Origin of the sequence: Herbiconiux sp. VKM Ac-1786 (genome assembly GCF_015350805.1) — a bacterium.
In the GTDB taxonomy this organism is placed as follows: domain Bacteria; phylum Actinomycetota; class Actinomycetes; order Actinomycetales; family Microbacteriaceae; genus Herbiconiux.
Genome location: NZ_JADKSG010000001.1, coordinates 2,204,228 through 2,260,965 on the forward strand (window position 1 = coordinate 2,204,228; position 56,738 = coordinate 2,260,965).

Consider the following 56,738-nt stretch of genomic DNA (forward strand, 5'->3'; position numbering starts at 1 on the left):
AGCGTGAAGCGGTTGCGCTCGATCAACGTGCCGTAGGCGAGGGCTCCGGCGCCGGCCGCCGCGACCACGCCGATGGCGGTCGCGGCGGCCCGCGGTAGAGCGGACACCGGGGTCAGCCCTTCGTGGTGACGCGGAGCTTGTCGGAGCCCGCGCGGATCGGCTGGCCGGCCGCCGGGTTGCTCGCGGTCACCTTCGCGTTGCCGGAGGACGGGCCGTCGAACACGATCTGGCCCGCGCCGATGCCGGCGCCGGTGATGGCGTTCTTCGCCGCCTCGGGGCTGAGCCCGACGAGGTTCGGAACCGTGCGGAGCTGGCCGTTGGAGGTGAACACCTGAACGGTCGAGCCCTTGGTCGCGGTGCCCGAGGGCGAGCTCGAGTCGACCACGCCGGCGGCGCGGGTCGAGTCGATCTGGCCGCCGTCCTGGAAGTCGAAGCCGGCCGAGGTGATCGCGTCGCGGGCGGCGTCGATCGTCATGCCGGCCACGTTCGGGATGCTCACCTGAACGCCGTTGACCAGGGTCGACTGGGCCGTGGGGAAGGCCGTGCCGCCGTATTTGCCGTCGGCATCCGTCATGTACTGCTTCCAGACGGAGTGGCGCACGTTGCCGCCGCCCTGACCCATGATGTCGGTGTTGCGGATCGAGACCGTGCCGACCACGTTGCCCACCCAGACCGCGGTGGCGAGCTCGGTGCTCGCCCCGACGAACCAGGTGTCCTTCTCGGAGTCGGTGGTGCCGGTCTTGCCGAAGTGCGGGATGCCGTCGTTCGGGTTCGACGCGGTGGCCGTACCGCCGTTGATGACGCCCTGCAGCGCGGTCGTCATGGCCGCGGCGATGCTCGGGTCGACCGCCTGGCTGCAGGTGGTCTGCGGGGCCGGCACATCGTTGCCCGAGGCGTCGACGATGCGCTCGATGGCCACGGGGGAGCAGTAGGTGCCCTCGTTGGCGACCGCGGCGAACGCGGCGGCCATGGTCATCGGAGCGATCTCGTTGGTGCCCAGCACGTCGGCCGGGTTCTCACCCAGTGGGCCGCCGTCGGCGCGGTGCACGCCGAAGGCCTCGGCCGTCTTGCGGATCTCGCACTGGTCGAGCTTCTGCGCCATGCGGAGGAACGCGAGGTTCACCGAGTCGGCGGTGGCCTTCGACACCGTCACGTTGCCGGGAGCGGCGCCGCCGTCGTTCTTCACGGAGTAGGTGCCACCGTTGCCGCCGGTGCAGCTGTCGCGGAACTGGGCGAGGTTCAGGGTGCCCGGGTTTCCGTTGATGATGTCACCGAGCGAGTGGCCCGTCTTCAGCCACTCGGCGAGGGTGAAGATCTTGTAGGTCGAGCCGACCTGGAAACCGGTCGAGCCGCCGTAGGCGTAATCGGTCGCGTAGTTGATCGCCGAGGCGCCCTCGTTCGTGGCGGTCACCTCGGGGTCGTCGCTGAAGTCCTTGTTCTGCACCATGGCGAGCACCTTGCCGGTGCCGGGCTGCACGGTGACGAGCGAGGAGCCCAGGTCGAAGCCGGAGCCCGCCTTGGGCACGTAGGCGTTCATCGCCGCCGCGCCGGCAGCCTGCAGGTCGAGGTCGAGCGTGGTGTAGATGTCGTAGCCGCCGGTCTTGAAGTTGTTCCAGCGCGAGTCCTCGTCGGGCCCGAACGCGGCGTCGTTCTTCACGATGCGGGTGATGTAGTCGCAGAAGAAGCCGGCGCTGATCTCGTTCGCGGTCTGGCAGCCGGTCGACTGGATCTGGATGTTCGGCGTCACGGGCGTGGCGATCGCCTCGTCGTACTGCGCCTGCGTGATCTTGTGCTCCTTGAGCATCGCGGGCAGCACGTCCTTGTCGCGGCGAGCCTGGTTGTCGGCCACGTTGTCGGGCTCGTCGATGCGGAGGTCGTTCGGGGCGTTGACCGTCGCGATCAGGCTGGCGGCCTGGGCGACCGACAGGTCGGTGGCGTTGACACCGAAGTAGTACTGAGCGGCCGACTGGATGCCGTAGACCCGGCCGCCGAACGGGGCGATGTTCAGGTAGCCGAGGAGAATGTCGTCCTTCGAGAACTCCTTCTCGAGGCCGATCGCGAGCTTGATCTCCTTGAGCTTGCGGTCGATGCTCGTCTTCGTGGCCTCTTCGTAGGCCGCGTCGCGCTCGGCCTCGTCCTGGATGGCCTCGGCCTTCTGCACCTGGATGTTGCGCACGTACTGCATCGAGATCGTCGACGCACCGCTGGCGGAGGTCTCGAGCGCGTTGCCGGCGGCGGCGCGCAGGGTGGCCGCGACGTCGACGCCGCCGTGGCTGTAGAAGCGCGGGTCCTCCACAGCGACCACCGCGTCCTTGACGAAGGGGGAGATCTGGTCCCAGCCCACTTCCTCGCGGTTCTGCTCGAACACGCTCGCGAGCAGCACGTTGGAGCCGTCGGACTTCGTCGCGTAGATGTTGGTCTTCTGCGCGAGGGCGTCGGGCTTGATGTAGCTCGGGAGGTTCTCGAACATTCCGATGGAGTTGTTCGCGGCGATACCGGTGACGGCGAGTGCAGGCGTGACCATAGCTGTCACCAGGATGCCCGCGATTGCGCTCATACCGACGATGCCCAGAATGGCTCCGACCACACCGCTAGCCGTGGCTTTAGGGGCAGACATAGAATCCAGGGTAAGCGACAACCATGAGAAAAGCCGAGAAAGGGGCGCCCGTGCCCGCCTGGGAATACGTGACGACACCTCTGATGATCCACAACACGACCGGCATCCTCAACACCTGGGGCTCCGAGGGATGGGAGCTCGTGCAGATCGTGACCGGCCCCGAAGGCGGCCTGGTGGCCTATATGAAGCGGCCCGTCCAGGGCTGATCGAGGGCTGCTTCGCCGCGATCCCGGCCCCGTCGGTCGGGCTCCGCTAGCGTGGGTCGCATGTCTCAGATCACTGCGCGACTCGCCGAACTCGGCATCGAACTTCCCACCGTGTCGGCTCCGGCCGGCGCCTACATCCCCGCCACGATCAGCGGGAACCTCGTCTTCACGGCGGGGCAGCTGCCGTTCGTGGGCGGAGCCCTGGCCGCGATCGGCAAGGTCGGCGAGGGCGACGGTCTCGTCTCGCCGGTCGACGCCAAGGCTTACGCGGCCACCGCGGCGCTGAACGCCCTGGCCGCCGTCGAGAGCGTGATCGGGTCGCTCGACCGGGTCGTGCGGATCGTGAAGGTCACGGGGTTCGTGGCCTCCGACCCGTCGTTCACCGGGCAGCCCGGCGTGATCAACGGCGCCTCGGAGTTCCTCGCCGACGTGTTCGGGGATGCGGGCATCCACGCGCGGTCGGCCGTCGGCGTGGCGGTGCTGCCGCTGGACTCGCCGGTCGAGGTGGAGCTGATCGCCGAGTTCGCGTAAGCGCTGCCGCTGCCGCTGCCGCTGCCGGCCGCGGCCGCCGCGTGTGCTGCGGCGGCCGCGTCTTCGGCGCTACTTCAGCGTGTTCGAGATGACGCTCATCACCATGGTGTCGGCGAGCGTGGTGGTGTCGCCGATCTCGCGCCCCTCGGCGACGTCGCGCAGCAGCCGGCGCATGATCTTGCCCGAGCGGGTCTTGGGCAGCTCGGTCACGATGTGCACTTCGCGGGGGCGCGCGATGGCGCCGATCTGCTCGGCGACGTGAGCCCGCAGCACGGCTGAGGCGTCGTCGGCCGCTGCGGCATCCGCTTGGCTGGCCCTCGTGATGACGAAGGCGACGACGGCCTGCCCGGTGGTCTCGTCGGCCGCGCCGACGACGGCGGCCTCGGCCACCATCGGGTGCGACACGAGCGCCGACTCGATCTCAGCGGTGCTGAGGCGGTGCCCCGACACGTTCATGACGTCGTCGACGCGGCCGAGCAGCCAGATGTCGCCGTCCTTGTCGCGGCGGGCCCCGTCGCCGGCGAAGTAGGTCGTGGGCCCGAACTTCGACCAGTAGGTCTCGACGAACCGGTCGGGGTCGCCCCAGATGCCGCGTGCCATGCTCGGCCACGGGTGGGTGACGACGAGCAGCCCGCCCTGATCGGCCTCGGTCGAGCGGAACCGGTCGTCGACGACGTCGATCGCGATGCCCGGGATCGGGACCTGCGCGCTGCCGGGCTTCAGGGTGGTGACCCCGGGGAGGGCGCTGATCATGATCGCGCCGGTCTCCGTCTGCCACCAGGTGTCGACCACCGGGATCGTGCCACCGCCGATGACGTCGCGGTACCAGACCCACGCCTCGGGGTTGATCGGCTCGCCCACGCTGCCGAGCAGCCGGAGGCTCGACAGGTCGAACTCCTTCGGGATCTGCCGCCCCAGCTTCATGAAGGTGCGGATCGCGGTCGGTGCGGCGTAGAGGATCGACACCTTGTACTTCTGGACGATCTCCCACCACCGGCCCGCGTGCGGGGTATCGGGGGTGCCCTCGTAGATCACCTCGGTGGCGCCGTTGGCGAGCGGCCCGTAGACCACGTACGAGTGCCCCGTGATCCACCCCACGTCTGCTGTCGACCAATACACGTCCTCCTCCGGCTTCAGGTCGAAGACAGCCTTGTGGGTGAACGCGACCTGCGTGAGGTAGCCGCCGGAACTGTGGAGAATTCCCTTGGGCTTCCCGGTTGTGCCGGAGGTGTAGAGGATGAACAACGGATTCTCCGCCGGGAACGCCTTCGCGACGTGCTCGGTGTCGACCTGGGCGATCTCGTCGTGCCACCACAGGTCACGCCCCGCGTGCCAGTCGACCTCGCCCTCGGTGCGGCGCACGACGAGCACGTTCCGCACGGTGCTGTCCTCGCCGTCGGCGTTGGGCTCGAGGGCCTTGTCGACGGTGGGCTTCAGCGGGAACGCCTTGCCCTTGCGGTACCCGCCGTCGGCGGTGATCACGAGCACGGCAGACGCGTCGTCGATGCGCGAGCGCAGGCTCTCGGCACTGAACCCGCCGAACACGACCGAGTGCACGGCGCCGATGCGCGCGACGGCGAGCATCGAGATGACCGCCTCGGGGATGAGGGGCAGGTAGATCGCGACCCGGTCGCCCTGCTTCACGCCCAGCGCGGTGAGGAGGTTCGCGGCCTTCTTCACCTCGGTCGTGAGCTCGGCGTAGGTGAAGGAGCGGCTGTCGCCCGGCTCGCCCTCCCAGTGCAACGCGACCCGGTCGCCGTTGCCGGCCAGGACGTGCCGGTCGAGGCAGTTGTAGGCGACGTTCAGCTCGCCGTCGTCGAACCACTTCGCGAACGGCGGCTCGCTCCAGTCCAGCGTGCGCTCGGGCGTGAAGGGCTTCTGCCAGTGCAGCAGCTCCCGGGCCTGCGCGGCCCAGAACTCCACCGGATGCTCACCCTGCTCGTACAGCTCGCCCGTGGCCACCGCGGCCTTCGCGAAGGCGTCGGCGGGCGGGAACCGCCGCGCCTCGTGCATCAGGTTGTCGATGTTGTTCGCGCTGTTCTCAGCCATGTGTCGTGTCGCTCCTTCGCGAAGACCAACCGGTTCGTGCCGTCACTCGGGCGGCTGCCGTCTACGACGATAGTCCACCCCTCCGGAGCCAGATCAACCGCCCCGGGGCGGTCGCGCGACACGGTCACTGAGAATTCGCTGGAGTGGTTTGTGGAAGTGTTTCGAGTGGGTAAACTCGGTGTTACCGGACGTCAAGTTCGGATGCAGCGCACTAGCGATTCCCCCCAATCCAGCGTTGCTGCGGCGGCACCCTTCCCCCCATTGGGTGCCGCCCCTTCTTTTTAACGAACGCCTCGGCTCCGGCCGGGGCGTTCGTCGTTTCCGCCGGCTGCCCTCATCTTCTGCACAGCGGGCGCGCGTCCCTGGTTACCGCACAGCTTCTCCGATCGACGGATGCTCGGCAGCGGCCCCTCGTACGGTCACCCCATGACCACCACCGCCCTCACCCGACTCCACCGCTCCGACGAGGTCTTCGGCCCGCTCGCCCCCTACCTCGTCGACCCCGCGGTCACCGACCTCTTCGTCAACGGCCACCGCGAGCTCTGGGTCGACCGCGGTGCCGGTGCGGCCCGTGATCCGAGTTGGACCTGCCCGGGCGAGGACGCCCTGCGAGCGTTCGCCGTGCGGCTGGTCGCCCGCGGCGGCCGCCACCTCGACGAAGCGACCCCGTGCGTCGACGTGGAGGTCGAGGGCGTCCGCGTGCATGTCGTCCTCCCGCCGATCGCGGTCGGTGGAACGGTCATCTCCGTCCGCGTGCCCGGAACCTCCCGCCCCGACCTCGACGACCTGGCCCGCCGCGGCCTCTTCGGCGCCGGACCGGCGGGTCTCGCGCGCCGGGCCTTCGTCGAGCAGGCCGTCCGCGACCGGGTCAACCTGCTCGTCACCGGCGCCGGCGGCAGCGGGAAGACCACCTTCCTCGCCGCGCTGCTCGGGGCCGCCGATCCCGCCGACCGCCTCGTCGTGATCGAGGACGTCGCCGAACTGCGCGTCGAGCATCCGCACGTCGTCTCGCTCGAGGCGCGCCAGCCGAACCTCGAGGGCGCCGGCGGCATCGGCCTCGCCGAGCTGGTCCGCCAGGCCCTTCGCATGCGGCCCGACCGCCTCGTCCTTGGGGAGTGCCGGGGCGCCGAGATCCGCGACCTCCTCGCCGCGCTCAACACCGGCCACGACGGCGGCGCCGGCACCCTGCACGCGAACGCCATCGCCGACGTCCCGGCCCGCCTCGAGGCCCTCGGCGCCCTCGCGGGCCTCGACGCCGCCGCCCTTGCCCGCCAAACCGTCAGCGCCGTCGGCCTGGTCCTCCACCTCCGCCGCACCCCCGCCTCGCGCACGTCCCCCGCCCCCACGCCGACCACACGCCCGCCCACCGCCTCCCTCAGCGACCCCGCCGCCTTTCCCGGCGACCCAACTCACCTCCGCGATGACGCTGCGGGCCGTGCTGCCATTGCCGGTAGTCCTTCCATCGCCGGTGCTCCGGATGCCCACGCCCGCTCGGTCCGCGTCCTCGATGGCCTCGGACGTTTCGCGCTCACCCCCTCGGGCCATCTCACCATCGTGTCCATCCCCCTTCCCGGGTCGCCTGCGACCTCGGCTTCGCGTGCCCGGCGCGGGGCGGCGCCCGTGCCTGGGGCGGCGTGATGACGGCGTCGGCCCCGCGGGCGGTGAGCCTCCGCCGGCGCGATCGCGTCCGCACTCCGGAGGCCGATCGGAGCGCCGCCGTGGTCGAACGCCTGGCGGCCCTGATCGGAGCCGGTGTCGCGCCCGCGCAGGCGTGGCGCTACCTCGCCGAGGTCGAGCCGCACCCGCAGGTCGCCGCGGTCGTCGCCCGCCTCGACGGTGGCGCCGACGTCGCCCACGCCATCGCCGGCGCCGCCGCTTCGGCGGCCGGCTCGGCGCACCGCGGCCGCGCGAGCGCCGCCACCGAGTCGTGGCACGTGCTCGCGGCGGCCTGGTCGGTGGCGACCTCCGCCGGAGCTCCGCTCGCGCATTGCCTCGACGACATCGCGGCCACGCTCCGCGGCCTCGCGCAGGCCGAGCGCGACACCTCGGCCGCGCTGGCCTCGCCGCAGGCGACCACCCGCCTCGTCCTGTTCCTCCCCGTGATCTCCATAGCCGGCGCGTCCCTCCTCGGGCTCGACACCCTGCAGGTCCTGCTCGGAACCCCGCCCGGCCTCGTCTGCCTCGCCGGAGGGATCGCCCTCACCGCCCTCGGAGCGCTCTGGAGCCGCCACCTCGTGCGCCGAGCCGCCCCCATCGACCGCGCCCCCGGCCTCCTCCTCGACCTCACCGCCGTAGCCATCGCCGGCGGCGGCTCCCTCCCCGCCGCCCGCACCCTGGCCCTCACCACGATCGAACGGCTGGCCCCCACGGCCCTCGCCCCACCACCAGATCGCCCGGCATCCACCCAATCGGCACCGGCCCAACCGACACCCGGTCGGCCGGCATCCCGTCAGCCGGCATCCCGCCAGCCGGCGTTCGGCCAGCCAGCACCCGGCCCCTCGGCGTCCGGTCGGCCGGCGTCATCCAACCAGTCGGCGTCTGGCCAGTCGGGGTCAGAGCAGCTGTCCGTGCTCGCCGAGGTGCTCGCGCTCGCCGAGCGCTCCGGTGCGCCCCCGGCGCAGCTTCTCCGCTCCGAGGCCCTCCGCCTCCGCCGCGAATCCGTCGCCCGCACCCAGCGCCGCACCGCCGAGCTGGGCGTCTGGCTCATGCTCCCCCTCGGAACCTGCGTCCTCCCCTCCTTCCTCCTCCTGGCAGTCGCCCCGCTCCTCCTGGCGGCCCTCCCTCCCGCCCTCCTCTAACGCCGGCCCCGGCGGCGCCGCACCACGAGCTTTGATGCCGCCCCCCACAACCTCTCACAGCCACGACTGCCCGCGGCCACTACGACCACTCACCATCACCACTACGAAAGGACGCACCATGACATCCACGAGATTTGAGCCGGTCTGCGCTCTCTGCGCGGCGCTCGACACCCTGGAGCGAGGCGCCGACGGCACCGCGCGGGCCGAGACGCGGGGACGCGACCGGAGGGGGTGGCGGCACAGGCTTCGTGTCGCCGTCGCCGACGAAAGCGGCGCGGCGACCGCCGAGTATGCGGTCATCCTGCTGGCGGCGGTCGGGTTCGCCGGGCTGCTGCTGGTCATCCTGCGGGGCGACGAGGTGAAGAGCATGCTGACGGATCTGGTGCATCGTGCCCTCACATCCGCCGGTTGATCGACGGCCCGGCTTTCGCATCGGGGTCCGGCGCGGCCCGACGGGCGGCCTGGGCGTCAGCGTCCGGCGCGGCCCGACGGGCGGCCTGGGCGTCAGACTCCGGGGCGGCCCAAGCAGCGGCCTGGGCGTCGAAGCTCAGCGCAGCGTAGGCGACAGCCTGGGTGTGAGAGCCGGGAGCGGCCTGGGCGACGCCCTGGGTTTCGGAGCCGGGCGCAGCCGGAGCGACGGCACGGGTGGTGCGGGGCGTGTTGCGAGCGGGCGCGCGGGTTCGGCGCTGCGGCGGGTGCTGGCCGAGGAGCGGGGGTCGGTGGCGGCGGAGTTCGCCGTGGTGCTTCCGGCCGCCGCGATCGTGCTCGTCATGGGGTTGGGGCTCGTGCAGCTCGGCACCGTCCAGGTGAGGTTGACGGATGCCGCCGCCGATGCGGCACGGCTGATCGGACGGGGCGAGAGCGCGGACGCCCGGGTCGCCGCCGCGCATCCGGGTGCCACCATGACGGAGAGTCGCACGGGGGCGGTGGTCTGCGTCACGGTGTCGGCCCGGGTCTCCGTGGGCTCCGGGCCGGCAATCCCGTTCGAGGGGACGGGCTGTGCCCTCGATGACACCCGGGCGGCTCCATGAGGGCGCAGGCCAGGTCGAGCGACCGGCGAAATCCGCGCCGGTCAGGTGACCGTCGTCCCGGTCGTCTCGTGCCGGGGACAGAGGACAAGGGGGAGGAGGGCGGCGGCTCGGTCGTCGGGCTGGCCGTCGTGGCCGCGCTGGCCGCCGCGGTGGTGGCGTTCGCGCCGTTCGGCGGTGCGCTCGCCGCGCGCCAGGCGCTGGTCGGGGCCGCCGACGCGGCCGCGCTCGCCGCAGCCGACACGGCGTCGGGCCGGGTGAGCGGCGACCCCTGCGGGGCGGCGGCGGCCGTCGCCGGGGCTCTGGGCGTGATCGTTGCCGGGTGCACGGTGGACGGCGGGGGAGTGGCGGTGGTGACCGTGTCCACGACGATCCTCGGCATCCCTCTCGCCGCCGAAGCCCGGGCGGGCCCGCCGCCCCACCCGGAATCGAGAGGGAGCGAGAGGGGCCGACCCGGGCGGGCGGAGTCAGGTCAGGAGGAGACGACCGCCTCCACGTACCGGTAGTCGACCGCGCTCGGCCGCTCCGAGTCGGCGTACTCCAGGCCCGAGGCCCGGCGGTACAGATAGGACTTGCTGCGGGTGGCGGCGGGGATGCTCAGCCGCGCGTGCGGCTCACCCGCATCCGTGAAGTCGGTGCGGATGGTCTTGCCCTCGAGCGGACCGTCGGTGAACTTGGCGGTGTAACTGCCTTTGTCGACAGGCGACATGATGCGATGCCCTTTCCTCATTGAAGTGGTCGATGACCATTGTCCCCCTCGCGGGGGCCCGCGCAACGCCCGTCGATCATCTGCGAAGAAGGGATCGGCGGCGTCCGGACGGGAATCAGCGGGCATCCACGCGCGTTTCCGCAACGGCGACCGCACGATTAGGCACCTCCCGGTTGGGGGTGTGTATGGTGTGCCTGACAGATCGCATATATAAGGAGAAACCTTTGCCCAGCCCGAGAAAGCTCGTCATCGTCGAGTCCCCGACGAAGGTGAAGTCGATCGCCCAGTACCTCGGCGACGGCTTCGATGTGCTTGCCTCGGTCGGTCACATCCGCGATCTGGTCGAACCGAAGAACCTCCCGCCCGAGCTCAAGAAGGGCTCGCTCGGCAAGTTCTCCGTCGACGTCGAGAACGGCTTCGAGCCGTACTACGTCGTCTCCGACGCCAAGAAGAAGACCGTCGCCGAACTGAAGAAGGCACTCGCCTCCGCCGACGAGCTCTACCTCGCAACTGATGAAGACCGCGAGGGCGAGGCCATCGCGTGGCACCTCCTGCAGGTGCTGAAGCCCAAGGTGCCGGTCAAGCGCATGGTCTTCCACGAGATCACCCGTGAGGCCATCGAGGCCGCCCGCGACAACACCCGCCAGATCGACGACGCCCTCGTCGACGCGCAGGAGACCCGCCGCATCCTCGACCGCCTCTACGGCTACGAGGTCAGCCCCGTGCTCTGGCGCAAGGTCGGCCCCGGTCTGTCCGCCGGCCGCGTGCAGTCCGCCGCCACCCGCCTGGTCGTCGACCGCGAACGGGAGCGCCTGGCGTTCACGAGCGCCAACTACTGGGACCTGACGGCCACCCTCGCCCCTGGCGAGACCGCGAAGACCGCCCCCGAGAAAGACGCGTTCGACGCCCGCCTGGTGCGCCTGAACGGCGAGCGGGTCGCGTCGGGCCGCGACTACGACGAGTCGGGTCAGCTCAAGGGCAAGGCCGTGCCGCTCGGCGAGGCCGCCGCCACCGCCCTGAAGGATGCGCTGCAGGCCGACGGCGTCGACATCCGCGTCAGCGCGCTCGAGAGCAAGCCCTACACCCGTCGCCCCGCGGCGCCGTTCACCACCTCGACCCTGCAGCAGGAGGCGGCCCGCAAGCTCCGCTTCTCGGCCCGGCAGACGATGAGCGTCGCCCAGTCGCTCTACGAGAACGGCTACATCACCTACATGCGAACCGACTCGCCGTCGCTCTCGCAGCAGGCGATCAACGCGGCGCGCAACCAGGCCACCAAGCTCTACGGCGCCGACACCATCCCCGACAAGCCGCGGCTGTACAGCGGCAAGGGCAAGAACGCGCAGGAGGCCCACGAGGCCATCCGCCCCGCCGGCGAGGTCTTCAAGACCCCGTCCGAGCTGTCGGGCACGCTGCGCGGCAACGACTTCCGCCTCTACGAGCTGATCTGGAAGCGCACCGTCGCCTCGCAGATGGCCGACGCCAAGGGATCGACCGCCTCGGTCACCATCACGGCCGGCCCCGTCGAGGTCGCCGAGCTGGGCGGCACCACCACCGCCGAGTTCTCGGCCTCCGGAACGGTCATCACGTTCCGCGGCTTCCTGCACGCCTACGAGGAGAGCCGCGACGAGGAGCGCAACGCCGCCGCCGAGCCCACCGAGGCGAAGCTGCCCGTGCTGAAGGAGGGCCAGGAGCTCGCCGCCGTCGCCCTCGACGCCGCCGGCCATGACACCACGCCGCCGCCGCGCTACACCGAGGCCAGCCTCGTCAAGGCGCTCGACGAGCTCGGCATCGGCCGCCCCTCCACCTACGCGTCGATCATCTCCACGATCGTCGACCGCGGCTACGTCACACCCCGCGGCCAGGCCCTGGTGCCGAGCTGGACGGCCTTCTCCGTCGTGCGCCTCCTCGAGGACTTCTTCGCCGAGCTCGTGAACTACGACTTCACCGCAGCGCTCGAGGCCGACCTCGACAAGATCGCCGACGGCGAGGAGGATCGCGTCGACTGGCTGAAGAGCTTCTACTTCGGCAGCGAGGGCCACCCCGGCCTCCGCAGCGTCATCGACAACCTCGGCGAGATCGACGCCCGCGCGGTGAACTCGGTGACCATCACCGACGACATCACGCTGCGCATCGGCAAGTACGGCCCCTACCTTGAGGTGCTCGACCCCTCGGGCGACGTCGAGGCTCCGCCCCGCCGCGTCAACCTGCCGCAAGACCTCGCTCCCGACGAGCTCACCCCCGAGAAAGCCCGCGAGCTCGTCGACGCGCCCGTCGTCACCGACCGCGTCATCGGCATCAACCCCGAGAACGGCAAGCAGGTCGTCGCGAAAGACGGTCGCTTCGGCCCGTACGTGACCGAGCTCGACCCCGAGCCGGCTCCGGATGCGGTGGTCGCCTCGACGACGGATGCTCCCGCCACCGGGTCCGCGGCCACCAAGGCCCCGGCGAAGAAGGCTCCGGCGAAGAAGGCCGCCGCCGTCAAGCCGCGCACCGCCTCGCTGTTCAAGTCGATGGATCTCGCGTCCATCGACCTCGACACCGCGCTGCGGCTGCTCGACCTGCCGCGCACCGTCGGCGACGACCCCGAGTCGGGCGAGCCGATCACCGCCCAGGGCGGCAAGTTCGGCCCCTACCTGAAGAAGGGCACCGACACCCGCTCGCTCGAGAGCGAAGACCTGATCTTCGAGATCGACCTGCCGGGAGCGCTCGAGCTCTTCGCCCAGCCCAAGTACGGGGCCCGCCGGGCCTCGTCGGCGCTGAAGGAGTTCGAGGCCGACCCCGAGAGCGGCAAGCCGATCCGGGTGAAGGACGGCCGCTTCGGCCCGTACGTCACCGACGGCACGACCAACGCCACGATCCCGCGCGGTGAGACCGTCGAGGAGATCGACTTCGAGCGCGCGGTTCAGCTGCTCGCCGACAAGCGCGCCAAGGGGCCGGCGAAGCCGCGCGCCAAGGCGGGCGCGGCTAAGACCACGGCGGCCAAGAAGCCGGCGGCCAAGAAGGCCCCTGCGAAGTCGACCACCGCCAAGACCACGGCGACCAAGACCACGGCCGCCAAGACCACCACCGCCAAGACCACGGCGACCAGGACCACGGCCGCCAAGACTACGGCGGCCAAGACCACGGCATCCAAGACTACGGCGGCCAAGACTACGGCGGCCAAGACCACGGCGGCCAAGTCGACGGCCACGAAGACGACGGCAGCGAAGACCACCGCGGCCCGAACCACGGCAGCCAAGACCTCCGCAGCGAAGACGACGGCAGCGAAGACCACCGCGGCCGAGACCCCCGCCGCGAAGACCCCCGCCGCCAAGGCGGAGGCCGCCGCCGGCACGGGCACCCCCGCGTCGTGACCGGCGTCTTCATCACCCTCGAGGGCGGTGACGGCTCGGGCAAGACCACCCAGTCCACCCTCCTCGAGGAGTGGCTGACCGCCCGGGGCCGCACCGTCGTGCGCACCCGGGAGCCCGGCGGCACCGACTTCGGCACCGAGGTGCGCGAGATCGTGCTGCACAGCCGCGGCTTCATCACGCCGCGCGCCGAGGCGCTGCTCTACGCCGCCGATCGCGCGCAGCACATCGCCACGAAGGTGCGCCCGGCCCTCGAGCGCGGCGAGGTCGTCGTGCAGGACCGCTACCTCGACTCCTCGGTCGCCTACCAGGGCGCGGGGCGGGTGCTCGACGCCGAGGAGGTGCGCGACCTCTCGCTCTGGGCCGTCGAGGATCTGCTGCCCGACCTCACGATCCTGCTCGATCTCGACGAGACGGCCGCTCGTGCCCGCCTCGACAGCGCCGACAAGCCGTTCGACCGGCTCGAGGCGGAGAAGGGCGAGTTCCACGCGCGCGTGCGGGCCGCCTTCCTCGCCCTGGCCGAGCGGGAGCCCGCCCGGTTCCTGGTCGTCGACGCGTCGGCCGATCCCGAGACGATCGCGGCGAGCATCCGGAACCGCGTCGCGACCCTGCTCTGACCCCCACGGCGGGGCAGCCCACAGCGACCCGCCCACAATGACCCCGCCCACAGCGAGGCCGCCCACGGGGACTCCGCCCACGACGACCCCGCCCACCGCCCAGCGGCGCACTGTCAGGGGCGGCCGATAGATTGGAACCATGACCGTCTGGAGCGACCTCACCGGCCAGTCGGCCGCCATCGAGGTCTTCCGCGCGGCCGCTGAGAGCTCGCTGCGCCCGCGCACCGAGCCGAACGACGCCCAGCACCAGAACCCGACACCGGCGACGGATGCGCGTTCCACCCCCGACTCGATGACCCACTCCTGGCTCATCACCGGCCCGCCCGGCTCGGGCCGCTCCAACCTCGCGTACGCCTTCGCCTCGGCGCTGCTCTGCCGCTTCGGCGGCTGCGGCGTCTGCCCCGACTGCACCCAGGTCGCCGCCCGCACCCACCCCGATCTCGCGGTGCTCGCGACTGAGCGCGTCATCATCTCGATCGACGAGGTGCGCAAGCTCGTCTCGTCGTCGCAGTTCTCGCCGTCCGTCGCCCGCTACCGCGTCGTGGTCATCGAAGACGCCGACCGCATGCAGGAGCGCACCTCGAACGTGCTGCTGAAGGCGCTGGAGGAGCCGCCCGAGCGCACGGTGTGGATCCTGTGCGCCCCGAGCGAGGCCGACCTGCTGCCCACGATCCGCTCGCGCGTGCGCTCGGTGCGCCTGCGCGTGCCGAGCACCGACGACGTGGCGAGCCTGCTGCAGCGCCGCGACGGCGTCGACGCCGCCACCGCCGAGCGCGCCGCCCGCGAGTCGCAGAGCCACATCGGCATGGCCCACCGCCTGGCCACCAACGACGAGGCGCGGGCCCGCCGGGCCGAGACCCTCGACCTGGCCCTCGGCATCCGCTCGGTCGGCGACGCCGTGCGCGGGGCCGCCCGCCTGCTCGAGATCGCGGGCGCCGACGCCCAGGCGATCACCGAGGAGCGCGACGCCGAGGAACGCGCGAACGCGCTCCGCTCGCTCGGCGTCGAACCCGGGCAGGCCGTGCCGCTCGCGCTCCGCGGCCAGATGAAGGCACTCGAAGACGACCAGAAGCGGCGGGCCACCCGCAGCCTCCGCGACGGCATCGACCGCATCCTCACCGACCTGCTCTCGCTCTATCGCGACACCGTGCTCGTGCAGCTCGGCGCGCCCGAGAGCGTCGAGCTCGTGAACGAGGCCATCGGCGACCGGGTGCGCGACGTCGCCGCCGGCGCCGAGCCCACCCAGACCCTCGCGGCGATGGATGCCATCGCCGACGCCCGACGCCGCATCGCCGCGAACGTCGCTCCGGCCCTCTCCCTCGAGGCCATGCTCATCACGCTGGCCGAGGCCGGCCGCACCGCCGCACGAAAGGTCTCCTCGTGAGTCGTCCCCGTCCCGCCCGCCGAACGTCCCGCCGAACGACCCGGCGCGTCACCGCGTTCGTGGCGATCGCCACGGCCGCCGTGCTCGCCCTCTCGGGCTGCGCGACCTGGTTCACCAGCGACTACGGGAACGGCGGCTCGACCGGCGGCTCCGGCGGAGACGGCGGCGGCGCGGGCGGCACCAGCACCTCGACGCCCACGGCCGAAGACGTGCCGGCCGAGCTGCAGCCCTTCTACGGCCAGATCCTCGAGTGGACGGCCTGCAGCGGCTCCTTCCAGTGCGCCACGGCGAAGGCCCCGCTCGACTGGTCGAACCCCACGGGCGACACCGTCGACCTCGCGCTGATCAAGAAGCCGACGAGCGGCACCAAGCAGGGCAGCCTGTTCGTGAACCCCGGCGGCCCCGGCGGCTCGGCCTACGACTTCGTCGAGCAGTCGGCCGACTACGCGGCACACCCCACCCTGCAGAGCGCCTACGACCTGATCGGCTACGACCCCCGCGGCACCGGCCACTCCGACGCCGTGAAGTGCCTCACCGACGAGGAGCGCGACGCCTACCTCTACGACCTCATCCCGGGTGAGCGCGGCTTGGCCGAGTGGATCGCGGCCTACACCGCCGCGGCGAAGGACTTCGCCGACAAGTGCGCCGAGAACACCGGCCCGCTGCTGGAGTTCATCGACACCGACAGCACCACCCGCGACCTCGACATGCTGCGCGCGGTCGTCGGCGACCCGAAGCTGAACTACCTCGGCTACTCCTACGGCACCTTCCTCGGGGCCGAGTACGCCGAGAACTTCCCCACGAAGGTCGGGCGCATGGTGCTCGACGGCGCCGAAGACCCCTCGTCCAGCGGCTTCGACATCAGCATCTCGCAGGCGGCCGGCTTCGAGCAGGCGCTGAAGAACTACCTCACCGCCTGCGCCGACCGCAGCGACTGCTGGTTCCAGGGCTCCGCTGATCAGGCGCTGACGGGCATCCAGAAGCTGCTCGCGAAGGTCGACCAGAGCCCCATCCGCGCGAGCGACGGCCGGGAGCTCGGCGCGTCGAACCTGCTCACCGCCGTGTTCTACCCGCTCTACAACGAGGAGAACTGGTCGTACCTCGACACGCTCTTCCAGACGGTCGGCGACGGTCAGGCCGACTTCGCCTTCCAGCTCGCCGACGCCTACAACAGCCGCAACGCCGACGGCACCTACGCCGACAACCTGATCGAGTCGTTCAACGCGATCAGCTGCGCCGACTACCCGGCCACCAACGACCCGGCCGTCATCGCCGAGCAGAACGAGAAGATCGTCGAGGCCTCGCCGACGGTCGGCCCGTACTGGACCTACAGCGACATCTCCTGTTCCCAGTGGCCGTATCCGAGCCGCCGCGTGCCGGCGCCGGTCACCGCGGCGGGCTCCGGCCCCATCCTCGTGGTCGGCACCACGGGCGACCCGGCCACGCCCTACAAGTGGGCCGAGGCCCTGGCCGGCCAGCTCGAGAACGGGCATCTCGTCACCTTCCAGGGCGAGGGCCACACGGCCTACAACTCCTCCACCTGTGTGGCGGATGCGGTGGACGCCTACTTCCTCGAGGGCACCGTTCCGGCCACCGACCCCGACTGCACGAGCTGATGCGACTCGACGCGGCGATCGACGCGGCCGGCGCGGGCCCGGCCGGGGGCGACGTGGGCCTGCGCGAGCGCAAGCGCCGCGCCACGCGCCGGAGCATCCAGATCGCCGCCCTCCGCCTGATCGCCGAGAACGGTCTCGACCAGATGACCGTCGACGACATCAGCCGCGAGGCCGGCGTCTCGCCCCGCACCTTCTTCAACTACTTCCCGTCGAAGGAGGCCTCGCTCACGGGTGACGTCCCGATCCTGTTCAGCGACGAGGTCGCGGCACGGTTCGAAGACGCCGGCCCCGACGGCGACCCGCTGCGCGACCTCGTCGACATCATGACCACGCAGGCCGCGGCCGACGGCACGCTCGACCCCGAGCTGCATCAGCTGCGGCGCTCGGTCATCCACGAGTATCCGCAGATCTCGGCGATGCGCATGGACCGCATCCGCTCGTTCGAGCTCGAGATCGCCGACTCGGTCACACGTCGACTGCGGGCGGATGCGGGGAAGCGCGGCCTCGACGCCGACGACCCCGCGCTTCCCGAGCGAGGGCGCCTCACCGGTGTCGTCATGCTCTCCCTGGCCCGCGCCGCCTGGATCGCCTGGCTCGAGCACCCCGACGACGTCTCGCTGCCCGACCAGCTGCAGCGCAGCTACGAGCAGCTGCGTTCGGTCGTGGGCGGAGCATCCGCGGGCTGACCGGCCCGGCACGGCGCGGCGCGGCACTGCAACCGTCACCGCCGCGCACACCGACCCGGCCCCTGCACACGAGCCCTCCGCGGATCGGCTATGCTTTGTTGCTGTGCCGCGCGCGAAAGCCGCGGCCAGGCCGCCTTAGCTCAGTCGGCAGAGCGATTCACTCGTAATGAATAGGTCCCGGGTTCGATTCCCGGAGGCGGCCCTCGCACCACCCCGAACGCCCGACGCCCCCAGGCCGACAGGCTCACACGCGCCGACAGGCACAGAAGCCCGGACTCCCGGGCTTCTGCTCGTTGCGGGGCGGACGTGCCGAACGAAGGAGACGACGATGTCGAAGACGGTCCGCTGGGGCATCCTGGGCACGGGCGGCATCGCCCGCGCGTTCGCCACCGATCTGAACGCCGTGGGCCTCACCATCGCGGCCGTCGGCTCGCGCAGCCAGGAGTCGGCCGACCGCTTCGCGGCGGAGTTCGGCATCCCGACGGCGTACCCGAGCTACGAGGCGCTCGTCGCCGATCCCGACATCGACGTGATCTACATCGCGACTCCCCACACCTTCCACGCCGAGAACGCGCTGCTCGCCATCGGCGCCGGCAAGAACGTGCTCGTCGAGAAGGCGTTCACGATCAACGCCGCCCAGGCGCGGCAGATCCAGCAGGCCGCCGAGACCGCCGGCGTCGCCGTGCTCGAGGCGATGTGGACGCGGTTCCTCCCGCACATGGTGCGCCTGCGCGAGATCATCGCCGCCGGCACCCTCGGCGAGGTGCGCACGGTGCTGGCCGACCACGGGCAGCGCCTGCCGTCCGACCCGTCGCACCGCATCAACGACCCGGCGCTCGGCGGCGGAGCGCTGCTCGACCTCGCGATCTACCCCGTCTCGTTCGCGATCGACGTGCTCGGACTGCCGACCCGCATCCTCGCGAGCGCCACGCTCGGCGACACGGGCGTCGACCAGCAGACCGCGCTGATCTTCGAGCACGAGGGCGGCCGCCAGTCGGTCTCGCACAGCGCCATCGACACCGCCGGCCCCGTGCGCGCCTCCGTCATCGGCACCGAGGCCCGCGTCGACATCGACCGCACCTGGTACGCGCCGACCTCCTTCACCGTCACGAACTCCGAGGGCGAGGTGCTCGAGCGCTTCGAGCAGCCCGTCGTCTCACGCGGCATGGAGTACCAGGCCCTAGAATTCGAGCGGATGCTCGCGGCCGGCGAGCGCGAGAGCCCCCTCCTGCCCGTGGCCGAGTCGGTGGCGATCATGGCCGTGCTCGACGAGGTGCGTGCGCAGATCGGCCTGCACTACCCGGGCGAGTAGCGCGCCGGCGGCACTCTGCGCCGAGTCGATCGACCCGACGGGTGCCACCCTTCCGGGGGTAGCATGACCAGATGGCCGAGCCCGACGACCCGATGACGCGCCGCGCGGCGTCGGCCGGCGCCCACCGCCCCGAGCCGCTGCCGGCCCACCGCGCCGAGCCGGCCTCCGGCTTCCGCCGCCACCCGCGCGCCTGGGTCGCCGCCGCGGCCGTCGCCGCGATCGTGCTGCTCGGCGGCGCGGCGTTCGGCGCCGGAGCCGCCGTGGGCGCAGCGGCGGGCGGAACAGCGCCGGCCGAAGCGATCGCGGCGCCCACCGCATCCGTCACCGACACCCCCACGAGCACGCCGACCCCCACCGCGACCCCGCGCCCCACCCCGCAGGCCGTCGCGGCCCCCGCCCCCGTGCGCACCTGCTCGGTCGCCGGCCTCGACACCGACCCGCGCCTCGGCACGACCCTCGCCGCGGTGCGGAACGCCGCCACCGGCGAGCTGCTCTTCGACCGCGCCGCCACCACGCCTGCGCGCACGGCCAGCGTGATGAAGGTGCTCTCGAGCGCCGCCGCCCTCGCCGTGCTCGGCCCCGACCACCGGGTGCCCACGACGGTCGTGCGCGGATCCGAGCCCGGCCAGGTCGTGCTCGTCGGCGGCGGCGACATCACGCTCGCCAGTCAGGGCGAGAACATCTACCCCGGGGCCGCGAGCCTGCCCGACCTCGCCGCGCAGACGCAGGCCGCCTGGGACGCCGATCCCGCCACCGCGGGCACCCCGATCACGAGCATCGTGCTCGACGCATCCGTCTTCAGCGGCGACCGCTGGCAGCCGAGCTGGAACCGCAAGGAGCTCTACGACGGCTACTCCTCGGAGGTGACCGGCCTGCAGGTCGACGGCGACCGCGCCGAGCCCTCGGCGAACGTCTCGACCCGCAGCGAGAACGCGGTGCAAAGCGCGGGGCAGGCCTTCGCGATCGCCCTCGGGGCGACGGATGCGCAGCTGACCGAGGGCGTCGCCCCCACCGGTGCGGCGCAGCTCGGTCAGGTGCTCTCGGCGCCGGTCGCGACGATGGTGCCCGACGCCCTGCTGCGCTCGGACAACACCGAGGCCGAGATGCTCGCCCGCCTCGTCGCGGTCGAACTGGGCGTCGGCAACGACTTCGCCGCGCTCGACACGGCCATCCCGCAGGCGCTCGCCGGCTACGGCCTCGACACCTCGGCGCTCACCATCGTCGACGGCTCGGGGCTGAGCGACGACAACGGGGTGCCGCCGGCGTTCCTGACGGAGCTGTTCGTGAAGATCCAGAACCGGGAGGGAAACCTCGGCGTGCTGCGCGACGGCCTGCCGATCGGTGGGGTCAGCGGCACCCTCGCGGGGCGCTACGGCGACTCCCCGGCGGCCGGCCACGTCATCGCCAAGACCGGCTGGATCGACACCGGCTACACCCTCTCCGGCATCGTCGAGGCGGCCGACGGCACCGTGCTGACCTTCGCCGTCTTCGCGCTCGACGACGTCGGCGACAGCGCGAAGGCCGCCATCGACGCGCTCGTCACCGGCTTCTACGAATGCGGCAACGGGCTCGCGAACGGCTGAGCCACGCGGTGAGACGTCGGTCGGGTGCGGCGCCGGGTCGGCGGGCGGATGCTCGTGCCGAAGCGGCCCGGGGCCGCGCCGCCGCGCATCCGCCCCTAAAATAGCCGTGACACCGACGCTCAGGAGGCGACCGACGATGGCCAAGGCGCTGTTCATCATCGACGTTCAGAACGACTTCATCGAGGGCGGTGCGCTCGCGGTCGCGGGCGGCACGGCGGTGGCCGAGGGCATCTCACGGATGCTCGCGCGGAACCCCGACGCCTACGAGTTCGTCATCGCCTCCCGCGACTGGCACGACCCCGACAACGACAACGGCGGCCACTTCGCCACCGACGCCGCACCCGACTTCGTCGGCACCTGGCCGGTGCACTGCGTCGCCGGAACCCACGGCGCCGAGTACCACGACGAGCTCACCACCCGCGCGATCGACCACCATGTGCGGAAGGGCATGGGCGAGCCGGCCTACTCGATCTACGAGGGCACGACCGAGGAGGGCGGCACGGTGCACGAGCTGCTCGACAAGAACGGGGTCACCGAGATCGACGTCGCGGGCCTCGCGACCGACTACTGCGTGCGCGCCTCGGCGCTCGACGCGATCTCCCACGGACGCACGGTGCGCATCATCACCGACCTCGTCGCGGGGGTCTCGCCCGAGGCCTCGCGCGCGGCCATCGCCGAGCTCGCGCACGCGGGCGCCGACCTCATCACCTCGGAGCACGTCGCGAAGTAGCGGGGCGGATGCTCGGCGGCACCGCTCGGGCGCTCCCGCCCGCCGTCGGTCAGCGGATGCGCGGCGGCGGCGGGGCCGGGGTGGGCCCCGAGGCGGCGAGCAGTGCCCAGAGCTCGGCGCGGGCGGGGAAGGTGTCGAGCGCGAGCCCGAGGGCGGCGCCGAGGGTCTCGATGCGCAGGCGCAGGCTGTGGCGGTGGAGGCCGAGCTCGCGGGCCGCCGGGTCCCAGCGGCCGTTGTGCCGCAGCCAGACGTCGGCGGCGTGGAGCTGCTCGCGGCCTTCCGGCGTGCGGCGGAGGGGCGCGAGGCGGGCCCGGGCGAACTCGCGGGTCGTCGCGGTGCCCGGGGCGGATCCCGCCTCGAGGAGGCCGAGCAGGCCGTCGCCGGTGAGCTCGTCGAATCCGGTCGAGCGCCCCGGCTCGGCGCGGTCGAGGGCGCGGCGTGCCTGGGCGACGAGGGCGTCGAGCTCGTCCCAGCCGCCGGGCGTCGAGGCGCCGGCGGGCACGAGGGCCTCGTCGAGCATCCGTCGCTCGGTCACGGCCGTGCCGCCGTCGACGAGGAGGATGAGGTGGGTGCCGTGCGCCACCGCGAAGCGCGCGCCGGCCGGTGAGCTGCTGCGCTCGAGGCGGTCGCGGAAGGCGGGTGTGAGGGCGACGAGCGGCACCGCGACGACGGTCAGCGGCTCGGACGGCAGCTCGATCCGCAGAACCTCGGCCGCGCGGCGCACGGCGTCGACCCGCCCCTCGCGCAGGAGCTCGAACAGCTGCTGGAGGATCGAACGGTGCCCCGCCCGCAGATCGTCGGCGTGCTCGAGCGCGAGCTCGGCCAGCGCGGCGAGGGTGCTGACCACCGACTCGGCCGGCGCGTCGAGCGGCTCGCCCCGGGCGACGGCGACCGCGCCGGGGTGCCGGCCCGAGGCGCCCAGCGTCTGCACGAGCAGGGTCCCGCTCGCGAGCGGCTCCCGGATGCGCGCCCGGCGCCCCCGCGCCAGCACCTCCGCGGCGACGTCCGCCGCCGATCGCCCCGCGTCATGGCCGGCGTCGCGGGTGCCGACCGCGCCGGCGAGCGCGTGGGGTGCGTGGGCTGTGCGGCCCGCGTGCTCCAGCACGCCCGCGTCGGCGTCGAAGACCCAGATCTCGGCCGCGAGGGCGTCGGCCGCCGCCGCGACCGCCGCGCTCAGGCCGCCGCGGCCCACCGCGCGGGTGAGGGCGTCCTGCACCGCGAGCGCCCACTCCACCCGCTCGCGTGCCGCCGCTGCCTCGCGGTCGGCGATCGCCCGGGCGACGGCGATGAACGGCGTGCGGTACGGGATCTCCAGCAGCGGCAGCCCGGCCGCCGCGCAGGCCGCCACGAGCTCCGCAGGCGTGCCCGCGCGCACCACCTCGGTGCCGAACCCGAGCGCCACCACGCCCGCCGCGACCAGCCGGCCGACGTAGGAGCGGTAGTCCCGCGCGCCGTACCCGTCGAACTGCCGCCCGGTCGTCAGCAGCAGATGCCCGGGCGCCAGGAACGGCGTGGGGTCGTCGAGATCCGACCCGTGCGCCCACTCGACGGCCCGCGCCGGCCCCCCGGCCGACGCGGCACCGCCCGCCACCCCGCCGCCCGCCGGCCACGCGGCCGACGCGCCACCGCCCGGCACGAGCACCGTCAGCCCCAGCTCCGGCAGCGCGACGATCTCGTCGAGGGTGGTCACCATGCCGTCAGTGTAGCTGCCACTCCGGCACGCGAGCGGGTCAGCGATGCCGGAACGGCAGCCGAGCATCCGCCCCCCGAGGATTAGCGTCGGATCACGCCGTCGAGAGGACCCGCCATGACCGTCACCGCCGAACCCGAGACCGTGCGCGGCGGCCCCGGCCTGCGCCAGCAGCGTGAACTCGTCACCGCCATCCCCGGCCCGCGCTCGCAGGAGCTGCTGGCCCGCAAATCCGCCGCCGTACCGAAGGGCGTCGGCCTCACCCTGCCGATCTTCGTCGAGGCCGCCGGCGGGGGAGTGCTGCGCGACGTCGACGGCAACACCCTGATCGACTTCGGCTCGGGCATCGCAGTGACGGGCGTCGGCAACAGCGCGCCGGCCGTGGTCGACGCCGTCACCGCCCAGGTCGCGCAGTTCACCCACACCTGCTTCACGATCACCGGCTACGAGGGCTACGTCGAGGTGGCCGAGGCGCTCAACCGCCTCACCCCGGGAGACTTCGACAAGCGCACCGCCCTGTTCAACTCCGGCGCCGAGGCCGTCGAGAACGCCGTGAAGATCGCCCGGCACTTCACCGGCAAGCAGGCCGTCGTCGCCTTCGACCACGGCTACCACGGCCGCACGAACCTGACGATGGCGCTGACCGCGAAGTCGATGCCCTACAAGAGCGGCTTCGGCCCGTTCGCCCCCGAGGTCTACCGGGCGCCGATGTCCTACCCCTACCGCGATGGTCTGCTGATGGGCGAGGCTCAGGCGAACGACGGTGCCGCCGCCGCCCGCCGCGCCATCGTGCAGATCGAGAAGCAGATCGGCGCCGCGAACCTCGCCGCGCTCGTCATCGAGCCGATCCAGGGCGAGGGCGGCTTCGTCGTCCCGGCCGAAGGCTTTCTGCCTACCCTCCTCGCCTGGGCCCGCGAGAACGGTGTGGTCTTCATCGCCGACGAGGTGCAGACCGGTTTCGCCCGCACCGGCGACTTCTTCGCCTGCGAGCACGAGGGCCTCGAGCCCGACCTGATCGTCACCGCGAAGGGCATCGCCGGCGGGCTGCCGCTGAGCGCCGTCACCGGCCGCGCCGAGATCATGGACTCCGCCCACGCCGGCGGCCTCGGCGGCACCTACGGCGGCAACCCGATCGCCTGCGCGGCGGCCGTCGCCACCATCCGCAGCTTCGAGGAGGACGGCCTGGTCGAACGCGCCCGCGCCATCGGCGAGCAGTTCCTCGCGAGACTGACCGAGCTGAAGAGAGCGGATGCGCGGGTCGGCGACATCCGCGGCCGCGGCGCCATGGTGGCCCTCGAACTGGTCGACCCCACCACCGGCGACCCCGACGCCGCGCTCACGGCCGCCGTAGCCGCGAAGGCCCACGCGGCCGGAGTCGTGCTGCTCACCTGCGGCACCTACGGCAACGTCATCCGCTTCCTGCCGCCGCTCACCATCGACGACGCCCTGATCGCCGACGGCCTCGACGTGGTGGCGACCGCCCTGGCGGAGACCGCCAGCTGAGCCCGCCCGCGCCGCCCGCGCATCCGGCCACCCCGCGCCCCGCCGAACTACGACCCCGACCCCACCACCCGCAGGCGAACCCCGCCCACCGAGAGCATGATGTACACGACGAACCACGAGGGAGACCACCAGTGACCACCGAGACCGAACTCCTCGCCGCAGTGCCCGACCGCCTCTTCATCGGAGGCCACTGGGTCGCCGGCAGCACCGGCGCCACGCTCGACGTGAACGACCCCGCCACCGGCGCGGTCATCAAGACGATCGCCGACGCCACCCCCGACGACGGCATCGCCGCCCTCGACGCCGCCGTCGCGATGGCCGACGAGTGGGCTGCCACCGCTCCCCGCCAGCGCGGCGAGATCCTCCGCGGCGCCTTCGACCTGCTGCAGCAGCGCAAGGACGACGTCGCCCTGCTGATGACGCTCGAGATGGGCAAGCCGCTCGCCGAGGCGAAGGGCGAGGTCGCCTACGGCGGCGAGTTCCTGCGCTGGTTCAGCGAGGAGGCCGTGCGCATCACGGGCCGCTACGGCTCGAACCCCGAGGGCACCGGCCAGATGATCGTCTCGCAGCGCCCGGTGGGGCCTTGCTACCTGATCACGCCCTGGAACTTCCCGCTCGCGATGGCCACCCGCAAGATCGCACCCGCGCTCGCGGCCGGCTGCACGGTCGTGGTGAAGCCCGCGGCCCTCACCCCGCTGACGACGCTCTACGTCGCCCGCCTGCTCGAGGAGGCCGGCCTGCCCGGCGGCGTGCTCAACGTCGTCACGACCACGCGCTCCAGCGCCGTCTCCGAGCCGATCATCGCCGACCCGCGCCTGCGCAAGCTGAGCTTCACGGGCTCGACCCCGGTGGGCCGCACGCTGATGAAGCAGGCCTCCGAGAACGTGCTGCGCACCTCGATGGAGCTCGGCGGCAACGCCCCGTTCGTGATCTTCGGCGACGCCGACCTCGACAAGGCGGTCGACGGCGCCATGGCCGCGAAGTTCCGTAACATCGGCCAGGCCTGCACCGCCGCGAACCGCTTCATCGTGCACTCCAGCGTCGCCGCCGAGTTCGCCCGCAGGATGAGCGAGAAGGTCGGCGCCCTGCGCATCGGCCGCGGCACCGAGGAGGGCGTCGGGATCGGCCCGCTGATCGACGACAAGGCCGTCGACAAGGCCGACGAGCTGGTGCAGGACGCCGTCGGGCGCGGCGCCACCCTCGTCGCCGGCGGTCACCGCGTCGACGGCCCGGGCAGCTTCTACGAGCCCACCGTCGTCACGAAGGTGCCGCTCGACAGCGAGATCCTGCGCGAGGAGATCTTCGGCCCGGTCGTCAGCGTGATCGAGTTCGACGACGAGGACGAGGCGGTGCGCCTCGCGAACGACACCGAATACGGCCTCGTGTCGTACGTCTTCACCGAGAGCCTCGCGCGAGGCCAGCGGATGATCGACAAGCTCGACACCGGCATGATGGGCCTGAACGTCGGCGTGCTCTCCAACGCGGCAGCCCCCTTCGGTGGCGTCAAGCAGTCGGGCCTCGGCCGCGAGGGCGGCCTCGAGGGCATCCACGAGTACCTCGCGCCGAAGTACACGCTCATCCCGAACAGCTGACGAACAGCACCCACCCGCACCGCGGGAGGCGTGGCCCGGGCTCATAGCCCCGCCACAGCCTCCCGCGGGCCCGGCCCCAGGATGCGCGCGTAGCGTCACGCCGCGTGAGCCCCCGACCCGACGGCACCCCACCGCTCCGCGCCCGCCACCTGCGCCCCTGGCCGCTGCGTTCCTGGCCGCTGCGTTCCTGGCCCGTGCGCCCCTGGCCCCTGGGCCTCGCCGCCCTCACCGCGGCCACCGCGTTCATCACCCTCTGGGCCCTTCAGGCCGGCCAGCGCAGCGAGTACTACGCCGCCATCGCCCTCTCGATGAGCCGCAGCTGGCCGAACCTCCTCTTCGGTGCCTTCGACCCCGCGGGCACGGTCACGCTCGACAAGATCCCCGGCTCGTTCTGGGTGCCGGCCGTCGTCGTCAAGGTGTTCGGCTTCTCGACCTGGTCGGTGAACGCCCCGAACGCGCTGGCGACGATCGCGGCCGTCGTCGTGGTCGCGATCACGGCGAAGCGGATGCTCGGCCCCACCGCCGGCCTCGTCGCCGGTGCCGTGGTGGCCTCGACCCCCATCGTGGCCGCCGTCGCCCGCAGCAACCAGCCCGAGTCGTTCTTCGTGCTGGCGCTCGCGCTCACGGCGTGGGCGGCGACGCGGGCGGTGCAGCGCGCATCCGGAGCCTGGCTCGTCGTCGCCGGCGGCTTCATCGCCCTCGGCTTCCAGTTCTACATGCTCGAGTCGTGGGCGGTCTGGCCCGCGCTCGCCGCGGGCTGGCTCTGCACCCGGAAGCCGTGGCTGACGAAGCTCTGGCAGCTCGCGGTGGCCGGGGTCGCGAGCCTCGCCCTGTCGCTGGTCTGGATCGTCGTGGTGAGCCTGGTGCCGGCCGCCGATCGCCCGTACATCGGCGGCACGGGCGGCAACGACCCGTTCGAGATGGTCTTCGGCTACAACGGCCTGGGGCGCTTCGCGGCCACCTCCGACTCGGCCGCCTACCGCGCGTTCACCCCACCGTTCTCGGGTGATCCCGGGGTGCTGCGGCTGTTCGACGCCGAGGTCGGGCCGCAGGTCGCCTGGCTCATCCCGGCGGCGCTGGTGGCCGTTGTGGTGCTCTGGCGGCTCGAGCCCGCCCGCCGCGCGCTGACCGTGCTGCTCGGCGCGTGGCTCGTGACCTTCCTCGCGATGTTCTCGACGGTCGCCGGGATGCACCAGTTCTACACGGCCGCCCTCGCCGTGCCCATCGCGCTGCTCGTGGGCTGGGCGTTCGCCGCGGGCCGCCGCTCGGGCCGCCTGTGGCCGCCGATCGCGCTCGTCGTCACGGCGTCGGCGACCGCACTCGGCATCGGTCTCCTCCAGCCCGACTACCTCTACCCCGTGGCGATCGTGCAGGCGGTGCTCGCGGCCGTCGTCATCGTGCTGCTGGTCGTGCGCCACCGGCGGCTGCGCCGGGTTCCGGATGCGCGCTGGCTCGCCGCTCTCACGGCCGCCGCCCTGGTGCTGACCCCGGCGGCCTGGTCGATCGACGCGATGAACCACGAGAACTCGATCAACCCGATCGCGGGCGCGGGCCCCTCGTTCGGCGGTGGCCGGGGCTCGGGCGCGGCACCCGCCCCGCGCGGCGCCCCCGCCGCGCTCGGCCTCGGCGGAGCATCCGTCGACCCCACCGTGCTCACCTGGCTCGCCGCGCACCAGGACGGCGCCCGCTACCTCGTCGCCACCTTCGGCGCCCAGGCCGCCGCCCCGATCATCACCGCCACCGACGGCGCCTCGGTGCTGCCCGTCGGCGGCTTCAACGGCCTCGACCCCGTGCCGACCCTCGCGGCCTTCCAGGCGATGGCCGCCGACGGCGAGCTGCGCTACGTGCTGGCCACGACCGCTCTCGGCGGCCGCGGCGTCACGGCCCCCGCGGCCGAACCCACCGCCTCGGCGACCATCGAGCAGTGGGTCGAGTCGAGCTGCACCCCCGTCACCGGCCTCGACATCAACGACCTCTTCGACTGCGCCCCTTGACACGCTGACCCCGACCTGGTTGGTTAGTTACATGAGTAATGAACCAACGAGGGAGAACGGCCGTGGATGACTCACGGCCGATCTTCGTGCAGATCGCGGAGCTGATCGAGAACGACGTCGTCTCCGGTGCCCTGCCCGAGGAGTCCCAGGTTCCCTCGACCAATGAGTTCGCCGCGTTCCACCGGATCAACCCGGCGACGGCGGGCAAGGGAGTGAACCTCCTGGTCGACAAGGGGATCCTGTACAAGAAGAGGGGAATCGGGATGTTCGTCGCCCACGGGGCCCGCGACCGGCTGCTGGCCGATCGCCGCAATCAGTTCCAGAACGAGTACGTGCGACCGCTCGTCGCCGAGGCCGAGAAGCTCGGCATCACCGGTGAGCAGCTCGTGCAGATGATCGCAGAGGGGAGCGGCGCATGACCGCCGTCATCGAGGCCGAGGGCCTCAGCAAGCACTACCGCACCGTCGACGCCGTCGACGACGTGAGCTTCTCGATCGAGGAGAACACGATCACCGGCCTGCTCGGCCGCAACGGGGCCGGCAAGACCACGCTGATGCAGCTGCTCACGGGCCAGGAGTTCGCGACCCGCGGCACCATCCGCGTCTTCGGGGAGTCGCCGGTCGAGAACGCCGGCGTGCTGCAGCGGCTCAGCTTCATCAAGGAAAGCCAGAAGTACCCCGACGACTTCAAGCCGAAGCACGTCTTCGCCACGGCGCCGTGGTTCTTCCCGAACTGGGACGCGGAGTTCGCGGCCCGCCTGATCGACGACTTCCGGCTGCCGCTGAACCGCCGCATCAAGAAGCTCTCGCGCGGCCAGCTCTCGGCCGTCGGTGTGATCGTCGGCCTCGCCGGGCGGGCGCCGATCACGTTCTTCGACGAGCCCTACCTGGGGCTGGATGCGGTGGCCCGGCAGATCTTCTACGACCGCCTCCTCGAGGACTACGCCGAGCATCCGCGCACCGTCGTGCTCTCGACGCACCTGATCGACGAGGTCGCGAATCTGCTGGAGCACGTGATCGTGATCGACCAGGGCCGCATCCTCCTCGACGACGACGCGGAGTCGCTGCGCGGCTCGGCCACCACCGTGGTCGGCACCCGGGCGGCGGTCGACTCCTTCGTCGGCGGCCGCGAGGTGCTGCACCGCGACTCCCTCGGAGGCCTCGCCTCCGTCACCGTCGGCCGGCTCGACCCGGCCGAACGCCGCGAGGCGGCCGAGCTCGGACTCGAGCTCGGCCCCGTCTCGCTCCAGCAGCTGGTCGTGCAGAAGACCGGCGCCACGACCTCCGGAATCGAGCAGAGCGCATGACCACCACCGACACGTCCCCCCGAACCGCTCCGACCGCCGAGCCCGCGGGCAGCGGCAGCCGCATCGTCCCGATCGCCCGCCTGCACGTGGTCAACCGCATGCAGGTGCTCCTCGTCCCCGCGATGATCCTGCTGTTCATCCTCCTGGTGAACATCGTGGTCTGGTGGCTGATCGTGCGATCGGTCACCGACCCGGTCGACCGGGCCGACGCCCTCGACGGCCTGCAGTGGAGCGGCGCCTCGTTCTACGTCTTCGTCTACGCGGTCGTGCTCGGGGCGCAGGCGGTGGGCTTCGTCTTCCCCTACGCCCTCGGCATGAGCGTCACGCGCCGCGACTTCTGGCTCGGTTCGGCGCTGGCCTTCGTGGGTCTCGCCGCCCTGTACGGCGCCTTCATGACGCTGTTCGCGGTGATCGAGCAGGCGACAGGCGGCTGGGGCCTCGGCGGGCGCATGTTCACCGTGCTCTACTTCGGCGGCGAGGACGCGACCTGGTACCAGCGCTTCGGCCTGTTCTTCGCGGCCTTCCTGTTCTGCTTCTTCGTCGGGGCGGTCGTCTCCACCATCTACCAGCGCTGGCGTGTGAACGGCATGCTCGTGTTCTTCGCGGCCCTCACCCTGCTGCTGCTCGGCACCGCCGCGCTGATCACCCTCACCGAGAGCTGGCCGGCGGTCGGATCCTGGTTCGCCGCGACGGGTGCCGGCGGGGTGGTGGCCTGGAGCCTCGTGATCACGGCGCTCTCGGCGGTGGTGGGCTTCCTGCTCATCCGCCGCTCGACCCCGCGGGGCTGACGCGGGTCGAGAACGACGGATGCCCGTGCCGGAAGTCCCGGCACGGGCATCCGTGTCTTCGTCGCCGCGCTGCTCAGACGAGCAGCTGATGCTTCGCGAGGTCGCGGTAGAGCGGGGTGGACACGACCAGCTCGGAGTGCGTGCCGACCCCGACCACCCGGCCGTGGTCGACGACGACGATCTGGTCGGAGTCGACGACCGTGGACAGCCGGTGCGCGATCACGATCAGCGTGCGGTTCTCGGCCACCGCGTCGATGGCCTCGCGGAGCATCTGCTCGTTCATGCCGTCGAGCGAGGAGGTCGACTCGTCCAGCAGCAGCACCGGGGGAGCCGCGAGCAGGGCGCGGGCGATCGCGAGGCGCTGGCGCTCGCCGCCCGAGAGCATCACGCCGTCCTCGCCGACGGCCGCGTCGAGGCCCTCGGGGGAGCGGTCGAGCACCTCGCCGAGGTTCACCTCGTGCAGCACCCGGATGCACTGCTCGTCAGTGGCGTCGGGGGTGGCGAGCAGCAGGTTCTGGCGCAGGGTGCCGGCGAGCACCGGGGCGTCCTGCTCGACGTAGCCGATCTGGGAGCGCAGCTCGACGCGGTCGAGGCGGCGCACGTCGACGCCGCCGAAGCGCACGGCGCCACCGGTGGGGTCGTAGAAGCGCTCGATCAGGGCGAGCATGGTCGACTTGCCGGCGCCCGAGGGGCCGACGATCGCGGTGCGCCCGCCGCGCGGGGCGGCGAAGCTCACCCCGTGCAGCACGTCGTCGCCGCCGTAGCCGAAGTGCACGTCGTCGAACTCGATGGCCGGGGCGTCGGGGCTGGCCGAGCCGGGGGCGGCCTTGGCGGCGAGGGCCGCGTCGTCCTGGCCCTCGATCGGCAGGTCGATGACCTCCTGGATGCGGCCGAGCGCACCGAGCGCCTGGTTCACCGAGTTGATGGCGCCGAAGGCCTGGCCGAGCGGCATGATCATCATGAACAGGAACAGGATGAACGACACCAGGCTCGCGATGGTGATCGCTCCCGAGGCCACGCGGAAGCCGCCGACGCCGAGCACGACGAGCAGCGACACCTGAAGAGCGATGCCGGCGATCGGCACCACGAGGGCCGAGATCTTCGCGACCTTGACGCCCATCTCCCAGGCACCCCGCGCATCCGCCTCGACGGCCGCGGTCTCGCGCTCGGTGGCGTTCGAGGCGCGCACCGTGCGGATGGCGCTGATCGAACGCTCGACCGCCGCGGCGAGGTCGCCGACCTTCTCCTGCTGACGGCGGCTCGCGACCCGCACCTTGCCCGAGATGGCCACCACGGTGACCACCGAGACCGCGATCACGAGCACCGTGAGGCCGAGCAGCACGGGGTCGATGATCAGCATGGCGATCAGGGCGCCGAAGAAGATCAGCGATCCGCCGATCGCGTCGACGAGTCCCTGGGTTATCACCGCGTAGAGCAGCGTGGTGTCGGAGCCGACGCGGGAGACGAGGTCGCCCGTGCGCCGCGTGTCGAACTGGCTGATCGGCAGCCGGAGCATCCGGTGCACCAGCTGGCGGCGGGCCGAGAGCACGACGCTCGTGCCGGTGCGCTGCAGCAGGTAGTGCTGAAAGCCGCTGATCAGGCCCGAGACGACCACGAGGGCGACCAGCGCCCAGACCAGCATGTCGAGGGCCCGGCCCTCCTGCACGACGGTGATCACCTGGCTGACGAGCAGCGGCTGGGCGAGGCTGGCGGCCGCCCCCACGATGCTCAGAGCGACGACGACGCCGAGCACCTTCTTGTGCTCGAACAGGTAGGGCAGCAGCTGGCTGAACCGGGCGCGGGGCCCGTCGTCGGCGGCACCCCCGCGGGAGCGGCCGAAGCCGCGCCCACGGGGGCTCGAGGAGGAGGTGCGGGTCATGCTCTACTTTCTCAGGTGAGGCGCGTGTCGAACTCCACGTCGCGGGTCTCGCGGCTGATGATCAGCGCGCTGAGGGTGATCAGCGCCATCAGGGTGAGGTAGTTTCCGACGAGCGCGGGCGAGCCGTCGGCCGCCTGCCAGAGCGCCACCGCGATGAAGGGGGCGACGGCCGCGCCGAGGATCGACGCGACGTTGTAGCTGATGGCCGAACCCGTGTACCGCACGTTCGCGGGGAAGAGCTCCGGCAGCTGCGAGCCCATCGGCCCGAAGGTGAGGCCCATCAGGGTGAAGCCGATCACGAGCAGCGCCATGACGCCGACGAAGCCGCCGGCGAACAGGGGCACGAAGAGCAGGCCGAAGGCGGCGATGCCGATCGTGGTCCAGATCAGCGTCATGCGGCGGCCGAAGCGCTCGGCCAGGGGGCCGGAGACCAGGGTGAAGATGCCGAAGAACACGCAGCCGACGACGAGCATGATCAGGAAGTCGTTGCGGCTGTAACCGAGGCCGGGCACGAAGTTCGCGGCGTCGAACGGCTTGCCGGCGGCGTCGGCCGCGGCCTGCGCGTTCTCGACCGAGGAGGCCGTGGTGCCGAAGGTCAGCGTGAACGTGGTCATCAGGTAGAACAGCACGTAGGTGGCCAGCATGATGAACGTGCCGAGGATGAGCGGGCGCCAGCTGGTCTTGAACACACGGGCGAGCGGCAGCTTGGCCACCTCGCCCTTCTCGACCACGCGGGTGAAGGCCGGCGTCTCGACGAGCTTGAACCGCACGTACAGGCCGATGATCACGAGCACGGCGCTGGCGAGGAACGGCACGCGCCAGCCCCAGGCGAGGAAGGCCTCGCTCGAGAGCGTGGTGCTCAGGATGAGGAAGACCACGTTGGCGATGATGAAGCCGATCGGCGCGCCCAGCTGCGGGAAGGTGCCGTAGATCGCACGGCGGCCCTTCGGCGCGTTCTCGGTGGCGAGCAGGGCGGCGCCCGACCACTCGCCGCCGAGGCCGAGGCCCTGGCAGAAGCGGAACAGCACCAGGAAGCCCGGGGCGAGGATCTCCCAGCCCGGGGTCTGGCCGGTCGGCAGGGCGCCGATCAGCACGGTCGCGATGCCCATGGTGAGAAGGGACGCGACGAGGGTGCGCTTCCGGCCGATGCGGTCGCCGAAGTGGCCGAAGACGATCGAGCCGACCGGGCGGGCCACGAACGCGACGCCGAACACGGCGAACGACGACAGCAGGGAGATGGTGGGATCGGAGTTCGCGAAGAACAGCGTCGGGAACACCAGCACGGCGGCGGTGGCGTAGACGTAGAAGTCGTAGAACTCGATCGACGTGCCGATCAGGCTCGCCAGGATGACGCGGCCCCGGGTGTTCTGCGGAGTCGTGGGCGGCGCGTCGACGGTGGTGGATGACATGGAGGTCTCTCAAAGAGCGGGTGGAGGGCATCCCGGCTGAGGGCGCCGATCGGGCGCTCGGTCGTGACCAGCTGGGGGAGGCGGAGGCAAGGGGCGAGGTTCGCTCGCGAAGAGCCATTTTACGCCCCCGTAGGATGCTCAGGTACGTCTGACGAAGGAGGCCCGGATGGGCGTGGTGGTCGTTCTCGGTTCGCTGAACATCGATTCGACGGTGACGGTCGAGCGGCACCCCCGGCCGGGTGAGACGCTGCTCGGCGGCGACCTGGTGAAGCACTTCGGCGGGAAGGGCGCGAACCAGGCCGTCGCCGCGGCCCGCGCGGGCGCCAAGGTCGGCTTCGTCGGGCGGGTCGGCGACGACGCCGACGGCGACGCGTACCTCCGGCGGCTCGCGCAGTACCAGATCGACACCACCCACGTCGCGCGCACGGCGGGGGTGTCCACGGGGCACGCCGCGATCGCGGTCGCCGCCGACGGCGAGAACACGATCATCGTGTCGCCCGGCGCCAACGCCCGCGTGACCGTGGGCGACCTCGCCCCGCTTCGCTCGCTCGCGCCCGGCGACGTGCTGCTCGCCTCGCTCGAGGTCTCGCTCGAGGTGGTCGCCGAGGCGACCCGCCTCGCCACGGCTCAGGGCGCCCGCGTCGTGCTGAACCTGGCGCCCTACGCCACGCTGCCGGCCGACGTGCTCGACCTCGCCGACCCGGTGGTCGTCAACGAGCACGAGCACGAGCAGCTCGGCGCCGACGGGCTCGCGCCGCGGTCGGTGCTCGTCACCCTCGGCTCCCGCGGCTCCCGCTGGGGCGAGGCCGAGGTGCCGGCCGGTGCCGTCACGACGGTCGTCGACACCACCGGGGCCGGGGACTGCTACTGCGGCACGCTGGCGGCAGCGCTCGCCGCGGGCTTCACCGACGCCGACGCGATGCAGGCGGCGTCGACGGCGGCCGCGGCGTCGGTGGGCTGGGTGGGCGCCCAGCCCTGAGGCCGGCCGCCCGCTAGCCCGTCGAACGCCGGCCGCCCGCTAGCCGCGCAGCGCGCGCAGCGTCAGCGCCGTCGCGATGGCGGCCTCGGCCGCCTCGGCGCCCTTGTCCTCCTTCGACCCGGGCAGTCCGGCGCGGTCGAGCCCCTGCTGCTCGGTGTCGAGCGTCAGCACGCCGAAGCCCACGGGCTTCCCGGTCAGGATGCTCACCTGCGTCAGCCCCGAGGTGGCCGCGTCCGAGACGTACTCGAAGTGCGGGGTGCCGCCGCGGATGATCACGCCGAGCGCCACCACCGCGTCGGCCCCGGCCTCCAGCGCCGCCTTCGACACCACCGGCAGCTCGAAGCTGCCGGCCACCCGCAGCTCCGAGATCTCCACGTTCGCCTTCTCGAGCGTCGAGCGGGCGCCGGCGAGCAGCCCGTCGGTGATGACGGTGTGCCAGGTGCCGGCGACGATCGTGATCTTGAGCCCCGTCCCGTCGAGGTCGCTCATTTTCTGGGGTGCTCCGGCTCCGCTCATGGCGTGCGTCCTTTCAGGGGTGGGTCGGTCGGTGGGTCGTCGGTCGGTGCGGGTCGGTGCGTGTCGGTGCGGGTCAGTGCGCGCCGGGCAGCACGTGCCCCATGCGGTCGCGCTTGGTGTCGAGGTAGTGCTGGTTGAAGTCCCCGGCGCCGACGATCAGCGGCTCGCGGTCGGCGACCTCGATGCCGTGCGCCTCGAGCTGGGCGACCTTGTCGGGGTTGTTGGTGAGCAGGCGGATGCGCGGCGCCCCCAGATCGTTCAGGATCGCGACCGCGGCGCCGTAGTCCCGCGCATCCGCGGGCAGACCGAGCGCCACGTTGGCGTCGAGCGTGTCGAGCCCGTCCTCCTGCAGGCGATAGGCGCGCAGCTTGTTGATCAGGCCGATGCCCCGGCCCTCGTGGCCGCGGAGGTAGATCACGACGCCGCCGTCGGCCGCGATTCGGTCGAGCGCCGCGTCGAGCTGGGGCCCGCACTCGCACTTCAGCGAGCCGAACGCCTCGCCCGTCAGGCACTCGGAGTGCACCCGCACGATCGGGCCGCGCGGGTCGGCCGCCAGGTCGCCCGAGAGGATCGCGACGTGGTCGGCGCCGGTCACCAGATCGCGGTACGCCCGCATCCGGAGTGCGCCGTGGGTGGTGGGCACGGTGGTCTCGACCTCGAACTGCACCCGCGGGGCCTCGTCGGCGGGAGCGGCGGCCAGGTCGACGGCGGCGGCCTCCGCGACCGTGAGGGGCGGAGCATCCGGAACCGCGTCGCCCGTGTCGAGCCCGTTCAGGTGCTCGACCATCAGGGCGATGGTCGTGATGGGGAGGTTCTCGGTGCGGGCGAGCTCGCGCAGCTCGTCGAGCTTCATCGCCGAGCCGTCGTGCGACATCAGCTCGCCGATGACGCCCACGGGCGGCAGCCCGGCCAGCAGCATCAGGTCGACGGCCGCCTCGGTGTGCCCGGGGCGCTGACGCACACCGCCCGGCACCGCGCGGAGGGGCACCACGTGCCCGGGTCGGATGAAGCTCGCGGGCGTCGACGCGGCGTCGGCCAGCAGGTTGAGCGTGCGGGAGCGGTCGTGCGCGTCGATGCCGGTGGTGATGCCCGAGGCCGCGTCGACGGTGATCGTGTAGGCGGTGCGCCGGGTGTCCTCGTTGTTGACGACCATGAGGGGCAGCGCGAGCTCGTCGGCGCGGCTGTCGGGCATGGGGGCGCAGAGGTAACCGGAGGTGTTGCGCACCATCCAGGCGATCCACTCGGGTGTGGCCAGGGCCGCCGACAGGATGGCGTCGCCCTCGTTCTCGCGGTCGGCGGCGTCGGAGACGAGCACCGGCTTCCCGGCACGGAGGGCGTCGAGCACCTCGCTCATCGGGGAGAAGACGGCGGTCATGACGGGCTCCCGTCGGTGCCGGCCGACGACCCGGGTGCCGTCGGTGAGCCGAGGGCGACGAGTCGCTGCACGTGCCGGGCGAGCACGTCGGTCTCGAGATTGACCCGGTCGCCCGGGGCCAGCGTGCCGAGCGTGGTGGCGGCGAGCGTCTCGGGGATCAGCGAGACCTCGAACCAGAACGGCGCCCCCGCCTCGGCCGGCGAGACGTCCGACACCGTCAGCGACACCCCCGAGACCGAGATCGACCCCTTGTCGACCACGAGCGCCGCGAGCTCGTCGGGCAGCGAGAACCGCAGCACGCTCCACGCCTCGCCCGGGGTCACGCTCAGCACCTCGGCGGTGCCGTCGACGTGGCCCTGCACGATGTGGCCGCCGAGCCGGTCGCCCACCCGGGCGGCGCGCTCGAGGTTGACCCGGCCGCCGGGCGCCAGCTCGCCGAGCGTCGACATGCGCAGCGTCTGCGCCATCACGTCGGCGCGGAAGGTGTCGGGCGTCCGGTCGATCACGGTCAGGCAGACGCCCGACACCGCGATGGAGTCGCCGTGCCGTGCGTCGCTCACGGCGAGCGGGGCGCGCACCGTGATCACGGCGGCGTCGGCGGTGTGGTCGAGGGCGACGATCTCGCCCAGCTCCTCGATGATTCCGGTGAACATCGCTCTACTCCTTCGTGGCGGCCGGTGCGGTCGCCGAGGTGTCGGTGGGGGCGCTGGGCCCGGGGGTGGCGGTCGCCGGTCGGGCGACGATCCGCAGGTCGTCGCCGAGGCGCTCCACCCCGGTGATCGTGAGGCGGCGCTGGGCGTCGATGCTGCCGATCCCCAGCTCGCCGAGCGCGGTGAACGGCCCGCCGATCAGCGTCGGGGCGAGGTAGACCACGAGCTCGTCGGCGAGCCCGGCGGCCACGAAGGCGCTGGCGATCGCCGGACCGCCCTCGACGAACACCGAGCGCACCTCGTCGTCGTAGAGCGCGGCGAGCACGGCGTCGAGGTCACGGCCGTCGAAGCGGCGAAGGGCGAGCGGATGCGCGTGCAGCCGCGCCCCGTCGGGAACCGCGCGCCGCCCGAGCACCACGGGTGCCGGCTGATGCGGCAGCAGCCCGCCCTCGCCCCGCGCGGTCAGCTCCGGATCGTCGGCGAGCACCGTCCCGATGCCCACCACGATCGCGTCGGCCTCGGAGCGGCGGCGGTGCACGTCGGCCCGGGCCTCGGGCCCGGTGATCCAGCGGCTGGAGCCGTCGGCGGCGGCCGCGCGGCCATCCAGGCTCGAGGCCCATTTGACGGTGACGAAGGGGCGGTGGTGGCGCACGGCCGTGAGCCAGGGACGGATCGCCTCCTCGACGGCGGCCGCCTCGACGCCGGCGACGACCGCGAGGCCCGCACCGCGCATCCGCTCGCCCCCGCCGGACGAGGCCCGGCCCGGGTCGTCGACGCCGTAGACCACGCGCGCGACGCCGGCCTCGATCAGGGCGAGGCTGCAGGGGCCCGTGCGGCCGTGGTGGTCGCAGGGCTCGAGGGTGACGACGGCCGTGGCGCCGCGCGCGGCCTCCGGACCGTGCTCCCGGGCGGCGGAGGCCAGTGCGGCGACCTCGGCGTGCGGCGTGCCCGCGCCGCGGTGCCAGCCCTCGCCGAGCACCTCGCCCGTGGGGGAGAGCAGCACGCAGCCCACCTGCGGGTTCACGCCGTGGCGGGGGCCGCGGAGCGACAGCTCGAGGGCGCGGCGCAGCGCGGAGACCTCGGCGTCGGCCGTGGTGTCGCTCGCGTTCTTCATCCGGTCCTCGTCTTCCGACGGTCTCCGGGGATGGCTGCGCGAGCGCCGGCGGTCGCGCAGCGCACGACCACCCGTGCGCCTCTCATCCGGACTAGACGGGGTCGTTCGACCACGCCATCACCGTCGGTTCCGGAATTCCACCGGATCAACCTCGGATCGCTGCGAGCAGCGTCCCTCAGTTCGCGGACTGTCACCGCCGGTTCAGAATCTCACTGACCCCGGAGCACGTTACGTATCCAGTTATACCCTCTTCGCCGGGGTGTCCGCCGAATCGGCGTCACGGGGCGACCTCGGGCGCATGCCTGCTCGCGGTCAGCGGTCGGCGCCGGCGCGGATGGGCAGCGGCGCCGGGGCGCGGCCCACGGCGCTCGCGAGGCCCCAGAGGGTGACCTTCGTCAGCGCCTCCACGACGATGCCGGTCGACATCTTCGACACGCCCTCGGCGCGCTCGATGAAGGTGATCGGGAACTCGCCGACGCGGGCGCCGGAGCGCTCGAACTGCCAGGCCATCTCGATCTGGAAGCAGTAGCCCTGCGAGTCGACGCGGCTGAAGTCGACGGCGCGCAGGGCCTCGGCGCGGAAGCCGCGGTAGCCGCTGGTCAGGTCGTGCAGCTTCGAGCGCAGCATCACGCGGGAGTAGAAGGTGCCGGCGCGGGAGATCAGCTTGCGGTGCAGGGGCCAGTTCACGATGGTGCCGCCCGGGATCCACCGGGTGCCGATGCCCATGTCGTCGCCGCCGTCGAGCAGGCCGATCAGGCGCGGGAGCTCCTCGGGCTGGTGCGAGCCGTCGGCGTCCATCTCGACGACGTAGTCGTAGTCGCGCTCGAGGGCCCAGGCGAAGCCGGCCCCGTAGGCGGCGCCGAGGCCGTTCTTCTCGGTGCGGTGCAGCACGTGCACCCGCTCGTCGGCCGCGGCGAGCTCGTCGGCGAGGCGGCCGGTGCCGTCGGGGGAGTTGTCGTCGACGACGAGCACGTGGGTGCCGGCCGTCGTCGAATGGATGCGGTCGATCACGGTGGCGATCGAGGCGATCTCGTTGTAGGTCGGTATCACGACGATCGTCTTCGCCACTGTTCCTTCAATCCGTCAGGCGTCCCCTTCACGGGAGCGTTCAGAACCCTATCGTCGCTTTCCGTTCATTTTCCCCAGCTACGCTCAGCATTGGCCTCGAAGATACAGAAAGTTCTCTTTCGCGTACTTCTTCGCGCCACGGACGTCAGGAATGGTAGATCACCCATGAGCAGTGCCCCCGCGTCGCCGTCGCGACTCCGCGTCCTCTTCTTCGAGGTCGTCCGGTTCGGGATGGTCGGGGGCCTCGGCTTCGTCGTCGACCTGGCCGTGTTCAACCTCCTCGTCGTCACCGTGCTGGCGCCGGCGCAACTGCACGAGGGGCCGCTGATCGCCAAGCTCATCTCCGCCTCGCTGGCCATCGTGGTGAACTGGCTCGGCAACCGGTACTGGACCTTCCGGCACCGCCGCCGCTCCGACATGCTGCGCGAGAGCATCGAGTTCTTCGTGGTCAGCGTGCTCGGCACCGGCATCGGCCTCGCCTGCCTGTGGTTCTCGCACTACGTGCTCGGCTTCACCTCGCTGCTCGCCGACAACATCTCGGGCAACGTCATCGGGCTCGCGCTCGGCTCGCTGTTCCGCTTCGTGCTCTACCGCGTCTGGGTCTTCGGCGAGCACCGCCCGCGGGCGCCCCGCGTGACGCTGCCCCGCGTCGAGACCGCCGAGCAGGTCGGCACCACCGCCTCCTGACGGCTGCCCGGCTGGTGCCTCTGCGCCGGTCACCTCCGCCAGCCCGGCCGTTCGAGCGGGCATCCGGATGCCCGCCTAGGCTGGACGGGTGACGTCCGACCAGCCCCGTCCCGGCCGCTGGGCCGCGGTGGCCCGGGCCTCCCTCGCCCCGGCCAGGGCCTTCCAGGCGCCGTCCCGCACCCCGCTGCTGCAGGTGCTGAAGACGGCGGTGGCAGCCGTCGTCGCCTGGGCCGTGTGCTCGTTCGTCTCGAGCGGCCAGCCGCCGCTGTTCGGGGCGATCGCCGCGATCATCGTGGTGCAGCCGAGCGTCAACCAGTCGCTCAGCCGGGCGATCGAGCGCTCGATCGGCGTGATCGCAGGGGTCGTGGTCGCGTACCTCGTCTCGCTGGTGTTCGGGGCGCCGAGCTGGCTGATCCTGCTCGCCATCGTGGTGTCGCTGCTCGTCGGCTGGGCGCTGCGCTTCCCGCAGTCCTCGACGGTGCAGATCCCGATCAGCGCGATGCTCGTGCTCTCGATCGGCGCCCAGACCCCGGGCTACGCGTTCGAGCGCATCATCGAGACGGTGATCGGCGCGCTGATCGGCGTCGCGGTGAACTGGCTCGTGGTCCCGCCGGTGGCGCTGAAGCCGGCGCGCGAGTCGGTCACCGGGCTCGGCCGCGAGATCGCCGCCACGATGGACGGCCTGGCCACCGTGCTGAGCGCCCCCACCGACGAGGCCTACCGCACCGGCATGCTGGTGGAGGCCCGCCTCCTCCGGCCGATGCAGACGAAGGCGCAGAAGGCGGTCGACGCCGCCGAGGAGAGCCTGCGCTTCAACCCGCGGCGCACGGCGAACCGCGAGCTGCTGCGCGAGAACGCGGAGCTGCTGACGACCCTCGGCATCGTCACGAACCGCGTGCTCGGCATGGCCCGCGCGGTCACCGACCACTTCGACCGCACCCTGCCCGAGGAGCCCAACGCGGTCGCCATCGCGGAGGAGCTGCGCCGCGCCGCACACGACCTGCGCCTCGTCCTCGACGAGACCGCCGCGGGCGCGGCGCCCGACGGGCCGCCGGTCGACCTCGAGCCCGCGCTCACCGCACCGCTCAGGGCGATCGTGCCCGACCCGCAGCACTGGATCCTGATCGGTTCGCTGCTCGAAGACCTCCGCCGAGTGCGCGAGGAGATCGTCGGCGCCTCCGCCGACCTCCGCTGACTGCGCGCGGCACCCCGCCCGGCCCGCGCCTGGCTCGGCCACCCGCGGCCGTCGGCAGGCCCGGCCACCCGCGGCCGTCGGCAGGCCCGGACGTCAGCGCCGGTGGCGCGGCAGGAACCCCACCCGGTCGTACACGGTGGCCAGCGTCGCCGACGCCACCTCGTCGGCCCGGTCGGCGTTCGCCGCGAGGATGCGGTCGAGCTCGGCCGGGTCGTCCATCAGCTCGAGCGTGCGCGCCCGGATCGGCTCCACCGTCGCCACCACGATCTCGGCCAGCGCCTTCTTCAGGGTGCCGTAGCCCCCGCCCGCGAACTCCTCGACGACCGAGTCGATCGAGCGGTGGTCGAGGATGGCGAAGATCGTCAGCAGGTTCGCCAGCCCCGGCTTCTCGGCCTGGTCGTAGCGCACCTCGCCGTCGGCGTCGGTGACGGCCCGCATGATCTTCTTCACCGAGACCTTCGGGTCATCCAGCAGCCAGATCAGCCCGGCGGCCGACTCGGCCGACTTCGACATCTTCGAGCCGGGGTTCTGCAGGTCGTAGACCTTCGCCGACTCCTTCAGGATGTACGGCTTCGGCACCGTGAACGTCTCGCCGAAGCGCGAGTTGAACCGGCTCGCCAGGTCGCGCGTGAGCTCGACGTGCTGACGCTGGTCTTCACCGACCGGCACGTCGACCGCCTGGTAGAGCAGGATGTCGCCGGCCTGCAGGATGGGGTACGTGAACAGGCCGACCGAGGCCGAGTCCTGCCCCTGCTTCACCGCCTTGTCCTTGAACTGGGTCATGCGCGCGGCCTCGCCGAAGCCCGTGATGGTGTTCAGCACCCAGGCGAGCTCGGCGTGCGCGGGCACGTGCGACTGCACGAACAGCGTCGACCGCTCGGGGTCGATGCCCGCGGCGATGTACTGGGCGGCGGTGCGGCGGGAGTTCTCGCGCAGGCGCTCCGGATCTTGCGGCACGGTGATCGCGTGCAGGTCGGCGAGGAAGAAGAAGGCGTCATGCGTCTCCTGCAGCGCCTTCCAGCTGAGCAGCGCTCCGATGTAGTTGCCCAGGTGGAGGGAGTCGGCGGAGGGCTGCATGCCCGACAGCAGTCGGGGCTTCGGGGTGGAATCGGTCATGGTCCTGTCAAGCGTGAGGGGAGGTGGCGTGAGGGGAGTGGCGAGAGGGAAAGGGGTGCGTCACAGCGCGTAGTCGACGACGACCGGCGCGTGATCGCTCCACCGCTCGGCGTGCGTGGGCGCCCGGTCGATGGTCAGCGCGGTCGCGGCGGCGGCGAGCTCGGGCGTGGCCAGCTGGTAGTCGATGCGCCAGCCCGTGTCGTTGTCGAAGGCGCGCCCGCGCTGCGACCACCAGGTGTAGGGCCCGTCGACCTCGCCGGCGAAGCGGCGGCCGAGGTCGACCCAGCCGAGCCCGGCGCCCGCGTTGTAGTCGGGGTCGCCCTCGGCGCCGACGAAGCGGTCGAAGTACGCCCGCTCCTCGGGCAGGAAGCCGGCGCGCTTCACGTTGCCCTTCCAGTTGCGGATGTCGAGCGTGCGGTGCCCCACGTTGAGGTCGCCGACGACGACCGCCAGCGGATTGTGCTCCTGCAGCGCAGGGAGGTGCTCGAGCATCCCGTCGAGGAACTTGTACTTCTCGACCTGCTTCTCGGTGCCCGCCTCGCCGGAGTGCACGTACGCCGAGACGACGGTGACCACCTTGTCGCCCCACTCGTAGTCGGCCTCGAGCCAGCGGCCGGCGCTGTCGAAGTCGTCGGCCCCGAAGGTGACGCGGTGGATGTTCGCCCGGTCGCGGCTCGCGATGGCGACGCCCGCCCGGCCCTTCGCGGTCGCCGGGTCATGCACGATGTTCCACTCGGGCCCGAGGAGCTTTTCGAGATCGCTCGTCTCGGCCCGCACCTCCTGCAGCGCGAGGATGTCGACGTCGCGCCCGTCGAGCCACGCGCCCATGCCGTTGCGGAAGGCGGCGCGCACGCCGTTCACGTTGACCGAGGCGAGTCTGAGGGGCTTCGTGGGCATGCTCCTACTGTACCGGCGGCCTCCGACAGCGCCCCGCCGGGGCGGGCAGCGGCGAAGCCGGCCAGGGTCAGGCCCGGCGCGCCCGTCAGCGCTTCTCGACCAGCTTCACGGCCTCGGCGTGGTCGAGCCGGTCGAGCCGCTCGATCCGCTTGCGCACCCGGCGCCGCGCCAGGCCGTGCACCGTCTCGAGCTGGTTCTGCAGCCGCTCGCGCTCGGCCGACACCAGGGTGTCCCGCGCCTCGGCGACCCGCTTCTGCCGCTCGACCTCGAGCTGCTCCGGCGAGAGCGACCGCGGGTCGAGCCCGGCGTCGTCCATGCCGACGGCGATCCAGGTGGCCGAGATCAGGATCACGCGGCAGACGAGGTTCAGGAAGATCATGATGCCGATGATCACCGCGAACGAGGCGAGCAGCGGGTTGCTCGTCGCCCCGCCGAGCAGCTGGCTGCCCAGGATCTTCAGCACGCCGAGCGCGGCGCCGCCGATCGCGGCTCCGGCGAACAGCCGCCGCCGCGGGATCTTCACGCCCGACAGCACCCGGAACGCCGCCGCCAGCACGAGGCTGTCGAAGACGAACACCACGAGCACCCCGACGAGCCAGCCGACGACCGAGGCGAACGGCGACCGGGTGTCGATGCCGAGCAGGTCGAAGGCCAGTGAGAGGCCCTGGTTGCTGATCAGGCTGACGGCCGAGGAGAGGATGATCGCGATGCCGAAGGCCAGGGCGAGCCCGAAGTCCTTCAGCTTCAGCAGCACCGGGTTGGTCGTCGGCGGGTCGAGCTTGAACAGCCGGCGGATGGAGTCGCGGGTCGACGCGAGCCAGCCCACGGCGGTGAGCACGAGGCCGATCAGGGCGATCGCACCGGTCCAGCCCAGGATGCGCGCCTGGGAGAGCGCCTCGGGATCGATCGCGCCGTTCCTGCCGATCAGGCCGGGGATGGCGTTGCTCAGCTGGGCGACCACCGCATCCATCAGGTCCTTGTTGCCCGCGAGCACGATGCCGAAGATCGAGAAGCCCACCCAGATGCCGGCGAAGATCGCGAACACGGCCTGGAACGACATCCCCGAGGCCATGATCTCGCCGCCCGAGGAGCCGAAGCGCAGGAACACCCGCACGGGCTTCAGCGCCATCACCTTGGCGATCAGCGCGGCGATCCCGGTGGGAGGTGCGCCCGGGACGGTCTTCTCGTCGATCTCGACGGCGGGCTTTCCCACGGCGTCGGTCTTCGTGGTCGCCCGGTCGTCCTTGACAGCGGTGTTCGCCGCTTCGCCGGCACGCTTCTCACTCATGCGCTCAGCCTGTCACGACGACGGGGAAGCCGCCCGCCCCGCACGCAGCGAAGCCGCCCGCCCCGGAGGACGAGCGGCTTCGGCAGCTGCGAGAGGCAGACGCAACAGTCCCTACGGCTTGCCCCGCATGATCGCCTGCTTGACCTCGGCGATCGCCTGCGTCACCTGGATGCCGCGCGGGCACGCGTCGGTGCAGTTGAAGGTCGTGCGGCAGCGCCACACGCCCTCCTTGTCGTTCAGGATGTCGAGACGGGTCGAGGCCGCCTCGTCGCGCGAGTCGAAGATGAAGCGGTGCGCGTTCACGATCGCGGCCGGGCCGAAGTACTGCCCGTCGGTCCAGAACACCGGGCACGACGAGGTGCACGCCGCGCAGAGGATGCACTTGGTCGTGTCGTCGAAGCGCGCGCGGTCGGCGACCGACTGGATGCGCTCCTTGTCCTTCGGCGGCTCCGTGGCCGACTGCAGGAACGGCTGCACCTCGCGGTAGGAGGCGAAGAACGGCTCCATGTCGACGATCAGGTCCTTCTCCAGCGGCAGGCCCTTGATGGCCTCCACGTAGATCGGCTTGGTGATGTCGAGGTCCTTGATCAGCGTCTTGCACGCCAGGCGGTTGCGGCCGTTGATGCGCATCGCGTCCGAGCCGCAGATGCCGTGGGCGCACGAGCGACGGAAGGTCAGCGACCCGTCCTGCTCCCACTTGATCTTGTGCAGCGCATCCAGGATGCGGTCGGTCGCGAACATCTGCACGTCGAAGTCCTGCCAGCGCGGCTCGTCGTCGACGTCGGGGTCGAAGCGGCGGATGATCAGGGTGACGGTGAAGGCCTCGATCGGCGCCTCGGGCGCGGGGCCCGATGCGGGTGCGTCGGCTACGAGTGTCATCAGTACTTCCTCTCCATCGGCTGGTAGCGCGTCACGACGACGGGCTTCCAGTCGAGCCGGATGTGGTCGGCGGCGTCGCTCGAGTGGGGGTCGCCCGAGAGGTACGCCATGGTGTGCTTCATGTACGCGTCGTCGTCGCGCTTCGGGAAGTCGTCGCGCATGTGACCGCCGCGGCTCTCCTGGCGGTTGCGGGCCGAGTAGACGACGACCTCGGCCAGGTCGAGCAGGAAGCCCAGCTCGATGGCCTCGAGCAGGTCGGTGTTGAACCGCTTGCCCTTGTCCTGCACCTGAATGTTGCGGTACCGCTCGCGCAGCCCGTGGATGGTCTTCGTGACCGAGGCGAGCGACTCGTCGGTGCGGAACACCTGGGCGTTCTTGTCCATCTCGTCCTGCAGCTCCTTGCGGATGGCCGCGATGCGCTCGGTGCCCGTTCCGGCCCGGAGCGACGCCACGAGGTCGACGATCGCCTTGGCGGGGTTCTCGGGCAGCGGCGTGAAGTCGACGGTCTGCACGTACTCGGCCGCGTTGTTGCCCGAGCGCTTGCCGAACACGTTGATGTCGAGCAGCGAGTTGGTGCCGAGGCGGTTCGAGCCGTGCACCGAGACGCAGGCGCACTCGCCGGCGGCGTAGAGGCCGGGCACGACGGTGTCGTTGTCGCTCAGCACCTCGGCCTTGATGTTCGTCGGGATGCCGCCCATGGCGTAGTGGGCCGTCGGCATCACGGGCACCGGCTCGACCACGGGGTCGACGCCGAGGTAGGTGCGCGCGAACTCGGTGATGTCGGGGAGCTTCGTCTCGAGCACCTCGGCGCCGAGGTGGGTGCAGTCCAGCAGCACGTAGTCCTTGTGGGGGCCGGCGCCGCGGCCCTCGGCCACCTCCTGCACCATGCACCGGGCGACGATGTCGCGGGGCGCCAGGTCTTTGATGGTGGGGGCGTAGCGCTCCATGAAGCGCTCGCCCGAGGCGTTGCGGAGGATCGCACCCTCGCCTCGCGCTCCCTCGGTGAGGAGGATGCCGAGGCCGGCGAGGCCCGTGGGGTGGAACTGGAAGAACTCCATGTCCTCCAGCGGCAGGCCCTTCCTCCAGATGATGCCGACGCCGTCACCGGTGAGGGTGTGGGCGTTCGAGGTGGTCTTGTAGATCTTGCCGAAGCCGCCGGTGGCGAAGACGACCGCCTTCGCCTGGAAGACGTGGATCTCGCCGGTCGAGAGCTCGAAGGCCACGACGCCGGAGGGCTTGTCGACCCCGTCGACCTTCGTCATCACCAGGTCGAGCACGTAGTACTCGTTGAAGAAGTTGATGCCGAGCTTGACGCAGTTCTGGAACAGCGTCTGCAGGATCATGTGGCCGGTGCGGTCGGCCGCGTAGCAGGCGCGGCGCACGGGGGCCTTGCCGTGGTCGCGGGTGTGGCCGCCGAAGCGCCGCTGGTCGATCTTGCCCTCGGGCGTGCGGTTGAACGGCAGGCCCATGTTCTCGAGGTCGATGACCGCGTCGATGGCCTCCTTCGCCAGGATCTCGGCGGCATCCTGGTCGACCAGGTAGTCGCCGCCCTTGACCGTGTCGAAGGTGTGCCACTCCCAGTTGTCCTCCTCGACGTTCGCGAGGGCGGCGGCCATGCCGCCCTGCGCCGCACCCGTGTGGGAGCGCGTCGGGTAGAGCTTCGAGATCACGGCCGTCTTGGCCTTGGGGCCGGCCTCGATGGCCGCCCGCATGCCGGCGCCGCCGGCGCCGACGATCACGATGTCGAACTGGTGGTAGTGCACGCCGTCCACGACGGCGCCGTCTTCGTACTGGGTCACGGAGGAGCTCATTCCCGGGTTCGGAGGGTTATCGGGTCGCGCAGAACGACGGCAGCAGCTCTGCCGGCGAGCCGACGGGGCACGGGTCGAAGGTGTAGATCACGAGGGTGCCGAGCACGATCATGGCCACGACGGCCACGAGGATCGCGCCGAGCAGCACCTTGCGGGTGACGGCCTTGGTCGCGTAGTCGTTCACGATCGTGCGCATGCCGTTGCCGCCGTGGATCATCGCGAGCCAGAGCATCAGCGTGTCCCAGACCTGCCAGAACGGGTCGCTCCACTTGCCGCCGACGAAGGCGAAGTCGATCGCCTTGATGCCGTCGCCCACGAGGAGGTTCACGAAGAGGTGGCCGAAGATCAGCACGAGCAGCACGACGCCGGAGGCGCGCATGTAGATCCAGCCCCACTTCTCCCAGTTCACGCCGCGGCTGCGGCGGACGGTGTGCGGGGCGCGGGGGGACTCGATGGTCGTGGCCATCAGGCACCTCCGACATGGCTGAACACGTTGATCAGGTGGCGCGGCGCGAAGCCGAGCATCGTGATTACCCAGAGGCCCATCACGACCCAGAACATCACGCGCTGGTACTTCGCGCCCTTGGACCACAGGTCGATCAGGATGATCCGGATGCCGTTGAACGCGTGGTACACGATGGCGGCGACGAGCGCCGTCTCGCCCAGGCCCATGATCGGGTTCTGGTAGGTCGAGATGACCGCGTTGTAGGCCTCGGGGGAGATCCTCACCATCGAGGTGTCCAGGATGTGCACGAGTAGGAAGAAGAAAATCGCGACGCCCGTGATGCGGTGCAGCACCCAGGACCACATGCCTTCACGGCCGCGGTAGAGAGTGCCGGCCGGCCGCTTCGGTGTCATCGTCCCTGCCGTATTTATGGCCACGGACTAACCCTCCTTGGCTTCAGTCGGGGCCGGGACCGCTCGCTCGCGAATGCTGCGAAACCGGCCCTCGACCGCTCACAGTCTATGCGCGTTTCGGCGGTAACGGGTATTAGGCGGGCCTTAGTTGTATACAGGGCAGGGCGGATGCGCGTCCCGCGCCAGCACGCGGAGAAACGGGTAGCGAATACCCGGCTGTATTCAGGTGTGTGAGCCGACGCGAGTGCGCTTCGCCGGCACCTTCGCCCCCATCACGGAGCGGTAGTGCCCGAGCAGCTCGTCGCAGACCGAGGCCCACGAGGTGCCGATCACGGCGCGACGGCCGGCCTCGCCCATCCGGCGCCGGAGCGCCGGGTCGGCCACCAGCGACTCCACGCGCATCCGCAGATCGCGCGGGTCGTCGGGGTCGAAGAGGTAGCCGTCCTCGCCGTGCCGCACGAGGTCGATCGGTCCGCCGGCCGCGGGCGCGACCACCGGCAGGCCGGCGGCGTGCGCCTCCTGCAGGGTCTGCCCGAAGGTCTCTTCGGTGCCGGTGTGCACAAAGGCGTCGAAGGCGGCGTAGGCGTCGGCCAGGTCGGCGCCCGAGAGCCGGCCGAGGAAGGTGGCGGGCATCCCGTGCAGCAGGTGACGGATGCGCTGATCGCTCGGGCCGTCGCCCACGATCGCGAGGTGCAGGCCGGGCATCCCGCGGAGGGCTGCCAGGCGTTCGAGGCCCTTCTCGGGGGCGATGCGCCCGACGTAGCCGACCACGGCGTCGCGGCCGCCACGGGAGAGCAGGGCCGAGAGGGCCTGCGCGGTGGGGCGCATCCGGTTGTTCGGGTGGTAGCGCTCGAGGTCGACGCCCCGGCCCCAGCGGGCGAGCCGCGGAACGCCCGCCTGCTCGAGGTCGTGCTGCGAGGCGCTGGAGGGCACGAGCGTGCGGTCGGCGCCGTCGTGGATCCACTTCACCACCCGCCAGGCCAGCTTCGAGGCCGAGCCCAGCCGGTTGCGCCGCGCGTAGCCCGCGACGTCGGTCTGGAAGACCGCGACCGAGGGGATGCCCAGCCGGTTCGCCGAGGCGATGCCCTGGGCGCCGAGGAGGAAGGGGGAGGCCGCGTGCAGCACGTCGGGCTCGAAACCGGCGATCAGCCGGGCGACCTGGATGCTCGGCATCCCCACCGGGAACTGCCGGTACGCCACCGCGGGCACCTCGTGCACCCGGAAGCCCTTGTAGTGGGACGGGGAGCCGGCGGCCGGGGCGATGACGATCGCCTCGTGACCGGTCGCCGCGAGGTGGTCGAGCACCTTGCAGACGCTGTTCGTGACTCCGTTGACGGTGGGGAGAAAGCTCTCGCTGATGATCGCAACTCGCATGACATGCCTCCGCAGTGCCGTGGGGCCGATCGGCCACGTCGCCGACGCTACGTACGGCAGGTGGACCGCCGGTGTCGCGGCAGTGGCCTCCCCGTGGCCCCGGGGTGAGCATCCGATGGCCCCTCTCGGCCGCTGTATAGGCTGTGCCTCATGAACTCATCGTCACCGGCGCTCGACCGGCTCTACAGCGTGATCCCCGCCGGCGGGATCGGCTCACGGCTCTGGCCCCTGTCGCGGGCGGACGCCCCGAAGTTCCTGCACGACCTGAGCGGATCGGGGCAGAGCCTGCTCCGCGACACCTGGGACCGGCTCGCACCCCTCTCGGGCGAGCAGCGCATCATGGTCGTCACCGGCCGCGCGCACCGCGCCGCCGTGGAGGACCAGCTGCCGACCCTCGAGGACAGCAACGTGGTGCTCGAATCCGAGCCGCGCGACTCGACCGCCGCCATCTGCCTCGCCGCCGCCATCCTCGAGAAGCGCGAGCCCGGCGTCATCATCGGCTCCTTCGCCGCCGACCACGTGATCACGAACCCCGACCGCTTCCGCGCGGCCGTCGCGCAGGCCGTGCAGGTCGCCGACGCCGGCTACATCGTCACCATCGGCATCACGCCCACCGACCCCGCGGTCGGCTTCGGCTACATCCGCTGCCTCGGCTCGCTCGAGATCGAGGGCGCCCCGGCCGCGCTCAAGGTCGACCACTTCGTCGAGAAGCCCGACCTGCCGACGGCCAAGCGCTACCTCAAGGAGGGCAACTACCTCTGGAACGCGGGCATGTTCATCGCCCGGGCCGACAAGCTGCTCGAGCACCTCGGCGCCTCGGAGCCCGAGCTGCTCGCGGGCGTGCTCGAGCTCGCCGAGGCGTGGGACACCCCGCGTCGCGGCGAGGTCGTCGACCGCGTCTGGCCCACGCTGAAGAAGATCGCCATCGATTACTCGGTCGCCGAGCCGGCCGCCGCCGCGGGGGCGCTCGCCGTCATCCCGAGCGACTTCGACTGGGACGACGTGGGCGACTTCGCCTCCATCGCCAAGCTGCACAGCTCGGGCCGCGGCACCGACCTCGCCATCCTCGGCAAGAACGCCCGCGTGCTGGCCGATTCGTCGAGCGGCATCGTGGTGTCGCAGTCCAAGCGCGTGATCAGCCTGATCGGCGTGCGCGACATCGTCGTCGTCGACACCCCGGATGCGCTGCTGGTGACCACCAGCGAGCACGCCCAGCGGGTCAAGTCGGTCGTCGACGCGCTCCGGGCCGGCGGCTCCGGCGACGTGCTCTGACCTTCCCTTCCCCCGGTGTCCTAGGAGTCCGACCATGAGAACCACAGCCCTCGTCCGCACCGGCGTCGTCGCCGGCGTGCTCGCCCTCACCCTCGCCGGCTGCGCCGAGGCGCCGTCCTCGACCGGCGGCGGCACCTCGACCGCCGCGTCGAGCGACTACTGCGCCCGCATGGTCACCAACTCCGGCGGACTCGACGACCGCTCCTTCAACCAGTCCAGCTGGGAGGGCCTCGAGAAGGCCCAGCAGGAGTTCGGCATCGACGCCCAGGTGCTCGTCTCCACCGGCGAGACCGATCTCGCGCCGAACGTCACCCAGGCGGTGCAGAGCGGATGCTCGTTCGTGCTCACCGTGGGCTACGAGCTCGCCGACGCCACCCTCGCCGAGGCCGGGGGCAGCCCCGACACGCACTTCGCGATCGTCGACGAGACCGTCGACGCGCCGAACGTGAAGCCGATCCTCTTCGACACCGCGCAGGCCTCCTACCTCGCGGGCTACCTCGCCGCGGGCGTGTCGAAGTCGGGCAAGGTCGCGACCTTCGGCGGCGGCAACCAGCCGCCGGTCACCCTCTTCATGGACGGCTTCGTCGACGGCGTCGCGAAGTACAACGAGGTGCACGGCACCCAGGTGCAGGCGCTCGGCTGGGACAAGGCCTCGCAGGACGGCGTCTTCACGGGCGACTTCGAGGACATCAACAAGGGCAAGACCGTCACCCAGGGCTTCATCGACCAGGGCGCCGACGTCATCCTCCCGGTGGCCGGCCAGGTCGGCGAGGGCGCGGCCTCCGCCGCGTCCGAGGCCGGCGGCGTCTCGCTGATCTGGGTCGACAACGACGGCTACGACACCCTGCCGGCCGAGTACAAGCCGATCCTGCTCACCAGCGTGCTGAAGAACACCGGCGACGCCGTGGTCGAGATCGTCGGCGACGACATCGACGGCGACTTCAGCCCGGAGCCCTTCGTCGGCACGCTCGAGAACGGGGGAGTGGCCCTCGCGCCCTTCCACGACCTCGAGTCGTCGGTGCCCGCCGAGCTGGCGGCCGAGCTCGACGACCTGAAAGCCCAGATCGTGGCCGGAACCGTCGTCGTCGACTCCCCGTCGACGCCCTGACGGCGGGCCGGCGTCTCAGCGGCGACCGGTGGACATTTCGGGGACATTACGGCGTGATCGCGGCTTTGTAACGCTTGCGCCCCGAACCGGGATTTGCCCCTGTCGAGGGACGTGACTTTCGGTAACGTGTAGTCCCACACAGCCCCTGCGCGTCTTGGCAGGGCAGCATCTTGGAGGACATCTTGAGCATCAACCTGCGCCGCGCCGGAGTGGCCGGCTTCGCCACGCTGGGCGTGGCAGCCCTTCTCGCCGGCTGCGCGTCCGCTCCGTCGGACACCGCGTCGACGTCGGGTGGCGACACCGCCAGCGACTTCATCCCCTGCATGGTCTCCGACTCGGGCGGGTTCGACGACAAGTCGTTCAACCAGGCCGGCTACGAGGGCATCACCGAGGCGGCCGACAAGCTCGGCGTCGAGCCCGTCACCGTCGAGTCCGCGGCCGACACCGACTTCGCGCCGAACATCGACAACCTCATCTCGCAGGACTGCAACCTGATCATCTCGGTCGGCTTCCTCCTGGCCGACGCCACCAAGGCCGCCGCCGAGGCGAACCCCGACACCCAGTTCTCGATCATCGACGACTCGTCGATCGACGCCGACAACGTCAAGCCGATCGTCTTCGACACCGCCCAGGCCGCGTTCCTCGCGGGCTACGCGTCGGCCAGCTACTCCAAGACCGGCACCGTCGGTACCTTCGGTGGCCTGCAGATCCCGTCGGTCACCATCTTCATGGACGGCTTCGTCGACGGCGTGAACTACTACAACGAGCAGAAGGGCACCTCCGTCAAGGCCATCGGCTGGGACGTCGCGGGCCAGACCGGCTCGTTCACCGGTGGCTTCGCCGCCGGTGTCGAGGCCAAGACGGCGGCGCAGGGTCTGATCGACCAGAACGCCGACGTCATCCTCCCCGTGGGTGGCCCGATCTTCCTCTCCGCCGGTGAGGCGATCCGCGACTCCGGCAAGGAGGTCGCCCTGGTGGGTGTCGACTCCGACAACTATGAGACGGCTCCCGACCTGAAGGACCTCTTCCTCACCTCGGTGCTGAAGGGCGTCAAGGCCGGTGTGGTCGACGTGGTCGACACCGCCGCCGCGGGCGACTTCGACGCCACCCCGTTCGTGGGCACGCTCGAGAACCAGGGCGTGGACATCGCTCCGTTCCACGACTTCGAGAGCAAGGTCTCGCCCGACCTGCAGGGTGAGCTCGACACCATCAAGGAGAGCATCATCAACGGCTCCATCGAGGTCGAGTCGCCCTCGACCCCGGCGTCGGCCGAGTAGCAGCTCCTCCGCGTTCTCCGAACGCGACCCGGTCGGGGGGACCAGCACGCTGGTCCCCCCGACCGCTCCACTTAACGGAAGCCCTTCGGGAGCGGATGCCCTTCGGGGAGTAGGTAGATTGATTCCATGAAGCTCGAACTCCGGGGCATCACGAAACGTTTCGGTGCCCTCACTGCCAACGACCACATCGACCTCACGGTCGAGCCGGGCGAGATTCACTGCCTCCTCGGCGAGAACGGCGCCGGCAAGTCCACCCTGATGAACGTGCTCTACGGCCTCTACCAGGCCGACGAGGGCGAGATCGTGCTCGACGACGTCGTCCAGCACTTCGCCGGCCCGGGCGACGCCATGGGTGCCGGCATCGGCATGGTGCACCAGCACTTCATGCTCATCCCCGTCTTCACCGTCGCCGAGAACGTCATGCTCGGCCACGAGCAGACCGGTTTCGCCGGCCGGCTCGACCTCGCCGCCGCCCGCAAGCGCGTGCGCGAGATCAGCGACCGCTTCGGCTTCGACGTCGATCCGGATGCGCTGGTCGACGACCTGCCCGTCGGTGTGCAGCAGCGCGTCGAGATCATCAAGGCGCTCTCCCGCGACGCGAAGGTGCTCGTGTTCGACGAGCCCACCGCCGTGCTCACCCCGCAGGAGACCGACGAGCTGATGCAGATCATGCGTCTGCTGAAAGAGCGCGGCACCTCCATCGTCTTCATCACCCACAAGCTGCGCGAGGTGCGCGAGGTCGCCGACCGCATCACGGTCATCCGCCTCGGCAAGGTCGTCGGCGAGGCCTCGCCCACCGCCACCAACGCCGAGCTCGCCTCGCTGATGGTCGGCCGCGCGGTCGAGCTAACGGTGCACAAAGACCCCGCGACCCCCGGCGCTCCGGCGCTCGTGGTCGAGAACCTCTCGGTCGTCGATCCCCGGGGCCAGGTCGTCGTCGACAAGGTCTCCTTCGACGTCAAGGCGGGCGAGATCCTCGCCATCGCCGGCGTGCAGGGCAACGGCCAGACCGAGCTCACCGAGGCGCTCCTGGGCCTGCAGGAGCGGGTGACCGGCGACGTCTCGCTCGACGGCCGGAGCCTTCGCGGAATGAGCGTCCGCAAGGTGCTCGACTCGGGCGTCGGCTTCGTGCCGGAGGACCGCAAGGAGGACGGGCTCGTCGGCGAGTTCACCATCGCCGAGAACCTGATGCTCGACCGCTCGGAGGGCGAGCCCTTCGTCAAGGCGGGCGGACTGCAGCTGAACTACCTGCACACCTTCGCCGAGGAGAAGTCGAAGGAGTTCGACGTGCGCTCCCAGGGCATCGACACCGAGGTCGGACGCCTCTCGGGCGGAAACCAGCAGAAGGTCGTGCTCGCGCGCGAGCTCAGCCGCGACCTGCGTCTGTTCGTCGCCGCCCAGCCCACGCGCGGCATCGACGTCGGCTCGATCGAGTTCGTGCACAAGCGCATCGTCGCCACCCGCGACGAGGGCATCCCCGTCATCGTCGTCTCGACCGAGCTCGACGAGGTCGTCGCGCTCGCCGACCGCATCGCCGTGATGTACCGTGGCTCGATCGTCGGCATCGTGCCCGGCACCACCTCGCGTGACGTGCTCGGCCTCATGATGGCGGGCGAGGTCCCCGCCGACATCCCCGTGGAAGGAACCGCCGCGTGAGCGACACCACTGTGACCAAGCCCGCTCCGGCGGCGGAGCCGCCCTCGCGCTGGCGCACCACCTTCAACGAGATCATCGGCGGCAGCGTCATGATCTCGATCCTCGCGGTCGTGCTCGCCATGATCGCGGGCGGCATCCTGATCGCCGTCACCGACGAGAACGTGCAGAAGGCGGCGGGCTACTTCTTCGCCCGGCCAGGCGACACCTTCGCCGAGATCTGGAAGGCCGTCTCCGGCGCCTACGTCTCGCTGTTCCAGGGGGCGATCTTCAACCCCAAGCGCGACGACTTCGTGCAGCAGATCAAGCCGATCACCGAGACGCTCACCTTCGCCACGCCGCTGATCGCGGCGGGCCTGGGTGTCGGCCTCGCCTTCCGCGTCGGAATGTTCAACATCGGTGGCCGTGGCCAGATGCTCATCGCCGCCGCCTGCGCCGGCTGGGTGGGCTTCACCCTGCACCTGCCGTGGGGCCTGCACATGATCGTCGCGGTGATCGCGGGCCTCGTCGGCGGCGGCATCTGGGCGGGCATCGCGGGTCTGCTGAAGGCCCGCACCGGCGCCCACGAGGTGATCATCACGATCATGCTCAACTACGTCGCGTTCTACCTGGTCTCCTACCTGCTCCGCACCCCTGTGCTGCAGGCGCCCGGCTCGAACAACCCGAAGTCGCCGCCGATCGACAGCACCGCGGTGTTCCCCGACCTGCTCGGCCCGCAGTTCAACCTGCACTTCGGCTTCATCCTGGTGATCGTCGCCACCGTCTTCGTGTGGTGGCTGCTGAACCGCTCGTCGCTCGGCTTCAAGTTCCGGGCCGTGGGCCTGAACCCGAACGCCGCCCGCGTCGCCGGCATCAACGTCAAGAACATGTACGTCTACGCGATGGTCATCTCGGGCGCGCTCGTCGGCCTCGCCGGCGTCTCGCAGGTGCTCGGCACAGTGACCACCGGCTTCAGCTCCGGCATCGACGCGGGCATCGGCTTCGACGCGATCACGGTGGCGCTGCTCGGGCGGTCGAAGCCGTGGGGCATCTTCGTCGCGGGCATCCTGTTCGGTGCGTTCAAGGCCGGCGGCTTCGCCATGCAGGCCTCGGAGGGCATCCCGATCGACATCGTGCTCGTCGTGCAGTCGTTGATCGTGCTGTTCATCGCCGCGCCGCCGCTGATCCGCACGGTGTTCCGCCTGCCCGACCCGTCCAAGCCCAAGACGCCGAAGGCCCCCAAGGCCCCGACCGTCGCGAACCGTGAGGCGGTGACGGCCAAGTGAGCGAGAACGTCTCGACCAACAACCTCGCCTCGTCGGCGGGAGTCCCCCCGACCGAGCACAACCACCCCGACACCGCGGGCAAGGCCCTCAACACCGTCCAGGTGAAGAGCTGGAAGGCGCCGATCGCGTTCGGCATCTTCGCCCTCGGCGCGATCATCCTGTTCGTGGCGTTCGGCCGCGACGGCTCCTCGACGTTCCGGCTGTCGACCGACTCCGACCTGATCCAGCTGCCCGAGGTCGTGCTGCCCACCCGGGCGACCGGCATCGTCGTCTCGATCGTGCTCGTGGCGCTGGCCGCCCTGTCGGCCTGGTTCGTGTCCACCGGCCGGCGCGTGCGGCTCTGGCTGATGACCGTCTTCGCGGTGCTGTTCCTGATCGCGTTCCTCACCTGGGCCGCGGCGGGGCAGACCATCCCGGTGCCCGGCCTCCTGATCGGAACGGTCTCGCTCAGCGTGCCGCTGATCTTCGGTGCCCTCGGCGGCGTCATCTCCGAGCGTGTCGGTGTCGTCAACGTCGCGATCGAGGGGCAGTTGCTGGCCGGCGCCTTCGTCTCCGCCGTCGTGGCCTCGGTGACGGGCAACCCGTTCATCGGCCTGATCGGTGCGGTCATCGCCGGCACCCTGGTGTCGTTCGTGCTCGCCGCGTTCTCGATCAAGTACCTGGTCGACCAGGTCATCGTCGGCGTCGTGCTGAACGTGCTGGTCACGGGTCTGACGAGCTTCCTGTACTCGCAGGTGCTGACCGCCGACCCCGACCTGCTGAACTCGCCGCCGCGCTTCGACCGGCTGCCGATCCCGCTGCTGTCCGAGATCCCGGTGCTCGGCCCGACCCTGTTCCGCCAGACCATCGTCGTGTACCTGATGTACATCGCGGTCGCGCTGGTGTTCTACAGCCTGTTCAAGACCAAGTGGGGTCTGCGGGTGCGGGCCGTGGGCGAGCATCCTCAAGCCGCCGACACCGTCGGCATCAAGGTCAACCG

The 56,738-nt window shown here is 71.4% G+C and carries 50 protein-coding genes and 1 tRNA gene (2 of these 51 running past the window's edge); 31 read left to right on the forward strand and 20 right to left on the reverse strand.

The features are described from left to right. Both ITJ64_RS10735 and ITJ64_RS10740 read right to left on the reverse strand, forming a co-directional pair. Positions 1-107 carry the 5' portion of a metallophosphoesterase gene (locus ITJ64_RS10735; protein WP_194680600.1) on the reverse strand. It extends 829 nt beyond the left edge of the window, so the window shows 107 of its 936 coding nt (coding positions 1-107); it begins with the start codon at positions 105-107; the stop codon falls past the left edge of the window. Between the two features lie 5 nt (positions 108-112). Continuing rightward, the gene (locus tag ITJ64_RS10740; RefSeq protein WP_194680601.1) at positions 113-2,557 is read right to left on the reverse strand and encodes a transglycosylase domain-containing protein; all 2,445 of its coding nucleotides are present in this window, start codon (positions 2,555-2,557) and stop codon (positions 113-115) included. An 83-nt stretch (positions 2,558-2,640) separates the two neighbouring features. On the opposite strand from ITJ64_RS10740, the gene ITJ64_RS10745 reads away from it, so the two are divergent. Both ITJ64_RS10745 and ITJ64_RS10750 read left to right on the forward strand, forming a co-directional pair. Then, positions 2,641-2,823 (forward strand): hypothetical protein, encoded by a 183-nt coding sequence (locus ITJ64_RS10745; protein ID WP_194680859.1) that lies wholly within the window; start codon positions 2,641-2,643, stop codon positions 2,821-2,823. A 60-nt stretch (positions 2,824-2,883) separates the two neighbouring features. Next, a complete protein-coding gene (locus tag ITJ64_RS10750) occupies positions 2,884-3,354 on the forward strand; it encodes a RidA family protein (RefSeq protein ID WP_194680602.1) in 471 nt (156 codons plus the stop codon). A 69-nt stretch (positions 3,355-3,423) separates the two neighbouring features. On the opposite strand, the gene acs is transcribed toward ITJ64_RS10750, so the two are convergent. After that, a complete protein-coding gene (gene acs, locus ITJ64_RS10755; protein WP_194680603.1) occupies positions 3,424-5,403 on the reverse strand; it encodes an acetate--CoA ligase in 1,980 nt (659 codons plus the stop codon). Positions 5,404-5,829: 426 nt separating this feature from the next. Between acs and ITJ64_RS10760 the strand changes: the two genes are divergently transcribed. The 5 genes from ITJ64_RS10760 to ITJ64_RS10780 all read left to right on the forward strand — a co-directional run bounded on the left by ITJ64_RS10760 (position 5,830) and on the right by ITJ64_RS10780 (position 9,735). Further along, the gene (locus ITJ64_RS10760) at positions 5,830-7,041 is read left to right on the forward strand and encodes a TadA family conjugal transfer-associated ATPase (protein ID WP_370545135.1); all 1,212 of its coding nucleotides are present in this window, start codon (positions 5,830-5,832) and stop codon (positions 7,039-7,041) included. An 80-nt stretch (positions 7,042-7,121) separates the two neighbouring features. Beyond that, positions 7,122-8,201: a type II secretion system F family protein gene (locus tag ITJ64_RS10765; protein ID WP_194680605.1), complete on the forward strand. Its 1,080-nt coding sequence runs from the start codon at positions 7,122-7,124 to the stop codon at positions 8,199-8,201. A 118-nt stretch (positions 8,202-8,319) separates the two neighbouring features. Beyond that, entirely contained in the window at positions 8,320-8,613 is a 294-nt protein-coding gene (locus tag ITJ64_RS10770) for a DUF4244 domain-containing protein (protein WP_194680606.1), read from the forward strand. A gap of 163 nt (positions 8,614-8,776) precedes the next feature. Continuing rightward, a complete protein-coding gene (locus tag ITJ64_RS10775; protein WP_194680607.1) occupies positions 8,777-9,232 on the forward strand; it encodes a TadE family type IV pilus minor pilin in 456 nt (151 codons plus the stop codon). A gap of 68 nt (positions 9,233-9,300) precedes the next feature. Beyond that, a complete protein-coding gene (locus tag ITJ64_RS10780) occupies positions 9,301-9,735 on the forward strand; it encodes an Rv3654c family TadE-like protein (protein WP_370545136.1) in 435 nt (144 codons plus the stop codon). Here the strand turns inward: ITJ64_RS10780 and ITJ64_RS10785 are convergent. Then, positions 9,702-9,938 (reverse strand): hypothetical protein, encoded by a 237-nt coding sequence (locus tag ITJ64_RS10785; protein WP_194680609.1) that lies wholly within the window; start codon positions 9,936-9,938, stop codon positions 9,702-9,704. The genes ITJ64_RS10780 and ITJ64_RS10785 overlap by 34 nt on opposite strands. 224 nt (positions 9,939-10,162) lie before the next feature. On the opposite strand from ITJ64_RS10785, the gene topA reads away from it, so the two are divergent. The 9 genes from topA to ITJ64_RS10830 all read left to right on the forward strand — a co-directional run bounded on the left by topA (position 10,163) and on the right by ITJ64_RS10830 (position 21,216). Further along, positions 10,163-13,291 (forward strand): type I DNA topoisomerase, encoded by a 3,129-nt coding sequence (topA, locus tag ITJ64_RS10790; RefSeq protein ID WP_194680610.1) that lies wholly within the window; start codon positions 10,163-10,165, stop codon positions 13,289-13,291. Next, the gene (gene tmk, locus ITJ64_RS10795; RefSeq protein ID WP_194680611.1) at positions 13,288-13,905 is read left to right on the forward strand and encodes a dTMP kinase; all 618 of its coding nucleotides are present in this window, start codon (positions 13,288-13,290) and stop codon (positions 13,903-13,905) included. The genes topA and tmk overlap by 4 nt, the downstream gene beginning before the upstream one ends. 139 nt (positions 13,906-14,044) lie before the next feature. After that, positions 14,045-15,289, forward strand: a complete 1,245-nt coding sequence (locus ITJ64_RS10800; RefSeq protein WP_194680612.1) for a DNA polymerase III subunit delta' — start codon at positions 14,045-14,047, stop codon at positions 15,287-15,289. Continuing rightward, the gene (locus ITJ64_RS10805) at positions 15,286-16,905 is read left to right on the forward strand and encodes an alpha/beta hydrolase (RefSeq protein ID WP_194680613.1); all 1,620 of its coding nucleotides are present in this window, start codon (positions 15,286-15,288) and stop codon (positions 16,903-16,905) included. The genes ITJ64_RS10800 and ITJ64_RS10805 overlap by 4 nt, the downstream gene beginning before the upstream one ends. Beyond that, positions 16,905-17,591, forward strand: coding sequence for a TetR family transcriptional regulator (locus ITJ64_RS10810; RefSeq protein WP_194680614.1), 687 nt, complete (start codon positions 16,905-16,907; stop codon positions 17,589-17,591). The genes ITJ64_RS10805 and ITJ64_RS10810 overlap by 1 nt, the downstream gene beginning before the upstream one ends. Before the next feature lie 129 nt (positions 17,592-17,720). Continuing rightward, positions 17,721-17,793, forward strand: a tRNA-Thr gene (locus tag ITJ64_RS10815). A 126-nt stretch (positions 17,794-17,919) separates the two neighbouring features. Then, positions 17,920-18,903 (forward strand): Gfo/Idh/MocA family protein, encoded by a 984-nt coding sequence (locus ITJ64_RS10820; RefSeq protein ID WP_194680615.1) that lies wholly within the window; start codon positions 17,920-17,922, stop codon positions 18,901-18,903. Between the two features lie 71 nt (positions 18,904-18,974). Continuing rightward, positions 18,975-20,486 carry a D-alanyl-D-alanine carboxypeptidase/D-alanyl-D-alanine-endopeptidase gene (locus ITJ64_RS19195; RefSeq protein WP_304607871.1) on the forward strand — a complete coding sequence of 504 codons (1,512 nt, stop codon included), beginning with the start codon at positions 18,975-18,977 and terminating at the stop codon, positions 20,484-20,486. 136 nt (positions 20,487-20,622) lie between these two features. Beyond that, positions 20,623-21,216, forward strand: a complete 594-nt coding sequence (locus ITJ64_RS10830; RefSeq protein ID WP_194680616.1) for an isochorismatase family protein — start codon at positions 20,623-20,625, stop codon at positions 21,214-21,216. Positions 21,217-21,265: 49 nt separating this feature from the next. On the opposite strand, the gene ITJ64_RS10835 is transcribed toward ITJ64_RS10830, so the two are convergent. After that, positions 21,266-22,909, reverse strand: coding sequence for a PucR family transcriptional regulator (locus ITJ64_RS10835; protein ID WP_194680617.1), 1,644 nt, complete (start codon positions 22,907-22,909; stop codon positions 21,266-21,268). A gap of 114 nt (positions 22,910-23,023) precedes the next feature. Between ITJ64_RS10835 and gabT the strand changes: the two genes are divergently transcribed. The 6 genes from gabT to ITJ64_RS10865 all read left to right on the forward strand — a co-directional run bounded on the left by gabT (position 23,024) and on the right by ITJ64_RS10865 (position 30,089). Next, on the forward strand, positions 23,024-24,409 hold the full coding sequence (gabT, locus tag ITJ64_RS10840) for a 4-aminobutyrate--2-oxoglutarate transaminase (protein WP_194680618.1): 1,386 nt from the start codon (positions 23,024-23,026) through the stop codon (positions 24,407-24,409). A gap of 131 nt (positions 24,410-24,540) precedes the next feature. Next, a complete protein-coding gene (locus ITJ64_RS10845; protein ID WP_194680619.1) occupies positions 24,541-26,001 on the forward strand; it encodes an NAD-dependent succinate-semialdehyde dehydrogenase in 1,461 nt (486 codons plus the stop codon). Positions 26,002-26,105: 104 nt separating this feature from the next. Continuing rightward, positions 26,106-27,995: an ArnT family glycosyltransferase gene (locus tag ITJ64_RS10850; protein WP_370545137.1), complete on the forward strand. Its 1,890-nt coding sequence runs from the start codon at positions 26,106-26,108 to the stop codon at positions 27,993-27,995. A gap of 38 nt (positions 27,996-28,033) precedes the next feature. Next, positions 28,034-28,414 carry a GntR family transcriptional regulator gene (locus ITJ64_RS10855; RefSeq protein WP_194680620.1) on the forward strand — a complete coding sequence of 127 codons (381 nt, stop codon included), beginning with the start codon at positions 28,034-28,036 and terminating at the stop codon, positions 28,412-28,414. Beyond that, a complete protein-coding gene (locus ITJ64_RS10860) occupies positions 28,411-29,301 on the forward strand; it encodes an ABC transporter ATP-binding protein (RefSeq protein ID WP_194680621.1) in 891 nt (296 codons plus the stop codon). Before ITJ64_RS10855 ends, ITJ64_RS10860 begins: the two co-directional genes overlap by 4 nt. Then, positions 29,298-30,089 carry a hypothetical protein gene (locus ITJ64_RS10865; protein WP_194680622.1) on the forward strand — a complete coding sequence of 264 codons (792 nt, stop codon included), beginning with the start codon at positions 29,298-29,300 and terminating at the stop codon, positions 30,087-30,089. The genes ITJ64_RS10860 and ITJ64_RS10865 overlap by 4 nt, the downstream gene beginning before the upstream one ends. Before the next feature lie 73 nt (positions 30,090-30,162). Here ITJ64_RS10865 and ITJ64_RS10870 read toward each other — a convergent pair whose 3' ends face one another. Together ITJ64_RS10870 and ITJ64_RS10875 are read right to left on the reverse strand one after the other, a co-directional pair. Beyond that, positions 30,163-31,968, reverse strand: coding sequence for an ABC transporter ATP-binding protein (locus ITJ64_RS10870; protein ID WP_194680623.1), 1,806 nt, complete (start codon positions 31,966-31,968; stop codon positions 30,163-30,165). Between the two features lie 11 nt (positions 31,969-31,979). Further along, positions 31,980-33,377: an MFS transporter gene (locus ITJ64_RS10875; protein ID WP_194680624.1), complete on the reverse strand. Its 1,398-nt coding sequence runs from the start codon at positions 33,375-33,377 to the stop codon at positions 31,980-31,982. Positions 33,378-33,543: 166 nt separating this feature from the next. On the opposite strand from ITJ64_RS10875, the gene ITJ64_RS10880 reads away from it, so the two are divergent. After that, positions 33,544-34,356, forward strand: a complete 813-nt coding sequence (locus tag ITJ64_RS10880) for a ribokinase (RefSeq protein WP_194680625.1) — start codon at positions 33,544-33,546, stop codon at positions 34,354-34,356. A gap of 39 nt (positions 34,357-34,395) precedes the next feature. On the opposite strand, the gene ribH is transcribed toward ITJ64_RS10880, so the two are convergent. From ribH to ITJ64_RS10905, 5 genes are all read right to left on the reverse strand, one after another. Next, positions 34,396-34,872 carry a 6,7-dimethyl-8-ribityllumazine synthase gene (ribH, locus tag ITJ64_RS10885; protein WP_179549193.1) on the reverse strand — a complete coding sequence of 159 codons (477 nt, stop codon included), beginning with the start codon at positions 34,870-34,872 and terminating at the stop codon, positions 34,396-34,398. Positions 34,873-34,945: 73 nt separating this feature from the next. Continuing rightward, a complete protein-coding gene (gene ribA / locus ITJ64_RS10890) occupies positions 34,946-36,247 on the reverse strand; it encodes a GTP cyclohydrolase II (RefSeq protein ID WP_194680626.1) in 1,302 nt (433 codons plus the stop codon). Next, a complete protein-coding gene (locus ITJ64_RS10895; protein WP_194680627.1) occupies positions 36,244-36,900 on the reverse strand; it encodes a riboflavin synthase in 657 nt (218 codons plus the stop codon). The genes ribA and ITJ64_RS10895 overlap by 4 nt, the downstream gene beginning before the upstream one ends. Positions 36,901-36,904: 4 nt before the next feature. Next, positions 36,905-38,011: a bifunctional diaminohydroxyphosphoribosylaminopyrimidine deaminase/5-amino-6-(5-phosphoribosylamino)uracil reductase RibD gene (gene ribD / locus ITJ64_RS10900; protein ID WP_194680628.1), complete on the reverse strand. Its 1,107-nt coding sequence runs from the start codon at positions 38,009-38,011 to the stop codon at positions 36,905-36,907. A 312-nt stretch (positions 38,012-38,323) separates the two neighbouring features. Next, positions 38,324-39,079, reverse strand: a complete 756-nt coding sequence (locus ITJ64_RS10905; RefSeq protein ID WP_194680629.1) for a polyprenol monophosphomannose synthase — start codon at positions 39,077-39,079, stop codon at positions 38,324-38,326. Positions 39,080-39,244: 165 nt separating this feature from the next. On the opposite strand from ITJ64_RS10905, the gene ITJ64_RS10910 reads away from it, so the two are divergent. Beyond that, entirely contained in the window at positions 39,245-39,766 is a 522-nt protein-coding gene (locus ITJ64_RS10910) for a GtrA family protein (protein ID WP_194680630.1), read from the forward strand. A gap of 88 nt (positions 39,767-39,854) precedes the next feature. Further along, positions 39,855-40,961, forward strand: a complete 1,107-nt coding sequence (locus tag ITJ64_RS10915; RefSeq protein WP_370545138.1) for an aromatic acid exporter family protein — start codon at positions 39,855-39,857, stop codon at positions 40,959-40,961. A 93-nt stretch (positions 40,962-41,054) separates the two neighbouring features. Here ITJ64_RS10915 and trpS read toward each other — a convergent pair whose 3' ends face one another. The 8 genes from trpS to ITJ64_RS10955 all read right to left on the reverse strand — a co-directional run bounded on the left by trpS (position 41,055) and on the right by ITJ64_RS10955 (position 49,184). After that, the gene (gene trpS / locus ITJ64_RS10920; protein WP_194680631.1) at positions 41,055-42,077 is read right to left on the reverse strand and encodes a tryptophan--tRNA ligase; all 1,023 of its coding nucleotides are present in this window, start codon (positions 42,075-42,077) and stop codon (positions 41,055-41,057) included. Between the two features lie 60 nt (positions 42,078-42,137). Next, positions 42,138-42,974 (reverse strand): exodeoxyribonuclease III, encoded by an 837-nt coding sequence (locus ITJ64_RS10925; RefSeq protein ID WP_194680632.1) that lies wholly within the window; start codon positions 42,972-42,974, stop codon positions 42,138-42,140. Positions 42,975-43,059: 85 nt separating this feature from the next. Next, a complete protein-coding gene (locus ITJ64_RS10930) occupies positions 43,060-44,262 on the reverse strand; it encodes a YihY/virulence factor BrkB family protein (protein ID WP_194680633.1) in 1,203 nt (400 codons plus the stop codon). 111 nt (positions 44,263-44,373) lie between these two features. After that, entirely contained in the window at positions 44,374-45,141 is a 768-nt protein-coding gene (locus ITJ64_RS10935; RefSeq protein ID WP_173182842.1) for a succinate dehydrogenase iron-sulfur subunit, read from the reverse strand. Beyond that, complete coding sequence (sdhA, locus tag ITJ64_RS10940; RefSeq protein WP_194680634.1) at positions 45,141-46,952, reverse strand: succinate dehydrogenase flavoprotein subunit; 1,812 nt, start codon at positions 46,950-46,952, stop codon at positions 45,141-45,143. The genes ITJ64_RS10935 and sdhA overlap by 1 nt, the downstream gene beginning before the upstream one ends. A gap of 16 nt (positions 46,953-46,968) precedes the next feature. Continuing rightward, a complete protein-coding gene (locus ITJ64_RS10945; RefSeq protein WP_194680635.1) occupies positions 46,969-47,418 on the reverse strand; it encodes a succinate dehydrogenase hydrophobic membrane anchor subunit in 450 nt (149 codons plus the stop codon). Further along, positions 47,418-47,810: a succinate dehydrogenase, cytochrome b556 subunit gene (gene sdhC / locus ITJ64_RS10950; RefSeq protein WP_194680636.1), complete on the reverse strand. Its 393-nt coding sequence runs from the start codon at positions 47,808-47,810 to the stop codon at positions 47,418-47,420. Before sdhC ends, ITJ64_RS10945 begins: the two co-directional genes overlap by 1 nt. 222 nt (positions 47,811-48,032) lie before the next feature. Next, positions 48,033-49,184, reverse strand: a complete 1,152-nt coding sequence (locus ITJ64_RS10955; RefSeq protein WP_194680637.1) for a glycosyltransferase family 1 protein — start codon at positions 49,182-49,184, stop codon at positions 48,033-48,035. Positions 49,185-49,334: 150 nt separating this feature from the next. On the opposite strand from ITJ64_RS10955, the gene ITJ64_RS10960 reads away from it, so the two are divergent. From ITJ64_RS10960 to ITJ64_RS10985, 6 genes are all read left to right on the forward strand, one after another. Then, the gene (locus ITJ64_RS10960) at positions 49,335-50,456 is read left to right on the forward strand and encodes a mannose-1-phosphate guanylyltransferase (RefSeq protein ID WP_194680638.1); all 1,122 of its coding nucleotides are present in this window, start codon (positions 49,335-49,337) and stop codon (positions 50,454-50,456) included. 34 nt (positions 50,457-50,490) lie between these two features. Continuing rightward, on the forward strand, positions 50,491-51,564 hold the full coding sequence (locus tag ITJ64_RS10965) for a BMP family protein (protein WP_194680639.1): 1,074 nt from the start codon (positions 50,491-50,493) through the stop codon (positions 51,562-51,564). Between the two features lie 182 nt (positions 51,565-51,746). Continuing rightward, positions 51,747-52,841, forward strand: coding sequence for a BMP family protein (locus ITJ64_RS10970; RefSeq protein ID WP_194680640.1), 1,095 nt, complete (start codon positions 51,747-51,749; stop codon positions 52,839-52,841). A 126-nt stretch (positions 52,842-52,967) separates the two neighbouring features. Beyond that, positions 52,968-54,497, forward strand: a complete 1,530-nt coding sequence (locus ITJ64_RS10975; protein WP_194680641.1) for an ABC transporter ATP-binding protein — start codon at positions 52,968-52,970, stop codon at positions 54,495-54,497. Next, positions 54,494-55,759, forward strand: coding sequence for an ABC transporter permease (locus ITJ64_RS10980; RefSeq protein ID WP_370545139.1), 1,266 nt, complete (start codon positions 54,494-54,496; stop codon positions 55,757-55,759). Before ITJ64_RS10975 ends, ITJ64_RS10980 begins: the two co-directional genes overlap by 4 nt. Before the next feature lie 101 nt (positions 55,760-55,860). After that, positions 55,861-56,738 carry the 5' portion of an ABC transporter permease gene (locus ITJ64_RS10985; RefSeq protein ID WP_370545155.1) on the forward strand. Its footprint extends 349 nt past the window's final position, so only the first 878 of its 1,227 coding nucleotides appear in the window; the start codon lies at positions 55,861-55,863; its stop codon lies off the right edge, out of view.

Excerpts from the sequence above, each read along its gene's own strand:
- ITJ64_RS10760 (WP_370545135.1), top strand. The coding sequence starts at position 5,830 with ATGACCACCACCGCCCTCACCCGACTCCACCGCTCCGACGAGGTCTTC.
- ribA (WP_194680626.1), bottom strand. The coding sequence starts at position 36,247 with ATGACCGCCGTCTTCTCCCCGATGAGCGAGGTGCTCGACGCCCTCCGT.
- ITJ64_RS10745 (WP_194680859.1), top strand. The coding sequence starts at position 2,641 with ATGAGAAAAGCCGAGAAAGGGGCGCCCGTGCCCGCCTGGGAATACGTG.
- ITJ64_RS10880 (WP_194680625.1), top strand. The coding sequence starts at position 33,544 with ATGGGCGTGGTGGTCGTTCTCGGTTCGCTGAACATCGATTCGACGGTG.
- ITJ64_RS10835 (WP_194680617.1), bottom strand. The coding sequence starts at position 22,909 with ATGGTGACCACCCTCGACGAGATCGTCGCGCTGCCGGAGCTGGGGCTG.
- ribD (WP_194680628.1), bottom strand. The coding sequence starts at position 38,011 with ATGAAGAACGCGAGCGACACCACGGCCGACGCCGAGGTCTCCGCGCTG.
- ITJ64_RS10830 (WP_194680616.1), top strand. The coding sequence starts at position 20,623 with ATGGCCAAGGCGCTGTTCATCATCGACGTTCAGAACGACTTCATCGAG.
- ribH (WP_179549193.1), bottom strand. The coding sequence starts at position 34,872 with ATGAGCGGAGCCGGAGCACCCCAGAAAATGAGCGACCTCGACGGGACG.
- trpS (WP_194680631.1), bottom strand. The coding sequence starts at position 42,077 with ATGACCGATTCCACCCCGAAGCCCCGACTGCTGTCGGGCATGCAGCCC.
- ITJ64_RS10875 (WP_194680624.1), bottom strand. The coding sequence starts at position 33,377 with ATGTCATCCACCACCGTCGACGCGCCGCCCACGACTCCGCAGAACACC.
- ITJ64_RS10870 (WP_194680623.1), bottom strand. The coding sequence starts at position 31,968 with ATGACCCGCACCTCCTCCTCGAGCCCCCGTGGGCGCGGCTTCGGCCGC.
- ITJ64_RS10975 (WP_194680641.1), top strand. The coding sequence starts at position 52,968 with ATGAAGCTCGAACTCCGGGGCATCACGAAACGTTTCGGTGCCCTCACT.
- ITJ64_RS10895 (WP_194680627.1), bottom strand. The coding sequence starts at position 36,900 with ATGTTCACCGGAATCATCGAGGAGCTGGGCGAGATCGTCGCCCTCGAC.
- gabT (WP_194680618.1), top strand. The coding sequence starts at position 23,024 with ATGACCGTCACCGCCGAACCCGAGACCGTGCGCGGCGGCCCCGGCCTG.
- ITJ64_RS10955 (WP_194680637.1), bottom strand. The coding sequence starts at position 49,184 with ATGCGAGTTGCGATCATCAGCGAGAGCTTTCTCCCCACCGTCAACGGA.
- ITJ64_RS19195 (WP_304607871.1), top strand. The coding sequence starts at position 18,975 with ATGGCCGAGCCCGACGACCCGATGACGCGCCGCGCGGCGTCGGCCGGC.
- ITJ64_RS10820 (WP_194680615.1), top strand. The coding sequence starts at position 17,920 with ATGTCGAAGACGGTCCGCTGGGGCATCCTGGGCACGGGCGGCATCGCC.
- ITJ64_RS10785 (WP_194680609.1), bottom strand. The coding sequence starts at position 9,938 with ATGTCGCCTGTCGACAAAGGCAGTTACACCGCCAAGTTCACCGACGGT.
- ITJ64_RS10965 (WP_194680639.1), top strand. The coding sequence starts at position 50,491 with ATGAGAACCACAGCCCTCGTCCGCACCGGCGTCGTCGCCGGCGTGCTC.
- acs (WP_194680603.1), bottom strand. The coding sequence starts at position 5,403 with ATGGCTGAGAACAGCGCGAACAACATCGACAACCTGATGCACGAGGCG.
- ITJ64_RS10960 (WP_194680638.1), top strand. The coding sequence starts at position 49,335 with ATGAACTCATCGTCACCGGCGCTCGACCGGCTCTACAGCGTGATCCCC.
- ITJ64_RS10810 (WP_194680614.1), top strand. The coding sequence starts at position 16,905 with ATGCGACTCGACGCGGCGATCGACGCGGCCGGCGCGGGCCCGGCCGGG.
- ITJ64_RS10800 (WP_194680612.1), top strand. The coding sequence starts at position 14,045 with ATGACCGTCTGGAGCGACCTCACCGGCCAGTCGGCCGCCATCGAGGTC.
- ITJ64_RS10930 (WP_194680633.1), bottom strand. The coding sequence starts at position 44,262 with ATGAGTGAGAAGCGTGCCGGCGAAGCGGCGAACACCGCTGTCAAGGAC.
- ITJ64_RS10750 (WP_194680602.1), top strand. The coding sequence starts at position 2,884 with ATGTCTCAGATCACTGCGCGACTCGCCGAACTCGGCATCGAACTTCCC.
- ITJ64_RS10855 (WP_194680620.1), top strand. The coding sequence starts at position 28,034 with ATGAACCAACGAGGGAGAACGGCCGTGGATGACTCACGGCCGATCTTC.
- ITJ64_RS10770 (WP_194680606.1), top strand. The coding sequence starts at position 8,320 with ATGACATCCACGAGATTTGAGCCGGTCTGCGCTCTCTGCGCGGCGCTC.
- ITJ64_RS10740 (WP_194680601.1), bottom strand. The coding sequence starts at position 2,557 with ATGAGCGCAATCGCGGGCATCCTGGTGACAGCTATGGTCACGCCTGCA.
- ITJ64_RS10865 (WP_194680622.1), top strand. The coding sequence starts at position 29,298 with ATGACCACCACCGACACGTCCCCCCGAACCGCTCCGACCGCCGAGCCC.
- ITJ64_RS10860 (WP_194680621.1), top strand. The coding sequence starts at position 28,411 with ATGACCGCCGTCATCGAGGCCGAGGGCCTCAGCAAGCACTACCGCACC.
- sdhC (WP_194680636.1), bottom strand. The coding sequence starts at position 47,810 with ATGACACCGAAGCGGCCGGCCGGCACTCTCTACCGCGGCCGTGAAGGC.
- ITJ64_RS10925 (WP_194680632.1), bottom strand. The coding sequence starts at position 42,974 with ATGCCCACGAAGCCCCTCAGACTCGCCTCGGTCAACGTGAACGGCGTG.
- sdhA (WP_194680634.1), bottom strand. The coding sequence starts at position 46,952 with ATGAGCTCCTCCGTGACCCAGTACGAAGACGGCGCCGTCGTGGACGGC.
- ITJ64_RS10945 (WP_194680635.1), bottom strand. The coding sequence starts at position 47,418 with ATGGCCACGACCATCGAGTCCCCCCGCGCCCCGCACACCGTCCGCCGC.
- ITJ64_RS10935 (WP_173182842.1), bottom strand. The coding sequence starts at position 45,141 with ATGACACTCGTAGCCGACGCACCCGCATCGGGCCCCGCGCCCGAGGCG.
- ITJ64_RS10910 (WP_194680630.1), top strand. The coding sequence starts at position 39,245 with ATGAGCAGTGCCCCCGCGTCGCCGTCGCGACTCCGCGTCCTCTTCTTC.